Genomic DNA, 40,909 nt, shown 5'->3' with positions numbered 1-40,909 from the left:
CCTCTTCACCCCTTTGATTACTGCGTTTTTAAGCAATTCAGAAAAATTAAAAAGAATAGCAAAAGCTATTCTTTTTAATTAGCATTGATTTCGGGTAGGGGATCTAACTCTACACGAAGTTTTACAATACGTTTCCCATCATTTTCAAGACTCACTAATGTGAAATGATCATCTGCATTATCTATTCGAAGGCTGACTTGCTCACCTCGATCAGGAATTTGACCTGTGGTTGATATGAAATAGCCAGCAATTGTATCCACATTTTGACTTTCTAAATGTGTTTCAAATTCTTCGTTGAAGTCATTGATGGTCATTTTACCTTGAACAATGTACATTAAGTCACTTAGTTTATATACTTCTTTTTCTGCTACGTCTGATTCGTCTTCAATTTCTCCGACAATTTCTTCGAGCATGTCTTCAAGGGTTACAATCCCAACAACTCCACCATATTCATCAAGGAGGAGAGCCATTTGGTTATGGGTACGCCTTAGTTCGAGAATTAAATCATCAACATTAATTGTTTCTGGAACAAATAATGCTTCTTGAAGCATAACACGGATATCGACGTTTTCAAATCCGTTTTTAAAACCATATTTTAACAACTTCTTCGTGTGAAGCACACCCAGGATGTGATCTTTATCATCATCGTAGACAGGAACACGAGAATAGGCCTCGTTCAATATTTTTTCAATATTTTCTTGAGTGTCATCATTGATGTCAATCATAAATGCATCTGTTCGGGGAACCATGATTTCTCGAGCTAAAAGTTCGTCAAGACTAAAAATACCTGCTAACATTCCACGTTCATCTTCATCTAGCGCTGTTTCGTCATTGCTGACCAAATATTCAAAGTCATCGCGGGTCATGTTTTCTTCGCCTTCATTAAACTTAATAGGCAATATTTTAACAATTCCGTTAATTGATACCGTGAGTAACCAGATGAATGGACGTAAGACAATACCAACCATCTGTAATGGACGAACAAATTTTAGTGCCACCTGTTCTTTCAGTGCCTGCGCAATCCGTTTTGGTAAAAGTTCACCGAATACAATTGTGAAAAAAGTCAATAAAAGAAGAATAACAAAATTGGTTATCGTTTGAGCAGTTTGAGAATTTCCAAATAATGGTGCAATGGCACTTGTCAAACTTCCTGATAAACTGGCCCCAGCAAAGATGTTCAAGAATGTAATTCCGACCTGAATGGTAGAAAGAAAACGTGTGGGATCATCAATGACCTTAAGTAAATTTAAATATTGTTTGTCGCCTTCACTCGCTCTTTGTTCGATGCGAGAATGATTTAGTGACACTAAAGCCATTTCACTTGCAGAGAAAAAGGCATTTAATGCTGTTAGAAAGATAAGTAATAAAATCTGCGAGATTATACTATATATCTCGGGATCCGGGTTTGGCATTTTTGCTCCTATGGTTTAAATTTTTGATAAAATTCTGTTTTGTAACATTTTATTTATCAATGATGACTATTATAACACATTTCTATCTATAATTTGAATCTTTTTCTGCTTTTGATGATTTCGATAAAGGCTATTCACAAATTTGACGATTTCTTTTACAAGCGAATAAGTTGGCACAGCGATAATCATTCCGACTATCCCGTAGAGACTCCCCGAAATTAACATCAATACCATGACAGTCACGGGGTGAATTTTAATTGCATTACCAATAATTTTTGGATAAACGACATTTCCATCAATTTGTTGAAGAATTAAAACATACGCTGTTGCGAACACTGCAGTCCATGGCCGATCAATAACGACCGTGAAAATCATTGGAAGGACGCCGATATACGGGCCTGCATAGGGAATGATGTTAGTAATTCCAGCGAAGATTGCGAATAAGAAAGCATAAGGAATCCCCAGAATTGAATAACCAATGAAAACAACTACAAAAACTAATAGCGCATCAAGCGCAACGCCACTAATGTACCGAGAAATGGTATGATTCATATTTTCAAGAAGCTCAAAAATATTTAATTTATCTTCTATTAGAACATGTTCTCGTAAGAATGGAATTACCTTTTCTCCATCTTTTATCATGTAAAAGAGTAAAATAGGGACTAAAATCAATACCATGACGATACTTGAAACAACACCAACAACACTCCCAATACTAATGGTAATATTATTCAGTAAATTATGTAATATATCGACATAAGAAATGTTGACTTTATCAAGCAAACTATTGGCATCAACTTGTTTATAAAGGTCACTGAAACGTGGGTTTGTAGCGAGTGATTCAACCCAATCTTTAATTTGTGGGAAAAGTTTTCCTGTTGCAGTAATTAAACTGGTTAATTGATTGATGATGTTTGGAATAATTGATGCAATAACGAAAAATAATACAGCAAAGATTATTACAATCACCAGCAGAGCGCTCAATGAGCGATTCACTTTAAACTTTCGTTCCAATAATTGAACAAGTGGATTGAAAATATAATAAAGAAATCCCGCAATAATGAATGGAATAAATAACAAGGCTAAGAGCGTTCTAACTGGTTGGAAAATAAAACCGATTTTGGTCAAGAGAAAAATCAATAAGGCAACAGCCAAGATTTCTATTGTCCAAAAAAATAATTTACTTTGTTTAAACATAATCCCCTTTTCTTCTTGTCAGCAATAAAAAGATGCTGTCAGCACTGACAAAATTTTCTTTTTGATATAATTTTTATTATAATAAATAAAAGTCTATTTCGCAAACTGACCGATTGTCCAGTAGACTTCATATTAATGATATAGAAAGTCTATTTGTCATATGGAAATTAAAATTACACGCGACACCATGTCAGATATTTATTTTGATGCCCTCCGCATCAGAAACGAAGTCTTCGTTAAGGAGCAAGGCGTGCCTTACGAACTAGAGGTTGGAAATGCTCTTGAAGAGGCTACATCAGTACATTTTGTCAGTTATGATGAAAAAAAAGCTACTGGAACCGTACGTTTATTGCTTTATGAAGATAAAAAATCAGGACTTGTTCAACGAATGGCTGTTCTAAAGGAAGAACGGGAGAAACATTTGGCCAGTCAGCTTTTAAAAGAGTTGATTTGCTTTGCACAAAAAAATCAAGTGGAAACTCTAATTTTGCATGCCCAGTTGACGGCACGTGGTTTTTATCCCCGATTTGGTTTTGTGGAAGAGGGAGAGATATTTGAAGAGGCTGGCATCAAACATATAACGATGAAAAAAACACTGTAATAGTGTTTTTTTATCTTCTCAAATTAATCTTTAACTATTTCTGACACTCTTTTTTTTAAAGCTGGTAAAACATCAGTTTCAAACCATTTATTTTTGGCAATCCAAATATTATTTCGAGGAGATGGATGAACGAGAGGAAAATATTTGGGCTGGTAACTTTCAAATTGACGAACTACCGTTGTAATCTTCTCAGTAGATTTAAGGTGAAGATAATATTTCTGAGCATACTGACCAATTAAAATTATGAGCTCCAATTGAGGCATTTCGTCCAATAAAAGTGGGTGCCATTTTGCTGCAAAACCTTTTCGTGGCGGCAAGTCTCCCGACTTGCCTTTCCCCGGGAAGTAAAAATCCATTGGCATGATAGATAATTTGTTTGAGGTGTAAAATGTTTGTCGATCCATCCCCAACCAATCACGTAGTCGATCCCCTGATGGGTCATCCCAATATTCTTTTTTATCTTGTGCGATTCGTCCAGGAGCTTGCCCTATGAGACAAATTCTGGCATTTTCATTAGCCGAATAGAGCGGTTCAATTCCCTCTTTTGTAAATCCTTGATTTTCTTTATCGGCTTTAATTGCATCAAAAATTTCTTCGAATTTAGTCATTTAATTTCGCCTTCAAGTATTGCCCTGTATAGCTTTCTTTGACTTTTGCTACTTCTTCTGGTGTTCCTTGAGCAAGGATTGTCCCACCGCCGACTCCACCTTCTGGACCAAGGTCAATAATATAGTCAGCCGATTTAATGACGTCAAGATTATGTTCGATAACAACGATAGTATTTCCTTGTTCGACTAGGCGATCCAAAACTCTCAATAATGTGGCAATGTCTTCTGAATGTAATCCTGTCGTTGGTTCATCAAGAATATATAGTGATTTTCCTGTTGAACGTTTTTGTAATTCTGATGCTAATTTCATTCGTTGTGCTTCGCCACCAGAAAGTGTCGTGGCTGGCTGTCCTAAAGTAACGTAACCCAGACCAACATCAACAATGGTTTGCAATTTCCGTTCAATTTTAGGAATATGACGGAAAAATTCAAGGGCGTCAGACACGCGCATATCCAAAATTTCTGATATTGATTTTCCTTTATAATGTACTTCTAGCGTTTCTGAATTATAGCGTCTGCCATGGCAAACTTCGCAAGGTACGTAAACATCAGGCAGAAAATGCATTTCAATTTTGATTATTCCGTCACCAGAACAGGCTTCGCATCGACCACCTTTAACATTAAAGCTGAATCGACCTTTTTTGTAACCACGAATTTTCGCTTCATTGGTTTCGGCAAAAAGGCCTCTGATATCATCAAAAACCGAGGTGTAGGTAGCCGGATTAGAACGCGGTGTCCTCCCAATTGGACTTTGATCAATATCAATTAATCGTTCAATTTCTTTGAAACCACTGATTGATTTGTGTTTTCCTGGTTTTTCTGAATTATGGTTCAATTTCTGAGCCAAAGATTTTTTCAATATTGAGTTTACCAGTGTTGATTTTCCAGAACCAGAAACACCAGTTACTGCTGTCATGATTCCAAGTGGAAATGCAACATCCAAATTTTTCAGATTATTCTCACTCGCACCAGTAATTTTGACCATTCGCTTGGTGTCAATCGGACGTCGTTTTGTAGGAATAGGAATTTTTCTTGTGCCAGCCAAATATTGTCCGGTTAAAGATTTTTTATTTTTCATAACCTGAGCAGGTGTCCCAGATGCAATTATTTCGCCTCCGAGATCCCCTGCTCCTGGACCAACGTCGATCAACCAGTCTGCTGCTTTCATTGTGTCTTCGTCATGTTCAACGACAATAAGCGTATTTCCCAAGTCACGCATTTTTTGAAGAGATTCAATCAATCGATCATTGTCTCTCTGATGAAGCCCAATTGAAGGCTCGTCAAGAATATACAAGACACCTGACAGATTAGAACCAATTTGTGTAGCTAAACGAATTCGTTGTGATTCTCCACCAGACAGTGTCCCCGAAGAACGAGACAGTGTCAGATAATCTAAACCGACGTTTTTTAAAAATGTTAAACGATCGATAATTTCTTTAACAATAGGATGTGCAATCATTTCTGACTGTTTTGATAAAGTCAATGCAGACAAAAATTCTAAGCCATCCCCTATGGCAAAATTGGAGATCTCGCCGATGTGCTTGCCATTCACTTTGACCGAAAGTGCTTGATCATTCAAGCGGAAGCCATGGCAAGTGGTACATGGTAACTCTGTCATATAGGCACGTAGGGTTTCACGAGTATAGTCTGAACTTGTTTCGCGAAAGCGACGTTCAATATTGTTTACCACGCCTTGAAAGACCATGTTTTTGTCGGAAACATTGCCAAAATCGCCCACATAGTAAAAATGGAATTCACGTTCACCGGAACCAAATAGTACAATTTGTTTTTCTTCGTCCGACATTTTCTCCCAAGGGGTATTCATATCAATCCCAAAGCTGTCACACATACATTTAAGCATCGTGGGATAATAGTTACTTGAAATTGGATTCCAGGCTGAAATAGCCCCCTCAGCTAACGTTTTTGTTTCATCAGGAATGACTAAATCAACATCGACTTCTTGTTTAACACCTAAACCGTCACAATCGGGACATGAACCAAATGGAGCATTAAAAGAGAAAAGCCGTGGTTCGAGTTCAGGAACTGTAAAACCACAAACGGGGCAGGCATAGAACTCACTGAATAAAAGTTCCTCTCCATCCATCTTGTCAATAATGACATAGCCTTCTGATTGATGCAAAGCAGCCTCAACTGAATCAAATAACCGAGAACGGATGCCTTCTTTGACGACGATACGGTCAATTACGATTTCTATGTTGTGCTTTTTATTTTTATCGAGTTCCGGAACTTCTGTCACATCAACTACTTCTCCATCAACACGAACTCGGACATAACCTTCTTTTTGAACTCGTTCAAAAATTTTCTGATGCTGGCCTTTTTTTCCGCGGATAATCGGTGCCAAAATTTGTAATTTTGACCGTTCTGGCAACTCTAAAACTTGGTTTACAATTTCCTCAGGAGATTGTGCCGAAATCTTACCATGCCCATTAACACAAAATGGTTCCCCCACCCTTGCAAAAAGAAGACGGAGGTAGTCATTAATTTCAGTCACCGTCCCAACAGTCGAACGTGGATTTTTACTGGTTGTTTTTTGGTCAATGGAAATAGCGGGAGATAGGCCGTCAATACTATCTACATCTGGTTTATCCATATTTCCTAAAAATTGGCGAGCGTACGCAGACAAAGATTCTACGTATCTTCGTTGTCCTTCTGCATATAATGTTTCAAAGGCAAGTGATGATTTTCCAGAGCCTGAGACTCCAGTCACAACGACTAATTTGTCACGTGGAATTGTCACATCAATGTTTTTTAAATTGTGTTCACGAGCACCGTGAATAACGATTTTATCTTGAGGCATTCTTAATCCTTTATATTGTTTTTTTCTTTAATTTTCTACACTTTAATTTAAATTATTACATTAAGAAATAATTTGTTAATTGCTTTTTTACAATAAGCTAAAGAAAAGTAACACTTTCACCAACTACTTTGCCAAATAAATTTATATTCGAAATATAGCTTTTTTCAATTTTTTAGCCTTATTTTAGCTTTATTATACCACGAATAGGTCAACAAAACATCATAAAAAACTATAAACCTTTATTATCACTTTTTTGATATAATTTCATTGACCCGTTTTTATTGTCTCGCGATCGGAAGAGTAATTAAATGAAGAAAAAATCTTATTATACCTATGTTGTCCGCTGTTCTGACAATACCTTATATTGTGGTTACACAGACAACGTCGAAAAAAGAGTTGCAAAACATAACTCAGGCAATGGTGCGAAATATACGAAAACAAGGCGCCCTGTACAACTAGTGGCACAAGTTCAATTCGCTGATAAATCAAATGCAACCAAATGTGAATGGTGGTTTAAGCATAAACTCATTCGAAAAGAAAAACTCCAACTCATCGAGAGCAACGGGATAAAGTCAGCATACGAAGCGTATCAAATGGCTCGTCAAAAGTCCTAATATATCCATACTAAGCTCCCTCTTGATTTTCAAGATGATTTCCGATATAATAGTAAAGGTTGTGGCGGCGTAGTGAAGTGGTAACACATGGCTCTGCAAAAGCTTAATCGTCGGTTCAAATCCGACCGTCGCCTTTTATATCCATTTAAAATCGTATTTAAACGATTTTTTTTTCGATTTTTAAAGTAATTTATTACTTTTTGACTTTTTTTATATGATATAATCATGTTATTAAAAGACTATTTCTTATTTGTTTATATTATTTATTTTTCAATAATATTAATGCTATCTTATGACCGAGGAGAAATATTATGAAAAAATGGAGTCTAATTATATCGATCTCTTGTTGCCTTATTTTATCCGCTTGTTCATCTCCGAGTAGCAACCAAACAAGGCAAAGTTCCATCGAGTCAAGTTCTTCTACTCAAGTCCAAAAATCTTCATCCCAAGCGTCCAAACCTTCATCAAAAAGCAGCAGTTCCTCAACTAAAACGGAGACCCGTTCAAGTTCTTCTTCGAGCGAATATTATCCTGAGGGATTGTACGTATTTACCTCTGGTGAATTAAAAGCTTTTGCTGGAACTTATGTCAGCCCAGTCGGCACTTACATTGTCATCTCGGACAAAATATATTATTATAACGCTCAACAAAAATTAGTTGGTCAGGTTATTACAAACCATGAAACCTATCTCACTGAAACTTTAAGTCCAACCATTAGCCAAACCTACACTTTTAATAAAGGTCAAATCAAATTCCTCTTCGGTGACCATGCTTATTCAATGAGCAGTATTCAAATCATGAATGACCCAGATAATCAGGGGAAAACAACCGATTTTAAGCCAGGAAAAATTCCAGTGAAGCCCGTTTTCTCCTCAGATAACGCAATTGCGATTTTGAAGAAAGTCTCTAAAATAAGTGGAAATGATTATGCCTATGTTCCTACGAAATACGGTGAAGGTTATATCATTAAAGTTGTTTCCAAGTCTATTGCTGCAGGCGGAGGTACAGGGACTGTTGGACTCTATGAAGTGTTACCGGACGGATCTGCTTTTTTGGTAACCTACAATCCCGATAATGGAAAATATATCCGTGAAAAATAAAAAAACGTCCACTATTGGACGTTTTTCTTTTATAAGTTTTCACCATTAGACTTGATCACATCATGGTACCATGCAAAGGAGTCTTTTTCGCTCCGGTCAAGTGTTCCGTTGCCTTCATTGTCTTTATCGACATAAATCATGCCGTAGCGTTTCTTCATTTCTCCTGTCCCTGCTGAAACAAGGTCAATAAAGCCCCAAGGAGTATATCCCATTAAATCAACACCTTCGAATTCAACCGCATCTTTCATAGCTTTAATATGAGCTTCGAGATAATCTATGCGATATTGATCATGAATTGAACCATCAGGTTCCACTTCGTCGACAGCCCCAAACCCATTCTCTACGATGAATAATGGTTTTTCGTACCGTTCATAAAACCAAGACATTGACCAACGTAAGCCCATTGGGTCAATTTGCCAGCCCCATTCACTAGCTTTAACATAATCATTTTTAACAAGGTCACTATCTTCAAGGTAGTCAAACGCAGGCGCACCTAATTCTCTTTGATAGCCATGTTCGTCAATATCACCATGTAAATGTACTCGGTCGGTTTGGTCAGCTTGATCCTTAATTGCAAAGCTCATGTAGTATGAGAATCCAATGTAGTCAACACAACCTTTTTCCAGAGCTGACAGATCTTCATCAGTTATGTCAAGATTGAACTTTTTACGGTTAAAATATGCTTTCAAATAAGCTGGATAATGCCCACGCACATGAACGTCAGCAAACCAATATCGACGTTGCATTGCAACAGTAGCTGCCATCATATCTTCAGGCTTACAAGTGGCTGGATAAATTGGACACATCGCAATCATGCAACCAATCTCAAAATCAGGATTAATTTGATGCCCCAGTTCAACTACTTTTGCTGAAGCAACTAATTCATAGTGTGCTGCTTGATACATCACTTGCTCACGATTGTCTGAATCAGTAAATTTCAATCCAGAATTTGTGAATGGAGCAAAATCACGATTGAAATTGGCTTGATTGTTAATTTCGTTAAATGTCATCCAGTATTTAACTTTATTTTTGTATCGCTTCATAACTACTTCAGCAAAACGAACAAAGAAGTCAATCAATTTGCGGTTTCTGAAACCACCATATTCAGTAACTAAGTGGTAGGGCATTTCAAAATGGGACAATGTAATGACCGGCTCAATTCCATTCGCAAGACACTCGTCAAATAAATCGTCGTAGAATTGGAGTCCTTCTTCATTAGGTTCAAGTTCATCTCCCTTTGGAAAAATCCTTGTCCACGCTATTGATGTTCTGAAACAGTTAAGACCCAAATCAGCAAATAATTTCAAATCCTCTTTATAACGGTGATAAAAATCAATTGCCTCATGATTCGGATAATTTAAACCATCAATCACGCCGTCAGTAATTTGACGTTCGACGCCATTTGCTCCTGCGGTCATTACATCAGCTACAGAAGGACCTTTCCCTCCCGCATTCCAACCACCTTCTAGTTGGTGTGCTGCAACTGCTCCACCCCATAAGAAATCTTTTCTTAATGTCATTTTTTTCCTTCTTTCACATCTAATATCTTAAAAATTAATATTATTCCAACAAAACAAACCGTAACGGCATTCGCTAACGTCACAGGTATACTTTTCGAGAGCAAGCCATAAAATAGCCAAAGCAAATTACCGCACGCCATGATGACATACATCGGAAGAGAGAGTCCCTCAGTATCTCTTGTTTTAATTGTCATGATGGCCTGTGGCAAAAAAGCACTCGTTGTTAGAATAGCTGCTATTATACCGATAAAGTTTATCATATCAATCTCATTTTTCCCTTAAATAATTTATCTATTACACAAAACAAGCTCAAGAATTGTCTTGAGCTTGGGGGGTACAATTCAATTAAACTTCTGTTCCTTCTTCTTCAGCAAGTAGGATATTGTCATATTTCTTAGCAAATGGCCAGTAGATAACAACTGTAAGGACGAGCATTAATGCTTGCCACAACATTGCTTGCCAGCCACCAACAAGGAAACCAGAAATCAAAGCTGGGGTCGTCCATGGAATAACTGCACCATTAAATGGAGGAATGATTCCAAAATAAATTGCGTAGTATGTTGCAAAACCTGAAACAAGTGGTGCAAGGAAGAATGGAATACCCAAAATTGGGTTCAATACGATTGGCAATCCGAATAAGACAGGTTCATTGATATTGAAGATCGCGGGACCGATTTCCATACGTCCGATGGTTTTCATTTGGACAGATTTGGCACCGAAAAGCAAGAAGATAACTAAACCAATTGTCAATCCTGAACCTGTTACTGTAATGAATTGGTCCATGAATGATTGTGTAACAATGTGAGCGCCGTGTGACAAAGTCAATTCATGTGCTTTATTCAATGCTGCATTATCAGCGGCATTGGCTTGAAGCAATGGGCCCATGATCCCCCCAATAATTGTTGCACCGTGAGCACCAAAGAACCAGATAAATACTGGCAAGAAGGCGATTAAGAAAACTCCCCCAGGGCCATCAACCGCATGTTGTAATGGAGCTTGAATCACCTTATACACCCATTCGATGAATGTTTCGTGCAGTCCAATTGTGAAGAATCCGTGAACCACACCAGCAAGAGAGATGATTGCTGCCGCGGGAACAAGTGCTGTAAATGAAGCAGCTACGTTAGCTGGAACTTGTTCAGGCATTTTAATGGTGATGTTTTTACGCATGAATGCTGAATAAATCCATCCTACCAATAAACCTACGATGATAGAAAGGACCATTCCTTTACCACCGAGCCAAGTCCGATCAATAACACCAGAAACTTGATATGCTGTTGAAATTTTAGTTGGATCAGCAATAGAAGTAACTGTTTTAATGGTGTCGGGTTGAAGAAGGATGTGCACAATAATTGCTGTCAAACCAGCAGGTGCGCCTTCGAATCCAGCGTCAGAAACCCAAGAATAAGCAATCCCAAAAACAGCTAGTAAAGCCATAATGCCGAATGAGGCGTTGTTAATTTGCAAGAAAAGGGGGCCAAGGTGAATCTTGTTCATAAAATCTTGACCAGCTTGCCAAGGCAATTGTCCTAAAATAAGGAAGACAGAACCAATGATAATGAATGGAATTGGATAAAGCATTCCGTTCTTGATTGCAGACATTGCGCGTGTATTCAAGAATTTCATCATTGGAGGCATAATTTTATTTTGAATAAAATCGTTCATTTTAACTAATGCTCCTTTAATAATAAATAAATTTAAAAATGTCACTCAGATTTCACATTTCAAATGTTAACCAAATACATTTGGGTGCACCACTTGAGTTCTCTATTGATCAGATACAGAACATGAGCATCTTCGTGTAAGCTTTTACATTTTCATTTTATATCATTTGAAACCGAAATACAAGGTCGTTCATCTATTTTGAATGCGTTTTCTCAATTTTGGCACCGTTCCACAATTGGCACGAATTGTGCCAAGACACTCTTTTCCTTTTCTTGAACAAAATAAAAGAGACCGTCCTAATAGTCTATCTCTTTTGTCATTTGAAAGACCTTTTCTGTTAGACTTTCAATTAAAAATACTGCTGGAAGCTGACTCGATAGATCAAAATGCAAGCCCACCCTGCGTTCCTCAACGTTATATGGGAGGACAATATCGCTCAATTCAGCAATTGTCGAACTTGGGTTCGGTGTAATTGTTGCAATTGTAATATCCTTGTTGGCACGAAGACTATTCAGAACTTCAATAATTTCACCCGTTTCACCTGATATAGAAAGCGAAATCATAAAGGTATATGCCGTATTTCTCAATTTTGAAGCAATCGGATAGGTAACATCCGAAAAAGAAAAGCTATTAATCCCAATTCCTGCAAAACGACGTGATGCATAGTCACAGATAAGACCACTTGCACCAACACCAGTGAAGATTAAATTATCAGAAGCCACGATTTGAGAAGCCATTTCATCTAATATTTCATCTAAATTATCAGGAAAATCATGCTCTGAAAAGGATTTAAAGAGTGAATCTTGCTCATTTTTAACGGTTTGTTGCTTTTTTATGTATCCTTTAAAGTCAATATATGAATCAAATCCCATTTTATGAATGAGCCGCATGACACTTGAGGAACCTGCATGGGCCTCTGTTGCAATGTCACGGACATGCATGTAAGGAATTTTATCAAGATTATTCTTTAAATAGTTGTAAATTACTTTTTCAGTATAGGTGAGATTTTGAAAATCAATATTACCAAAAAAACTCATGAGTTCTCCTTAATTGTTTTGTTAATATTATCTTACCAAATTTTAATTTAAAAGAAAATAAGAATCACGTGAAGTAACTCTTATTGTTTTGTTAATTATTATTTATTTTCTAATGCTTGAATTCGTTTTTCTTGACCTACAAGTTCAACGGCCAAATCTTTGAATGTAATTGCATTCATCAAGTGATCTTGCGCATGAACCATGTAAAGGTTCCAGCCAATTTTTTCACCTTGAGCCAGACGAGTCAAGAGATCAGTTTGAACATCATGAGCATTGCGAAGTTCATTGCTAGCGTCAGTCAGTGATTGTTCTGCTTCTGCAAAATTCCCTTCTTTCGCTTGTTGAATTGCTTGGAAGGCCAATCCTTTTGCATTCCCACCACTCATAATGATTCCCATAACAACTTCCATATATTCATCGCTAGTTGGATTTTCGTATTTATCGCTCATTTTTTCCTCCTTGTATTTGTTACAAAAGTTGAAACAAATTTTTTATTTTTTTGCATAACAAAGGAGCTCTTACGCTCCTTTATCATTATTATCAATTTAATTATTCACCCATTAAAGCTTCAGCTGTAACAAGAACTTTATCTCCGCGCATCATACCATAATCTTGCATTTTGATAACGTCCATAGGCACTCCAGCTGCAGCAGCTTTTTTAGCTACTTCACCTTTCATGAATGCCACTTGTGGGCCTAAAAGCAATACATCTGGTTTAGCAGAGCCAACGCCAGCAAGCATATTATCGATGTCTGCAGTAGATTTAGCAAAGATTTCATAATCTTTTCCTTTTTCTGCAGCAGCTTTCTGCATTTTTGAAACTAACAATGATGTTGACATACCAGCAGCACAGGCAAGTGCAATTACTTTTTCAGCCATATAATAATTCCTCTTTCGTTTTTTTAGGAAACAAAACTGTTACCTTTTCTTCATGGTTCTATTATATCGCTTTCATTTTTTAAATGCAAGCGTAAACATAACTCGTTTGTTACAGATTTTGAAACATAATTCAAAAAGACGTACGATTGTAGAGAATATCTCTCCTTTATCAATCCTATAATTGATAAACTTGCCTTTGACTAATTCACTTTTTATCAAAATAATTATTACAAATCGTACTGTATAATATTATTTTATTTATTAAAATAAAAAAAGCCCTATGAATAAGGCCTTTAATATTTACAATTTCTTTTCTTGTGCTTGTTCTTGTTTTACATTTAATTCAATCGCTTTGTGGGACAAAATTTCTAAAATTGCCAGCACGGGCAATTGTGTTGTTAAATTTCCAAGTGGGTACATTTTAGACCATTCGTTTACTAAATTATATGAAAGTTGTAAATCAGCTAATTTTGCGACTGTACAGTCCTCATTATTTGTAATCGAAATTATTTTTGCACCATCCGATTTAAACTCAAGTTCTTTATTAACTACTTGTGTCGTTTCCCCCGAAACAGATAAAATAATTGCAACAATATTTCCCATTCCTTTCACTTGAACGGCTTGAAAAGGGTCAGAGATGACAAAGCTCCGTAGCCCTGTGTTAACAAAATATTTTGTAGCATAATCACTCAGAGAGCCTGATGTGCCGATGCCGAGAAATATAGTATAATCCGCATCCGCAATCAATTGTGCGGCCGCATTCAATCTTTTCTGGTAAGTGTCGGCATTCATTCGTCGCAAGAATAAATCAAATTCAAGCATATTGTCATAATGCTGCTCTTCTGGGGTTTTCTCACGGAATTGACTCTTCAGGTAATACTTGAGATCAGCCCACCCTTCAAAACCAAGTTTGGTTGATAGCCGAACAATCGTAGATGTCGAAACATGAACCCGACTGGCTAAATCTCGAATTGTCATCTGCTGAACCTTTTCAGGAGATTTGATAATAAAATCAAAAACAAGTGATTCTAAATCATTAAGTTTACTTAATTGCTCAGGTTGAAACATCGATTTCCTTTCAAAAAATAATTGGTATATATCAATTATAGCAAGTCATTTGCCCAAAATCAAGGCACGAGCAAGCCCCAAGACTTCATGTCCATAGTAGCCTGTATATAAGAAGGGCTGTTTGATAGTCGTTGGAGCGGCATAACCCGTCAATCCTCTCAAATGTTGCTTCTTTGCCAAAATCAAACTCCGTTCCAAATGAAAATCACTTGTCACGACGATGACTTTCCCGCGAAAATAGTGCTTTGAATTGGCCAGATTTTCATATGTGTTTCGTGCTTTTTCTTCTTTAATAATTCGTGTGGCTGAAATGCCATTATTTTCTAGATAACGGGCCATCCCATCGGCCTCACGAACAAATTCATTTGAACCTTGATAACCAGAGACGATAAGTTTCGATGAAGGATTTTTGTGCGCAATTTTAATTGCTGCATCCAGACGATTCTGTGTCACAGTCGCCGGATAAGATGTAGCCAACGTTTTTCCATTAATTTGACTTCTCAAGACTAAAATCGTGTCATAACCTACCAAATTTTGTGGTCGGTCGTTGATTTTGGTCAGCACCAACCCGAAACATATGCCTAGGTAAAAGAAGACAATCAGAAGGCAGGCGACTAAAAACTTGAAAAATAATTTTCCCCGTAAATTCTTAAACATTTAAGTCTCTTTTTGAATCAATTAAAAGGTTTGTTTGCGACTATCGCGTTTCTTGCGGTTGTCTTTATTACGCGCAGCGCGGCGTTTTTTCTTGTTTTCTTCTTCGACAGCCCACTTAATCGCGCGTTTATAGTTTGGTTTAACGTGTTTACGTTTCTTAGCTTTTGCAAGTGCTCCAAGAGTTGTCGTTGATAAGGTGTCTTGTTTTTTTGTCCGATTTTCACGGCGATCACGGTCATAAGAGTCAACGATTTCACCATTTTTAATTGCTTTTGGAATGAATTTAACGTTCATCTTTTCAATTTCACGAATTGCCGCATCATCTGATGGAGCATAAAGTGTAATCGCTGTACCAGTCAAGCCGTTTCGGCCAGAGCGTCCGACACGGTGAACAAAGAAAGTTAAATCCTGAGGAATTTCATCATTAATGATGTGACTTACGCCTTCAATATCAATTCCACGAGCAGCAATATCAGTCGCTACAACATATTGATAATCAAGGTTACGGATACTATTCATAATACGCTTACGTTCACGAGGCGGAACATCCCCATGAATTTTGGCAACTTTGAGACCATTGCTGACCAAGAAATGATGGATTTCATCGACGCGACCCTTGGTGTTTGCAAAAATCATACACATGTATGGATTAATAATCTTAGTGATTCTCAAAATAAGATCGTTGCGGCTAACCCCTTTAGTTGAAATTAACCAGTTTTCGATGGTGTCAGCAATGACAGCATGGTTAGCGATTTTTTCCATCATTGGATTGTGCAAATACTTTTTCAAGAAGGGTTGCAATTTTTGTGGAATCGTTGCAGAAAACACAAGCATTTGAACCTGTTTCCCAAAACTTGAGGCAATCCGGTCTACGTCGGTCAAAAAGCCCATATCTAGTGTCATGTCTGCTTCATCAACAACAAATGTTTTAGCGGTATAAACTAAAAGGGAATTTGAACCAATCAAGTCGTGAATACGACCAGGTGTTCCTATAACAATATGAGGTTGATTTTGTTCAAGTTTTTTGATTTGGCGTGCTTTGTCTGTACCACCAACAAAATTAGAAATGCGAATCTCGTCGTTGAATTTTGTAAATTCCTGAGCTGCATGGTAGATCTGAGTAGCGAGTTCTCTTGACGGCGCAGTAATAACTGCCTGAACTTCATTTTTACTCAAGTCAAGATTTTGAAAAATAGGTAAAAGAAAAGTATGTGTCTTACCAGACCCTGTTTTTGATTCACCGACTAAGTCGCGTCCCGAAAGCACAATTGGAATCAATTTTTCTTGGACTTCTGTTGGTTCAGTAAAACCAATCGCGTCCAATGTTTCGTTAATATAAGATTTAAAGTTGAATGCTGTAAATTTCATGTTGTTCTTTCTGATTTGATAACTTTACTGTTGAAATTTCGTAGTCGTTTTTCCCATGGAAGGGACTTCTCTTTATTATACCAAAAAAAGACCATTTAGGTTACTTGCTTTTTTTTTGCTAAAATGAATTCACCTATTGCAAAGATTAAAATTCCAGCACAAATAAATATCAGACTTTTCGCGTCAGCTTTAGACAAGCTTTCGCCTAAAACTGTAACCGAAAGGACAAGCGAAACAATTGGATTTAAATATTGAATAAAACCGATCAAACTTAAAGGAGCTCGTTTAATGCTTTCTGCGAATAATAAGAGTGGGACAGCCGTAACTGGGCCAGATAGTACTAGATAAAAAATGGTCAAAGGAGAATAATTCCATAAGGCATGCTTTGCGAAGAAAATTAAATAAATCAAAATAAACGGCATTAAAATAGAAGATTCAAAAACCATCGCAACATCACTTGATAAGCGATAAAATTTTTTTAATAATCCGTAAATTGGAAAACAAACCGACATTATAATGGTCAACAAAGGGAATTGTCCCGAGCTGCTAATCATTAAAATGACACCTGTTGCGGCAAGCAATAATGAAATTACCATAAATCTGTCAAATTGTTCATGCAAAAAAATAAGAGCCAGCACAACGGAGACCAAAGGCATTATAAAACCGGCGATACTGGCCTGCGTTGCTTCATTTATCGTCACGGCATAAATAAAAACTAGCCAATTGATTCCTAAAAAAAGACTCGCCAAGGCTGCTAAACTCAACGACCTTTTATTATTAATTAGTGCTTTCATTTCTGAATTCAATTTTTTTGTCTTCTTACTAACGATAAAATAAAGAAACATACTGACGATTGTAAATAATATCCGATAGGAAAATACTTCAATCGAATTGATTTTTGACAAAAGATGCCAATAATAAACTAAAGCTCCCCACATGAGATAACATCCGATGCCCAAAATAATTCCAATTTGCTTTTGATTTTTCATAAAATCCCTAATTCATAAAATTTTTCCTTGACCATTATAACGCAAATCAATAAACCTGGCGCCAGTAAAAAATAAAAAAATTCTGTCATAACTGACAGAATTTCTTACCTATATAAAATGTGTAAAATATTATTTAGTAGCGGCAGCGTAAAGTTCATTGACTTTATCCCAGTTAACGAGATTGAAGAATGCTTCAATGTAGTCAGGACGAACGTTACGATACTTGAGGTAGTAAGCATGTTCCCAAACATCAAGTCCAAGAACTGGTGTCAAACCATCAGTAATTGGGTTATCTTGATTTGCTGTAGAAACAACTTTCAATTTTCCTTCTTTGTCGACGACAAGCCACGCCCAACCAGATCCAAAACGACCTGTTGCAGCTGCTTTGAACTGGGCTTTAAATGATTCAAAATCACCAAATTCTTTAGCAATTGCATCACCAATTTCGGCATCAGCATGGTTAGCTGAACCATCTGTATTTGGACGGAGCCAATTCCAAAATTGACCGTGATTCAAATGTCCACCACCATTGTTACGAACAGCACCGCGAATGTCTTCTGGTAACTCATTTAGTCCAGCAACCAATTCTTCAACTGATTTTTCGAACAATTCTGGGTGTTTTTCAACAGCAGCGTTGAGATTGTTTACATAAGTAGCATGGTGTTTGTCATGGTGCAAACGCATTGTTTCTTCATCAAAGAAAGGTTCCAAAGCGTTATAAGCGTAAGGCAATTCTGGTAATGTGTAAGTCATAAGAAATCTCCTCCATTTTAATTAAATGTGAACATTAGCTTTTATTCACATATTTTTAATTATATTCTAATTATATAATTTTATTTAGATTTCACCAAGTAATCAATTTGTGATTTTTTTCTCACATCTGAAAAAAGCTGAGCATTTGGACTCATGAGCAATTCACGTGTTTGAAGTTGCGATAAATCGCGTGCCCCCTGTAATAAATAAAACCGTCTCAATTCTTCTTTCCACTGCTCAATATTCCGATTCAAGGCCTGTACCCCATCAGTTTCACTTCTCAATGTATGGAGCATGAAGCCAGCCGAACTAACTAATTTGGCCCCCAACATCTGTGACTTAATTATTTCTTGCGCGTCTTGAATTCCACCTGTGGCAATAAGGTCTTTTCTGTTTCCTGAAATTTCAGCCTCAAGTAGACTTTCCACGGTTGTTAGCCCATAATCATCAAGTTTGAATTCTCCCCCACGTTCGTGTTCAATCCAGGCAAAATTTGTTCCTCCCTTACCACCAATATTGATGGCTGCAATCTCAGTTTGAGCGAGCTGTCTGTACATCTCTTGTGAAAAACCGAAGCCTACTTCTTTCACAATTACGGGGACGTCGAGTTTATTTGCAATTTCATTAATATTTTCCAACCAATAAAATGAGCGATCACCTTCTGAATTCTTCATGGTTAGTTCTTGTGCCACATTAATATGCAATTCAAGTGCATTTGCCTCTAACATATCAACAGCTTTTTTTGCTGATTCCAAATTATGATGTGCACCTAAATTAGCAAACATGAAGCCATTGGGATTGATACGACGCAATTTACGATAATCAGCGGCCAGTTCTGGGAATTTAATCGCCACAGATTGTGACCCCACCGCTAGAGCAAGACTTTGTTGAGCAGCAACTTCTGCTAATTGTTCATTAATCGATGTCCCTAATGTGGATCCTCCAGTCATCGCCTCAATGTAGAAGGGAAATGCAAATTGATATCCAAAAAGCTGCACCGATAAATCAATTTCAGACAGCGCCAATTCAGGTAAACCTTGTGGAATCAAGCGAACATCTGAAAATTTTAAACCAGAAAATTCTGGCCATTGCTCCTTGAACCTCCAATTTTTTAGTCCCAAGGAAATATGTTCATCTTTTCGATGTTGATGAATTTCTTTTTCTCTTACCATTGTTCATCCGCAATTCTAATTTTTTCGATACTAATGCCTTTTCTAGCTAATTGACCAGTCACTTTCTTGATTCCTTTTTCATTTTTAGCGAAAACAATGATATTTTCACCAAAACCTGAACCAGAAATTTTACCGACAAGATTTTCTTGACGATTAATAATATTTAATGCAAAAGCTAATTTTTCGGTCACATAACCTTCGGGCAAGGTATCTGCCAATAAACTTTGATTGGCTAAAATCAATTTCTTGAACAATTGAAATTTTTTTTGTTCAAAATATTTTTTTTGATTCAAAGCCTTGATTTTATTTACAATTTCATCTGAAGTCTCATAAAATTTTTCGGTTAAGTTAATTTTGAGTTTGTCCCCAGTTTTCACACTCTTACCTGTCATAACGATATAAGCTTGCCATTGTGGATGATACAGTTCTGAATTTTCGATTTTCCAATTCTGCCAATTCACATCTGGAGACTGGTAATAAATGATGCCCCCCGATAAAATAGATGCAACGTCTCCCATTGATCCAGAGCCTTGAATTTCAAAGTGTGCTTTGGCAGCATACTCGAAGGCTTTACTTTTGTCAATCTTTAATTTCATGAACTGATTGACTGCCTTCACAATACCAACTACTACTGATGCTGAAGAGCCATAACCTTTTTTGTTTTCACCATAACCTAGCTCACTATTAATTTTGATGGTGAGTTGTGGATATTTTTTTAGTGTCAAGCCCGCTCTATTTTGACCTTGTAAAAGGTTTCGCAAAGCACACAAAGCAAAATTCCAACCATTATCTGGAATCTCAAAATTATTTATGTCAAAATCCAGAGTTGGTAGATTTACATTGGTCTCAAGTCGAGAATTCCCACTACTTTCACTCACGCTAATAACAAAATCAGTTTCAACTGCTGCGATGAGTGCCTCCCCTTGTGGGCGAGCCACGGCATATTCACCAGCAATGAATAGTTTCCCAGGTATTTTAATTGTAACCGACTCAGACATAACGTAATCCTTCTCCCGCATGTGCTACTTCAAAAGGAATCTCCGGAAAATTTACTTTGAATTTATTTAGCAATTCAGTTTCACTCGCTCGGTCAGTAATAATTTTGACATTTGGCCCCGCATCAATCGTTACAAATGCAAGCAGCCCTGATTCATAACACTGTTTTGCAAAGTCAATCACTCGACGGGTCTGCACTGTAAAATAATCAAAGGGTTCAATTGAGTTACGATTTTGTTCATGCATCCCCAAAGCATTATCTTGTGCAATCAAGCCGATTTTTTCAATATCTTTTGCACGAATTGCCGCTTTCATTTCTTCAAGTTGATGTGCCGCCTTTTCAACCCAAGCCCCATAGGTTGGTGCTGTCTGAGCGAGTTGCATTCCTTTTGTCGACGACATTTTTTTCATCGATGATGAAATTTCAGCCACAATCATAGTCAAATTAATGTCTTCATCGTAAAAACTTTCAGCATACGAAGATTGATCGTCCTCCCCTTTGTTCCAGACTGCAAAATTTCCAAAAATTGAACGAGATGCTGAGCCAGAACCTTTACGAGCCATCCTTGACATTTCTTGTACATCGTTTGGCAGTTCAAGTAGGTTAAACATCGCTCCTGTCAAGGCTGAAAAACTGGAAGCACTTGAGGCCAAGCCGGCCGCCGTGGGAACATGATTTTCAGATCTGACCAAAATCTTAGAAAAATTTCCTTCTTGTTGACGGAAGAGGTCTAAGAATTTACTAACCCTTGTGCTGTCAGTACTGATACCATTCAATATCAATTCATCTTTTGAACTGTCAGTAAATTCAACTGACGTTGTCGTATAAAATTGGTCAAGCGTCAGAGAAAGACTACTTGTTGTTGGAATATTGAGTGCAACATTTTCTTTCCCCCAATATTTAATCAAGGCAATATTTGTATGCGCCCTTGCAGTTGCTAGTTTTGTCATATTCTTATTATATCAAATTTTTCTTACAAACGAAAAACGTACCTTTGATTTGGTACGCCTTATTTTTATTTTATATTTCTATTTTAAAAAGAGTAAATCCATGTGTTTTTGGCACCATTTTTTAATAATTTTTGACTGATTCTGATGGCATCTTTTTCATTTGAAGCCAGAGCAACCATTACTCCACCGAGTCCAGAACCGGTCAATTTAGCACCTAAAGCGCCATTACTTTTGGCTGTTTTTACCATTGCATCCAATCGAGGGTGTGAAACTCCCAGTTCAGATAGAATGTGATGCGCATTATTCATCACTTTCCCCAAATCAGCAAGTCTGTTGGTTTTAAGATAATCTCTTGATTCAGCAGCTAATTCACCCAATTTGGCGATTTCATCCAACGTTTTTTCTTTTTCTTCGTTTAGTCTCTCACGTACAATACTGATTGCTTGACTGGTTAAACCATGAATACCTGTGTCACCAATGACAAGATAACCGGCCAGATTTAACTCAATTTGTTCCATCGGCTGATTTTTGATGAACCAGAGGGGTAATTCAGAGTTTACAGTAGCAACGTCAATCCCTGATGCGCGACCATGAGTAATATTTTCGGAAAAATTGGCAAAATAAAGGAGTTCTTGATTTGTCAATTCACTTTCAAAGAAATCAAAGAAAGCACGCGTTGTTGCTGTAGCTAAAGCCGCTGATGCACCAAGACCACGTCCTTGTGGAATATTTGAGTCAATTTCAAGTGAGAAGGTCAACCGTGGACTTTCAAATTTTTGCAATAATTTCAATATTAACTGACGAATTCCTTCGAACTCATCGTCCATTAAATCAAGTCGTCGACGGGATTCAGAATTCTCAATATACTGACCAGCACGAGTTGCTGAAATGGTAACAGTTGTTTTTAAAATATTAACAGGGAGCGCTATGGCTGGCTGTCCGTAAACGACTGAGTGTTCACCAATTAAGATTAATTTGGAATGAGCCATACCTATGCCCATTTTATTTATAGTCATTCAGAAAAATCTCCTGTAAAGTACGAAACGTACTGGAATATTTTATAAAATTTATGCCTTAAAATCAAGTAAAAGTTTCTAAAAGGCAAATTTTATAGTCCTCAGAAAAAAACTTCCCCTAAAATAGGCAAGTTGAAGTCTTACAATTCGTGATATTGAGCGTAGAGTTCTTGACGATTTAAGCCCCGTTCTTTTGCCACCTGTTTTATAGCTGCATTTGTTTTTACACCGGCTTCAATCAGTATTTTTACTGCCTCAAGTGGTGGAACCGTACTGTCCACCTGCTCAAGTTCTTCTTTATCTGCTCCTGAAACGATGATTAAACATTCGCCTTTGATTGGCTGCTCGGTCAATGAATCGAGCACCTCTGAAATTTTCCCACGACGATATTCTTCATAGATTTTAGTCAATTCTCTAACTAAAACGACATGCCGGTCGCCATATACATCAACCATATTTTTTAAAGTATCTGCTACACGAAATGGACTTTCATAAAAAATTTGCGTTTCTGGATATTGTCTTTTAGTTTCCAAAAACTTTTTCTGTTCGTTTGCTTTACGGGGCAAAAAGCCATAAAAGATATGTGGTTGTGGAGCAAGGCCTGAAGCAATGAGGGCTGTAATCCCTGCAGAACTACCTGGTAGTGCTACAACATCGATACCACGTTTAATCGCTTCGACAACTAAATCATGTCCAGGATCCGAAATTGAAGGCATTCCTGCATCTGAAACTTGTGCAATGGACTGGCCAGATTCCAAAATGGTAAGCAATTTCGGAATTTTTTCAAAAGAATTATATTCGTGAAATGATTCTTGAGGCACTTTAATTTCAAAATGATTCAACAATTTTTGAGTATTTCTTGTGTCTTCTGCTGCAATCAAATCAACTGTTTTAAGCGTTTCTAATGAACGCAATGTCATATCTTGCATATTACCAATGGGCGTTGGCACAAGATAAAGTTTTCCAGCCGTTTTTTCGCCCTTAAATGAACGTTGTATTGGGATCATCGATAGAGTAACTCCAAGCAATCTAAGCAAGATTCGCCTTCATCTAGACGTTCTGCGTAATGTAAATGGCAAACATGAAAGCCTTCATTGAAAATGTTAATTAATGTCGGATTTGGTTCGTCACTTGTTGAGGTCGTTTCCTGAACCTCATGTTTTTCTAATTCCGCTAAATGTTCGCGGACTTTTTCTAATTCCATTCTTAAAGTTGCATTTTCACGCTGAGAATCTTCCAATTTTTGACGTATTGAAGAAACCTGAGCTAAAGTTTGATTGAGTGCATCTTCGAGTATATTTAATTGTTCCAAAATTTCTTTTTTGTCAGCCATGAACACCTTCCAACTCTGTAACATCAAAATCTTTGATGCCATTTTCCAATTTTACTTTTACTTGATGCTTAAGAATATTTAACCCAATCACGCGCCCTTTTCCATCATGCGTCTTTACATCCTGACCAAAATCAGGAAATTGTTCTTGTGCTTCTTTATAAAAATCATTTTCATAAGTCAGACAGCACATTAAGCGACCACACAAACCATTCAATTTATTTTGTTTCAAAGACAACGCTTGATTTTTTGCCATTTTGATTGAAACATTGGGAAATTCATAGATAAATTCAGAGCAACAAAGTGGGCGGCCACAAGGACCAATTCCACCGTAAATCCTTGCCGCATCTCTTGGTCCAATCTGTCTCAGCTCAATTCGAGCATGGAAAGACGCCGCCAAAGCTTTGAGCAATTCACGGAAATCAACTCTTTTGTCTGCTGTAAATGAGATGAAAAGTTGATTTTTTTCGAGATTATAAGCGACATCAACGACTTTCATGTCTAAACCAATCATTATTACAGATTCTCGTACCTGTTTTTTAGCTTCCTGGGATTCTGCTTCAACAAGTTCAATTTTTGCGAGATCCTCTTCAGTTGCATGCCGTAATATTTGAACTTCGGGATTAAATTCAAATGCTCGGTTGGAATCAAAAATTCTGAGAACGCGGCCGTAATTTTCACCTTTCTCGGTATCAAAAATCACTATGTTTTTAGGTGCCACTTCAAATTCACATTCTCCAAATACATTGGGTTCACCATGTGAAAATTTAATTTCCGCAATCATTCACAGTCACTCACTTTCCATAACAATATAGTTCAAGCAGGATTCCAACCTTACATTTGCCTGCCACATTTTTACAGCTTTAAACGTTTTTTGTATTTTGTCAATCCATTTTTCTTGATAAAAAAGATGAATTAACAAATCAAAGAGAATTTTTTGGCGTTCTTTATCATCAAAAGTATCTGTCAGTGCTGACAAGTACAAAAATGCGTCAGCTGGAGATGATTTTAATAGTTTTATTTCCTGCAAACACTTATTATAGCCCTCATTAAACCAGCTCGATTGCCCTATTTTTAATGCTGCTTCAATTGAATCAGTCACTTGAGCAAGTAATTCTGCCTGTGTCCTCAGAATTCCATTTTTTTCCAAAGTGTTTCTAAAGTACTCTATATTTTTTGGAAATTTTATCACTTGCGTACGTGATAGAATGGTTGGTAGAACAAGGTTTTCATTCTGACTAATTAAGAAAATGTATGTGTCATTTTCTGGTTCTTCAATTGATTTAAGTAAAGCATTTGCGGCATTTTGATGCATCTTGTCTGCTTCTCGAATGATGATTACTTTGCTCTTTCCTTCAAAACCAGATTCGGAAAAAACTTCGCTTAGCGCTCTGACTTGGCCAGTTTTAATCATTTGACCATCTGGTTCAACAAGATGCAAATCTGCAAATTCTTCTTGTTCAATAAGACGACAGGTGCGACAATGGCCACAAGGGAGCGCATCCATTGGTTGCTCACAAAAAATGGCTTGGCTCAGCCAAAGTGCCATTTCGTAAGAGCCAAATCCGCCTGAGAAAAGATACGCATGACTTAAGTGATGATGGGCAAGGACCATCTTAAATTCATTCAACAATTGAGGTTGTATCTCATCAATTTTCATATTTTCCCTTTCTAAGCGGTGTGTGGGCTATAAGATCTTATTCAGAAGCGCTCAATTATTACTTTTAAACTGTCAGCAATAACTTTTTCTAAAGGTTGACTGGCATCAATTGTAACAAAGCGCTCTGGTTCTGATTTGACAATTTCTAAATAACCTGCACGTACTTTGCGGTGCATTTCTGCCCGTTCCATATCCAATCGATCAATATCTTCTGAACGATTTTTCTTAATCCGTTCTAAGGCAACTTCCGTATCTATGTCAAAGTACAAGGTTAAATCAGGTTTCAAACCGTCCGTCGCAAAATCATTCAACCACTCCACAACCTCTAGGCCTAAACCTCGTCCAAATCCTTGATAGGCAACCGATGAATCAATATATCGGTCAGCAATGACCATTTTTCCTTCTGCTAATGCAGGTTCTACTTTCGACTGTAAGTGTACCCGACGAGCAGCGGCAAATAAGAGCAGCTCTGATTTTGCGTCGATTTCCGTATTCTTTGGATTAAGAATTACGTGCCGGATTTCTTCTGCCACTCGAACCCCACCAGGTTCTCGTGTTGCGACAATTTCGCCGTACTTATTTTGTAGGTCTGGTAAAATAGCTTGCAAAACAGTTGATTTGCCCGCTCCATCTGGTCCCTCTAGGGAAATAAAAATTCCGTTCATGTCTACTATTATACCAAAAAAGCTGTTAATTAGCACATTCATACAAAGCATTTCTTGAGTTGCATTTTACCTACGATTTTTACCTAATTAACATAATTTATTGATTAATTCTGGCTTTGTTTCGAATGTATCGTAAATATTCTAAAATATTACAGTATGAATTGATAATTGCTGAACAAAAGAGTATAATTAATGATAATTCAAATTATACATTGAAAGGAATCAAAATGAAAAAGATTCTTGTTGTTGACGATGAAAAACCCATCTCAGATATTGTAAAATTCAACCTCACTAAAGAGGGATTCGAAGTAGTTACTGCCTTTGACGGAGAAGCTGCACTTGAGGCCTTTAAAGATGAAACACCAGACCTTATTTTACTTGATTTAATGTTGCCTAAAATTGACGGCCTTGATGTTGCGCGCGAAATCAGAAAAACATCTGATGTACCAATTATTATGGTTTCTGCAAAAGATAGCGAATTTGATAAAGTCATCGGTCTCGAACTTGGTGCTGACGATTATGTCACAAAGCCATTCTCAAATCGCGAACTCTTAGCTCGAATTAAAGCAAATCTTCGTCGCGTCAACACTTCATCAGTGGAATCAAACGATTCTGGCAAAAAAGAATTGACTATTGGAAATTTACGAATTAATCCAACGCATTATGCTGCCTACAAATATGATAAACAACTGGATTTGACACACCGTGAATTTGAACTCTTGTATTATCTTGCGCAACACATTGGTGAAGTAATTACACGTGAAAATCTCCTTGAAACAGTTTGGGGATATGATTATTTTGGTGATGTCCGCACTGTTGACGTTACTGTTCGCCGTTTACGCGAAAAAGTTGAAGACACTCCTAGTCGTCCACAATACGTTTCAACTCGACGCGGTGTTGGTTACTACATGAGTAGTCCTCATGAATAAGGTCGTTCATTCATTACTTTTCAAGGGAGTAGTTGCACATCTACTTCTTTTTGTCGCTTTATTTATAAAAGATTGGGATTTCTATACGGCCAATTTCTGGAACTTCTTCAGTTATTATGTGACAACGTTAATCGTTGTATTTATCGTCCTTCTGCGCCCTTCACAGATGATTGACAAGGTATCTGGTCAATTGGATTCTTTAATTGAAGGTGACTTCTCGAAGACGGAGCGTCCAAAGGGAAATAGTGAACTCATTAATCTCTATGACAAAGTTCAAATATTAGGCGATAATTTTTTCCATTCACAAAGTAATTTGGAAAATCAAAGAAATCAGCTTGATTCCGTTTTGACTTATATGGTTGACGGAATTATTGCGACTGACCGGCAAGGAAATATTATTTTAGCGAATCATGCAGCCCAGAATCAGCTTAATATGACTGCTGAAGAACTCCTCGGAAAAAGCTTAACAGATTCGCTCAATATCAAAGATAAATTCACTTTTTATGATTTGCTTGAAAAAGAACCCGAACTTGTGATAGACTCGGTCAACAGTATTGGAGAGGCTATTTCGTTACGAACTAAATTTGTCCTCTTTCGACGTGAATCTGGCTTTATTTCAGGTATAATCGCTGTTTTACATGATACTACCGCTCAAGAGAAAAATGAACGTGAACAAAAACAATTTGTATCCAATGTCTCACATGAATTACGAACACCTCTTACATCTGTGAAAGCATATTTAGAGGCTCTTGAAGATGGAGCGCTCGAAGATCCAGAAGTGGCAAGATCATTTATCGGGGTCAGTCTCAATGAAACAAATCGGATGATTAGAATGATTTCGGATTTATTAACCCTTTCACGCATTGATCAAGAACGTCTTGTTCTCAATAAAGAATTGATTAATTTTGTTGATTTTTTAACTTTCCAAACAAATCGTTTGGCTCGACTTGCAAAATCAAATCCCCTCAACTCGTTTTCTGGCAACTTTCAAATTACAACAGATTTTCCTGAAAAACCCATTTGGATAGAGATTGATACGGACAAAATTACTCAAGTTATTGATAATATTGTCGGTAATGCATTGAAATATTCACCTCAAGGTGGTGAAATTCATTTGACACTGAGCACGCAAAATCGTAAACTAATAGTAGAGATTTCTGACCAAGGTATTGGAATTCCAAAAAGTGACTTACCAAAAATTTTCAGTCGATTTTATCGAGTTGATCAGGCCAGAAATAGTCAAACAGGGGGGACTGGTTTAGGTCTCTCCATTGTAAAAAACATCATCGAGCTTCACGGTGGGACAATCGTTGCCGCTTCTGAAGGTATCGGTAAAGGGACAACATTCACACTCACATTGCCTTATTCAGAAGATTTATTGGATAGCAATCAAGACTGGGATGACACTGCAGAAATTGAATTTGAGTAAATAATTAATGAATGAAAATAGTGGTTTTAAGTATTCTATCTTAGCATCGGGCTCAACAGGTAATTCTTTTTATTTAGAAACGCCAAAGAAAAAGATTATCGTTGATGCTGGCTTATCAGGAAAAAAAATTGAAGGCTTGATGAGTGAAATTGGGCGTGACATCAATGATGTTGATGCCCTTTTGATTACGCACGAACATAGCGATCACATCAAAGGGATGGGGGTTTTAGCTCGGAAGTATGGTCTGGATGTCTATGCAAACGAGCAGACTTGGCAAGAAATTGACAGTAAAAATATGGTTGGAAAAATTTCTGAAGATCAGAAGCATATTTTTGAGATGGGGAAAACGATAACTTTCGGAGATATTGATATAGAAAGCTTTGGTGTCAGCCATGATGCGGTTGCCCCACAATTTTATCGTTTCATGAAGGACAATAAATCTTTTGTTTTGTTGACTGACACTGGTTATGTCAGTGACCGTATGCAAGGAATTATCGAAAACGCCGATGGATATTTAATGGAAAGTAATCATGAAGTTGAAATGCTTCGAAATGGCCCCTATCCTTGGGTTACAAAACAGCGTATTTTGAGTGACCGAGGGCATTTATCAAATGAGGATGGTGCTAAGGCCGCTTTCCACGTCTTAGGAAATAAAACGAAACGTATTTTCTTAGGACACTTGAGCCTCCACAATAATATCAAAGAATTAGCTCATATGACAATGGATGGCTATTTACAACAACATGATGTTGATACACACCGTGAAGTAAAGATTATGGATACTAGCCACGAACATGCGAGCAAACTATTCGACATATAAAAAACCTTATCAGCGGATAAGGTTTTTTGGTTTTTTGGTTTATTGACTTAATTACTTCTTCGAATTGCCCATTTAATTAAGAAGGGAGCAATTACCGTAGCCAGTATAATGACAATAACGAGTTCAGAATACACTTCATCAGAAATAACCGCACTTGCCAACCCAATTTGAGCCACAATCAAAGCCATTTCGCCTCGAGAAATCATCCCTGTACCAATTAATAGGCTTTCGTCTGTTGAAAGATTCGACATTTTGCCTGCAAAGTAGGCTGGAATAAGTTTTGTCAAAATCGCTAAAACAGTGAAGAATAACACAAGCCATGGGTGATGAATTAAACTATCAAAATTTACTTCAATCGCAATAGAAACGAAGAAAATTGGGATAAAGAACACATAACCAATCGCAGAGGTATACTCTTCAATTTTTTCTGAAACTTCTGTTTGGCTAATTGCAATCCCAGCAAAGAAGCTTCCGATTACAGCAGACATTCCAACAAAATCAGCTAGTAGACTCAGACCCAAGCAAATAATCAACGCAACCGTTGTATTCTTTGCATAAATGGGGAATTTTTCCACAATTTTCCATATCTTGGGAATCATTTTGTGAACCAACACCAAGAAGGCGAAGAAAATAATTTGTAAGCCAATTTGGAGGGGAAGGTTTGAAGAGCTATTTTTAAAGCTTGTGAAAACAGAGAGAATGAGGACAGCAAGTATATCATCAACAACAGCCGCACCAAGAATAATATTTCCAGCACGTGTCGATAATTTGCCATATTCTTGTAATACTTCAACAGTTATTGACACTGATGTCGCCGCAAAAACAGTGCCATAAAAGAATGACGTACTTAAATCTTTACCAAGCCAGAAGGCCGCTACACCAAAGCATATTAAAGGGACGATGACGCCAAGAATTGCGACGAGCATTGAGGGTTTAAAGTTTTTCTTTAATACGCTTAAATCACTTTCCAACCCTGCAAGGAACATAAGCAGAATAACCCCTATCTCAGACATTACTTCAATCGTATGTCCTCCTTGGACCCAACCCAACAGTGAAGGCGCAAGTAAGATTCCAACGAGCATTTGCCCAATTACAGCAGGGATTTTTAACCGGCGTGAGAGAAGCGTTGCAATTAAAGATGCTACCAATATTATTGTTATTTGAAAAATATCTATCATTCCTTTATTATATCAAATTTGACATTAAAGGTTAAGAGACTTTTAAATATTTCAAACGCTTTCACTTTTTTTATAACAAAATAACGATTAAACTCATTAGGATCAGTGAAATAATCATTGAAAGGCTTGAGACAAAGCCAGCTTGCCCTTCATCAACACCAAATTGTGTCGCTTGAATCGTGGTAAGGAAAGAGATTGGCGTGAATAGGATGAGGATGAGGACCATTTTCACGAGATGTGAAAACGGAAAGAGAAAATAGACGGTCAGTGCAAGTAAAAATGCAAATGTGTATCGGAAGAAAAGGACACGGCCAATCGTGGCAAGACCGCTTTTTTTGAACGACACTTGCATGAATAGACCAATCATGAAAAGAGATAGAAATGAATTTCCTTTAGCAATGAACGACAATGGTTCAATAATAAAGTCAGGAACTTTCACATGAATCAAAGCCAATATAACCATGCAAACATATACAACAAAAGGAGGGCTTTTAAGTAAAATCCGCAGAGGATCACGTAAATCAAAGCCATTTTTTTGCTGCTTTGAACTCGTTTCAACGATTGCTTGGGTTGTGCCAGCAACCATAAACGAATTTCCCATGTCAAACATAGCAATAAATGGAATGGCCTGTGCAAAAAAACTCGCTACAAATGGAATGGCAAAGTTTCCTAAGTTATATCCTCCGATATTAAACATATACAAGCCTCGTTCAATTGCATTTCTTTTTCTTCCTAGCAAGTACCCCATAAAAATTAGAAATACATTAAATAATAATCCCAAGGACATGAGAATCCAGACCATCGATGTTATTTTGAAGCCATTTAAAGCAATAATTATTGTTGCGGGGAGAGTTGAGAAAATCACAATTTTGGAAACGCGTTCTCCATCCGTTTGCTTTAAAACTCCGACCTTTTTAAGAAAGAAAGCAAGAAGAATAGTGAGTAGAAAACTGACAGCATTTACGATAATTTTAGTCATTTATTACCAATTTCTAAGAGTTGGGAGGATTGCTAATAAAAACCTGTCAATTCTGACAGATTTTTATTAGATATTTTTATTAATAAAATTAATTTATTTCAATTTCATATTCACAAGAAAATTCACCTTCAGGTGCAAGCTCATTAATTCCAAATTTTGTTGTAATATCTCCGTCAGTATTGACATCGTCTGCAATACCACACCAAGGTTCAATACAAACAAAAGGAGCATCTGCTGGATATGGACTCCACAGACCAAAATAAGGCATATTTTTCCAAGAAACTGACACTGAATGTGAATCCAATTGATTTGTCAAACTTACTTTCGTTTCTTTTGATGAAGTAAAGACAAGTGCGTCTTGGTCAAATAATTCACGTGTTAGTGGCAACTCATCAACGACTTTGTCCATTTTTTTGTCAATTTTTATCGTTCCTGATGGTGGATCAAGTGGGATGAAGGTTCGTTTTTCAGCAGGTGAAATTGTTAGCTTGTAGTCTTCAAATGAACCATTATGAATTGGAACATTAAAAGCGGGGTGCGCACCTACACCAAAACTCATAAATTTTTCATCCTCATTTTTGACCTCATAACGAACTTTAATCTTATTATCATTTAGTTGGTAAATTACTCGGAATTCAAAATGAAATGGATATTGTGAAAGGGTGTCCTCATTTTCACGCAATTCAAATACTAATTTTTTATTATCAGCGCTGATAAGTTTAAACTCATTGTCTCGTGCAAAACCATGCCCCCCCATTTTATAAGTCGTGTCATTGTAATGATACTCCCCATTTTTCAGTTTTCCAACAATAGGAAACAGAACGGGCGCATGGCGGCCCCAATATTTCTTGTCGGCTTGCCATAAATATTCCGCCCCATCCTTCAAAATTGAATGCATTTCTGCACCAAAGCTGTCAACTGTAACTGATAATTCTGAATTCTCCAATATAGCTTTCACGTGCTTCTCCTTTGTTACTTTATTCACTCATATTATAACATTTTTCAAGAGATATTCCTCTGAGCTAAATTAAAAAACTTATCCAATGTCGAATAAGTTTTTTAATATTAAAGCCGTGGTTTATAAAAATTACGATTACCAAGTGGCCAGATGCGAGGACTGAATTCTCCTGGTTCAAGCGTGGCTATCGCAGAGGACATCATCATCATTGTTGCATCCATCATGTCTATCTGATGAATCATTTCTGCTTCCATAATTTGTGGACGGACCGGACTGCCATATTCGAGTTCCCCATGATGGCTGAGGAGGCAATGACGTAGTAGCAATAGGTCTTCATTATCATCATCAAATCCAAGCTCAGTGGAAACTTTAACAACTTCTTCATCAATTAAAACAATATGGCCCACGAGATTACCACGCAAGGTATAATTTGTATTTTCATAGCCCGTGAATTCCAAACATTTCGCCATATCATGGAGTAAACATCCTGCAAACATTAAACTTGGATTAAGTTGAGGGTAAACCTCACAAATTTGTTCAGCAAGTTTGAGCATGGTCGTAGTGTGGTAAGCTAATCCACCTTCAAAAGCGTGATGATTTGTTTTAGCAGCTGGAAAGACATAAAATTCTTGGTCAAATTTTTTCAATATTGCTCGAACCACACGATTCCATGTCGGATTTTCGATACGAAAGACGATAGACTGAACGTATTCACGCAATTCTTTTTCCTCAACAGGTGCCTTTTCCTTAAAATCTTTTGGATTATGAGGCTCGTTGTCGTTGGCAATCCGCATTTGAATTTTATTGACCTGAGGCATCCCATTGTAGAGCTCCTTGAGTGCCTTCATATAAACCACACGTCCAGCACGAAATTGTTCGACTGCTTTTGGATTGGCGTCCCAAACATTTCCATTGATTGTTCCTGAACGATCTTGAAAACTTAAAGCTAAATATTCTTTACCTGCACGAGTCTGTCGAAGTTCAACGGACTTAATCAGATAATACCCCTCAAAAGTTTGATTGAGTTGTAGATTTTGAATCAGCGTCATTCTATACCTCCAGGGCATTTTGCCCGATTAATCATTCTCGTCTTCTTCACTAAACCCCAGAAGGCTCTTGCTTGCTTGTTCATCAATTGAGTCAATTGTTCTTAATTGGCGACTCATCACACTTGTTCGTGTAGTAATCAACGTATTAATTTCTTTTTCAGATTGTTGCAGTCGTTCATGAACTTTTTTAAGTGATTTTTCAAATTTACCAAACTCAGTTTTAACAGCTCCGAGTAATTCATAAACTTCTGAAGATTTCTGTTCAATTTGCAATGTCTTGAAGCCCATTTGCAAGCTATTAAGAACAGCTGTCATGGTTGTTGGCCCTGTAACATTGACTTTGTATTCACGAGAAATTTGTTCATAAAGCTCAGGATTGTTGACAACTTCCATGAAAAGTCCTTCCGTTGGTAAAAACATTACAGCAAAATCGGTTGTTTTTGGCGGAAGAATATATTTCTCAGAAATAGATTTAGCTTGTGCTTTGATGGCACTAAACAAGGCTTTTCTCCGCACTTCAATTTCTTTAATGTCAGTTCCTTCGAGGGCAGTTTGTAAGCGTTGGTAATCCTCCATTGGAAACTTGGAGTCAATGGGGAGTAAGACCTCTCCATCGCTTGTCTTGCCAGGCATAACAACGGCATAATCAACAGCGTTATTGCCTTGAATGTTCACCTGTTCCCGATATTGACTTGAAGTGAAGATTTGATCTAAAATTCGTCCTAATTGAATTTCGCCCACAATCCCCCGTGTTTTAACCCCCGTCATGACTTTTTGAAGGCTGTCAACATCAGATGCCAAGTTCCGCATTTCGCCAAGTCCTTCTTCGACATTTTTAAGATGCAAAGTCACTTGTTCAAAGCTTTGTGAAATTCGTCGATTTAGTGTTTCTTGGAGTTTTTCATCAACCGTTTCTTGGATTTGCGTGAGCTTTTTATCATTTGATTCTTGTAAATCTTTAAATTTATTATCGAATTTTAATGTAATTGACTCAGTCAGGGCTGACAAATTATCTGTTAAATGCCTTGTTGTCTCTGTCAGACCAGTTGAAATTTGTGCCAATTTTTTCTCATTTGACTCTTGTAAATCTTTGAATTGATGATCAAATTTCTCATTAATATTTTCAGTCAGAAAAGATAGATTTTGATTGACATCATTACTGACAGAACGTAAATTATCAGACATCTCTTGGCGATTTAACCCGAGTTGCTGATTCATATCTTGCCTGAGCTCGGACAAATTTTGTTGTAAATGATTAATTTGATTTGCTGTCCCCTGAGCCCCAGTTTTTTTGAAAAAATTTGCTAATCCTAATAAAAGAATTAAAATTAGCAACACAATAATTATTATTTCCACATTTTACCTCTAAATGAAAACTGAAAAATTGAGGCTTATTTCAGTTTTTCTTTTAATTTATAGATATTTTCTGTAACATCACCATTAAAGACAAAACTACCAGCTACAAACACATTTGCACCCGCTTTTTTAGCAGTTTCAATTGTAAGATCTGAAATGCCACCATCTACTTCGATATCAAAATTTAATTGTCGTTCTGAACGGATTTCACTTAATTCAGCAACTTTTTCCATTGTTTCTGGAATAAATTTTTGTCCCCCAAAGCCAGGGTTTACACTCATTACAAGAACCATATCAACCATTGATAATACCGGTTTAATAAATTCGACGGGTGTTCCTGGATTGATAACAACACTGGCTTTCATCCCAGCATTTTTAATTTGTTGCAAAGTCCCGTGTAAATGTGGGGTTGCTTCCGCGTGAATAGACATGCTGTCAGCACCAGCCTTTGCTAAGGGCTCGATATACTTTTCAGGATGCTCCACCATCAAATGGCAATCAAAAAATAAATTTGAATGAGGACGCAAGGCCGCAACAACTCCAGCGCCAAAAGTCAAATTATCAACAAAATGACCATCCATAATATCAATGTGTGCCCATTCTGCTCCAGCCGCTTCTAAAGTTTGAATATCACGCGCAAAGTGACCAAAATCGGCGGACAAGATTGAGGGTGCAATTTTATATTCCATTTTTTCTCCATACTAATTTAATACATTTTAAGAATTCAGAATTCCTTTAGAATTCATGTCAATTATTTCTTTTTTTCAACACCAAAAAAAGCTCGGTTAGCTATGATAATGCCATAAATTGTAAAAACAACTAGAACAATAAAACAGATGACCTGCCAGGTGAAGGACAATTGTTCTTTGAAGAAAATGAGTAATCCCCAAAGTGCAACCAGTCCAACTAAACTCAATTCCTTTAGAACCAAATTGTCCTTAAACTTGCTTTTTTCTTCTTTTTGCATAAGTTTCCCTCGTATTATTTATTTCAGATAAAAGCTGCAAATAGTTGTCATAACGACTTTGCAAAATTTCTTTTTTTTCTAATGCTCGTTTTACTGCACACTCTGGCTCATGCGTATGAGTACACTCTCTAAATTTGCAATCATGACTAATCAGCGCAATTTCTGGAAAAGCATTATTTAAATCAGGTGCATTATCAACTTCATAATCGAGACTTGAAAATCCTGGCGTATCAGCAATCAAGCCTTGAGCAACATTAAAAAATTCAACATGACGAGTGGTATGACGCCCGCGTCCTAGTTTTTCCGACGTTTCACCAGTTTCCAAATTCATTTCTGGGGCAATTTTATTAAGCAGAGTCGTTTTTCCTACACCCGTTTGTCCCATAAAAACAGTCACTTTATGGTTCAGTGCATTTAATAATTCGTCACTATTAAAATAAATTGAATAACCTATTTTTTCATAATTTAGCTTAAATTGATTCATTTCATCTAAATTATCAATAAGGTCAAGTTTCGAGATGTAAATCAGTGGTGTCATTTTTTTATTTTCTAAAAAGACTAAGAATCGATCTAGTAAATTTAAACTAAAATTTGGGCTTACCGTACTCATCACAATAACTGCTTGGTCAATATTAGCAATGGCAGGTCGAACCAGTTGATTTTTTCGCTCCTTGATGTCAAGCACATAGCCCTCAGAATTTTCTTCAGTCGAAAATTGTACGAAATCTCCAACAAGAGGTTTCATCCCTTTTTTTCTAAAGTTGCCTCGTGCACGCGTCTGATAGACTGTTCCTTCTGATTCCACATCGTAAAAACCAGCCAGTGATTTTACTATACGTCCATTTTTTATCATGTCTCAATTATATCAAAAAAAGGCTTAACTGTAAGCCTTAATCTCATTTTTATTAGATTTTCTATTATTTCAAAATTGTGATTTGCACTGTTTTTGCTCCCCAAGCCACCGCTTGAGCTACTGTTGGAAAATGAACATCGATATGATTTCCTTTGATTGCACCACCTGTATCCCCAGCTATTGCAATCCCGTAGCCTGGAACTTCAATCAATGAACCCAGTGGAATAACACTTGGATCGACCGCAATACACATCGGATTAGTTCTTAAATCTATTCCCATTGCAGTAATGTAACCAACATTTTGCCATGAATATGCGGTAGCTAAGGCTGTCATCGTTTTGCCCCCATTATTATGACCATTGTTGTTATTTGAACTTCCTGAATTCCCACTATTTCCTGTGCTGTTCGACTGGTTCGAATTTGACGACTGGTTTGACGAACTTGAGCTACTTGAGCTACTTGAACTCTGGGCTGCCTTTTCCTTTGCTGCTTTTGCGGATGCGGCTGCATCCGCAGCGATTTTAGCATCACGTGCTTTTTGTTCTGCAGCAGCTTGAGCTTTCATATCCGATAATAGTTTCTGATTTGAACTGATTTTAGATTGCAAATTAGAAATATTTCCTTGAAGATTACTCACCTCGGACTTGTAAGATTGTTCATTTTGAACTAATTTTTTCTTTGTTTCTTCTAATTGAATCTTCATTTTTTTCAAAGAATTTTGAGTATTTTTCAAATCTTGAACTTGGGCTGATTCTGCTGACATAACAATGTTAAGATTCGCCAATCGTTGAATCATTGCAGTCAAATTATTCGATGACGTTATAATGTCAATTACAGAAATCATCACACCACCATTCGATTGGAGCGAGCGCATTTGATTGGCAATTGAGTTTGTAAGGTTTATTTCGTCTTTTTCTGCTTGTGCAATTTGTGATTCTAAAGTATCAATTTTAGACTGCGCCTCTTGAACTTGAGTCTGAGAATCATTGACCTTTTGGTATAGTTTATTCACCTGGGTCAGTTCTGAATTCAATTGAGATTGGAAGGTGTTTATCTGTTCATTGACGTTACTTTGTGTTGTTGTGTCGGCACTCACAAGTCTTGACGAAACAACAAAAACAGCTAGAAACATACTGAATAAAAGAACCATTTTCCTAATTTTTTTTGAATGTATAATCTTCATATTACACTATTCTATCACAGAACTTTTCCCATGAAGTTTCATTAATGTTAATATTATATCAAAAATATTTATTTTGTGACTTTTTGTGATAATTGTTCATATGTATGTAATATTATTGCAATTTTTTGCTGTAAAAAAAACTACATTTTGAGTAGTCTTTTTTATTTTTATTACGATTAACGGATTTCTGCATTAAGTTTTTCAACTAAATTCTTCGTTACTTTGTTCATTGCTGTATTTATTTCATCATCGGTCATCGTATTTTCAAGGGTTTGGAATGTCAATGTGTACGCCATAGACTTTTTACCAAATGGAAGATTTACCCCTTGATAGATGTCAAAAAGTTCTACCTTGCTTAGGGTCTTGACTCTGCTCTGTTCAATTACTTCAACAATTTCAGCATTTGTAACATTTGAGTCGAGTAACATCGCAACGTCACGAGTCACAGCTTGAACCTTCGGAATGTCAGTGAATATGGTTTGTTCTGGTTGCAATTCAAGAAGGGCTTGTAAATCAATTCCTGCAGCATAAGTTTCAGAAATATCATATTTCTTAGCTGTGGCTGGATGAATTTGACCAACAAAGCCAATGTGGCGTTCTCCCGCTTGAATGACCGCTGTCCGACCTGGATGCATGGCTGGAATCTGATCAGTCGCAACAAAGGTAACATTTTTGATTCCAGCGAGTAATTGCTCCACAATTCCTTTAGCATGGAAGAAATCAACTGGAACAGCATTCCCTTGATATGATTTGTCAACAACATTTCCTGATATGGCAAATGCTAAATTTGGAACCTCTGTTGGACGACCATCCTCCGTATTACTTGGTAAGAAAACATTTCCGACTTCATAAATGGCAACATCTGCATTTTTACGATTTTGATTGTAATTAATGATGTCAAGCAATCCTGGAATCATATTTACACGAAGCGTTGATCGATCCTCTGTCATTGGCATCATTAATGAAGTGGTTGGAAAGTTTTTATCTGCGATAAATTCAAGTGCTTTTTCGGGTGTTACAAGCGAATATCCGATGACTTCTGAAAGCCCACTTGCTTCAACATTTGTCCGAACTTGGCGACGTAATTTTTGCATCGCTGTTAGTTCGCCAGCTTCATTTCCTGCAGGAAGTGTAGTTGGCAAATTGTCATAACCATAAATACGAGCGACCTCTTCGACAAGATCAGCCTCGATTGAAATGTCCCAACGTCGAGATGGGATTTCACAAATAAAGTTTTCCCCATCGATTTTGACACCAAAACCAAGCTGTTTAAAGATTTTTTCAACTGTATTCAGAGATAAATCCGTACCCAAAGCGGCATTAATTCGAGATAGGGTAATGCTTACTACAACTTGTTGAGGTTGGTAATCATTTGATTCGACTACTCCTTTAAGCACGCTACCACCAGCAAGTTCAGCAATCATAGCCGCAGCAAAATCGAGTGCCTCTGTGACTGTCCCCTCGTTAATGCCTTTTTCGAATCGTGCCGATGCCTCAGAACGTAAAGCGAATTTTTGTGACGTTTTACGAATTAATGTTCCGTTGAAAAGTGCTGATTCTAAAGCAACAGTTGTTGTTCCGTCCGTTATTTCGGAATCAAGTCCTCCCATTACACCAGCAAGAGCAACCGGTTTACCGTTTGACGTGATTGCAATATCTTCTTTTGAAAGTTCACGTTCAACACCATCTAGAGTTGTTAATTTTTCACCATCTTCTGCTTGTCGAACAAGAATTTCATTTGAACCAAATTTATCAAAATCAAAGCTGTGCAAAGGTTGACCATAATACATCAAGATATAATTAGTGACGTCAACGACATTGTTAATTGGCCGAACTCCAGCATTCATTAAACGGGTTTGTAACCAAAGTGGACTTGGTGCAATTTTAACCCCTTCAATCACACGAATTTTATAAGTTGGTACCTTGTCAGTACTCACAACAACTTTAATTTTGTCAGCCGTCGCTTTGTCGCTTTCAATCAAATCTTTAGTTGGAAATTGTACAGGCAGACCATAGATACTTCCTACTTCATAAGCAGTACCACGCATAGACAGTGCATCTGCACGATTTGGCGTAATCGACAACTCAATAATTTCATCATCTAAATCAAGATAAGGGAAAATTGAAGTTCCAACCTCAGCATCTGATGGCATTTCGAAAATACCATCTTCATGTTTCATTGGATTAATTTTTTCGTCTATACCAATTTCATCAAGGGCACAAAGCATCCCCATTGATTCAACACCGCGGATTTTTCCTTTTTTAATTTTAATATTATCTACAATGCGTGCCCCAACAAGAGCCGTTATTGTTTTCATCCCCACACGTACGTTATTTGCACCACAGACGATTTGAATTGGTTCTTCTTCACCGATATTAACTTTAGTAATATGGAGGTGTGTTTCTGGGATGTCTTCAGATGATAAAACTTCTCCAACTACCAATTTTGACAAGCCCTCTGCAGGTGACGTAACACCTTCCACTTCAATACCTGTTGTTGACATTTTATATTCCAAGTCACTCGCTGTAGCAGTGAGATCTGGAACAAGTTCTTTTAACCATTTATAACTTACTAACATTTTTTATTTTCCTTTAATTTCTTTCGCGAGCCAGTATTAATCAGCAAATTGTTCCAAAAAACGTACATCGCCTTGATAGAATCCGCGAATGTCATTGATGCCATAACGAAGCATTGCAATACGTTCTTGTCCTAAACCAAAGGCAAATCCGCTATAAATAGTTGAGTCAAGTCCTGACATTTCAAGAACGTTAGGATGTACCATTCCAGCACCTAGAATTTCAATCCACCCTGTGTGTTTGCATACATTACAGCCTTTTCCCCCACATTTAAAGCATGAAATATCAACTTCGACAGAAGGTTCTGTGAATGGGAAATAGCTGGGACGCCAACGCAATTCACGGTCTTGTCCAAACATTTTTTTCATTACAAGGTCAAGCGTACCTTTGAGGTCAGCCATTGTAATATTTTTATCGACAACTAAACCTTCGATTTGGTGGAACTGATGACTGTGCGTGGCATCATCAGTGTCACGACGATAAACACGCCCTGGTGCGATCATACGTAGTCCGCCTTTGCTGAAGTCATGCGCATCCATTGTCCGAGCTTGCATT

General features: G+C 37.2%; 41 protein-coding genes and 1 tRNA gene (1 of these 42 only partly in view). 7 read left to right on the top strand and 35 right to left on the bottom strand.

Annotated features, from left to right (window positions below; all coding sequences use genetic code 11):
• Nucleotides 1–74: 74 nt before the first annotated feature.
• Both RT41_RS03970 and RT41_RS03965 read right to left on the bottom strand, forming a co-directional pair.
• Complete coding sequence (locus RT41_RS03970; RefSeq protein WP_096817621.1) at nucleotides 75–1,412, bottom strand: hemolysin family protein; 1,338 nt, start codon at nucleotides 1,410–1,412, stop codon at nucleotides 75–77.
• 69 nt (nucleotides 1,413–1,481) lie between these two features.
• On the bottom strand, nucleotides 1,482–2,609 hold the full coding sequence (locus RT41_RS03965) for an AI-2E family transporter (RefSeq protein ID WP_054639085.1): 1,128 nt from the start codon (nucleotides 2,607–2,609) through the stop codon (nucleotides 1,482–1,484).
• A 160-nt stretch (nucleotides 2,610–2,769) separates the two neighbouring features.
• On the opposite strand from RT41_RS03965, the gene RT41_RS03960 reads away from it, so the two are divergent.
• Nucleotides 2,770–3,210, top strand: coding sequence for a GNAT family N-acetyltransferase (locus tag RT41_RS03960; protein WP_096817619.1), 441 nt, complete (start codon nucleotides 2,770–2,772; stop codon nucleotides 3,208–3,210).
• Between the two features lie 23 nt (nucleotides 3,211–3,233).
• On the opposite strand, the gene RT41_RS03955 is transcribed toward RT41_RS03960, so the two are convergent.
• Nucleotides 3,234–3,818: a uracil-DNA glycosylase family protein gene (locus RT41_RS03955; RefSeq protein ID WP_054639087.1), complete on the bottom strand. Its 585-nt coding sequence runs from the start codon at nucleotides 3,816–3,818 to the stop codon at nucleotides 3,234–3,236.
• A complete protein-coding gene (gene uvrA, locus RT41_RS03950) occupies nucleotides 3,811–6,636 on the bottom strand; it encodes an excinuclease ABC subunit UvrA (RefSeq protein WP_096817617.1) in 2,826 nt (941 codons plus the stop codon). Before uvrA ends, RT41_RS03955 begins: the two co-directional genes overlap by 8 nt.
• A gap of 308 nt (nucleotides 6,637–6,944) precedes the next feature.
• On the opposite strand from uvrA, the gene RT41_RS03945 reads away from it, so the two are divergent.
• The 3 genes from RT41_RS03945 (at nucleotide 6,945) to RT41_RS03935 (ending at nucleotide 8,350) form a co-directional block, all read left to right on the top strand.
• Nucleotides 6,945–7,250, top strand: a complete 306-nt coding sequence (locus tag RT41_RS03945; RefSeq protein ID WP_096817615.1) for a GIY-YIG nuclease family protein — start codon at nucleotides 6,945–6,947, stop codon at nucleotides 7,248–7,250.
• Between the two features lie 63 nt (nucleotides 7,251–7,313).
• A tRNA-Cys gene (locus RT41_RS03940) sits at nucleotides 7,314–7,384 on the top strand.
• A gap of 177 nt (nucleotides 7,385–7,561) precedes the next feature.
• Nucleotides 7,562–8,350, top strand: a complete 789-nt coding sequence (locus RT41_RS03935; protein ID WP_143467342.1) for a hypothetical protein — start codon at nucleotides 7,562–7,564, stop codon at nucleotides 8,348–8,350.
• Between the two features lie 29 nt (nucleotides 8,351–8,379).
• Here RT41_RS03935 and RT41_RS03930 read toward each other — a convergent pair whose 3' ends face one another.
• From RT41_RS03930 to tmk, 20 genes are all read right to left on the bottom strand, one after another.
• Nucleotides 8,380–9,870, bottom strand: coding sequence for a 6-phospho-beta-glucosidase (locus RT41_RS03930; RefSeq protein WP_054639089.1), 1,491 nt, complete (start codon nucleotides 9,868–9,870; stop codon nucleotides 8,380–8,382).
• Nucleotides 9,867–10,130, bottom strand: a complete 264-nt coding sequence (locus RT41_RS03925; RefSeq protein WP_096817613.1) for a SemiSWEET transporter — start codon at nucleotides 10,128–10,130, stop codon at nucleotides 9,867–9,869. The genes RT41_RS03930 and RT41_RS03925 overlap by 4 nt, the downstream gene beginning before the upstream one ends.
• A gap of 85 nt (nucleotides 10,131–10,215) precedes the next feature.
• Nucleotides 10,216–11,535: a PTS sugar transporter subunit IIC gene (locus RT41_RS03920; RefSeq protein WP_054639090.1), complete on the bottom strand. Its 1,320-nt coding sequence runs from the start codon at nucleotides 11,533–11,535 to the stop codon at nucleotides 10,216–10,218.
• Nucleotides 11,536–11,831: 296 nt separating this feature from the next.
• Nucleotides 11,832–12,572, bottom strand: a complete 741-nt coding sequence (locus RT41_RS03915; RefSeq protein ID WP_096817611.1) for a MurR/RpiR family transcriptional regulator — start codon at nucleotides 12,570–12,572, stop codon at nucleotides 11,832–11,834.
• A 98-nt stretch (nucleotides 12,573–12,670) separates the two neighbouring features.
• Nucleotides 12,671–13,021 carry a PTS lactose/cellobiose transporter subunit IIA gene (locus RT41_RS03910; RefSeq protein ID WP_054639091.1) on the bottom strand — a complete coding sequence of 117 codons (351 nt, stop codon included), beginning with the start codon at nucleotides 13,019–13,021 and terminating at the stop codon, nucleotides 12,671–12,673.
• A gap of 100 nt (nucleotides 13,022–13,121) precedes the next feature.
• Nucleotides 13,122–13,451 (bottom strand): PTS sugar transporter subunit IIB, encoded by a 330-nt coding sequence (locus RT41_RS03905; RefSeq protein WP_096817609.1) that lies wholly within the window; start codon nucleotides 13,449–13,451, stop codon nucleotides 13,122–13,124.
• Between the two features lie 300 nt (nucleotides 13,452–13,751).
• Nucleotides 13,752–14,519, bottom strand: a complete 768-nt coding sequence (locus RT41_RS03900; protein WP_054639092.1) for a MurR/RpiR family transcriptional regulator — start codon at nucleotides 14,517–14,519, stop codon at nucleotides 13,752–13,754.
• A gap of 45 nt (nucleotides 14,520–14,564) precedes the next feature.
• Nucleotides 14,565–15,176 carry a YdcF family protein gene (locus RT41_RS03895; protein WP_096817606.1) on the bottom strand — a complete coding sequence of 204 codons (612 nt, stop codon included), beginning with the start codon at nucleotides 15,174–15,176 and terminating at the stop codon, nucleotides 14,565–14,567.
• Between the two features lie 21 nt (nucleotides 15,177–15,197).
• Nucleotides 15,198–16,544, bottom strand: coding sequence for a DEAD/DEAH box helicase (locus tag RT41_RS03890; RefSeq protein ID WP_096817604.1), 1,347 nt, complete (start codon nucleotides 16,542–16,544; stop codon nucleotides 15,198–15,200).
• Nucleotides 16,545–16,639: 95 nt separating this feature from the next.
• Nucleotides 16,640–17,533, bottom strand: a complete 894-nt coding sequence (gene rarD, locus RT41_RS03885; protein WP_096817601.1) for an EamA family transporter RarD — start codon at nucleotides 17,531–17,533, stop codon at nucleotides 16,640–16,642.
• 129 nt (nucleotides 17,534–17,662) lie between these two features.
• Nucleotides 17,663–18,286: a superoxide dismutase gene (locus RT41_RS03880; protein WP_054639094.1), complete on the bottom strand. Its 624-nt coding sequence runs from the start codon at nucleotides 18,284–18,286 to the stop codon at nucleotides 17,663–17,665.
• An 80-nt stretch (nucleotides 18,287–18,366) separates the two neighbouring features.
• Nucleotides 18,367–19,458: a type 2 isopentenyl-diphosphate Delta-isomerase gene (gene fni / locus RT41_RS03875; RefSeq protein WP_096817599.1), complete on the bottom strand. Its 1,092-nt coding sequence runs from the start codon at nucleotides 19,456–19,458 to the stop codon at nucleotides 18,367–18,369.
• Nucleotides 19,452–20,456 (bottom strand): mevalonate kinase family protein, encoded by a 1,005-nt coding sequence (locus RT41_RS03870; protein WP_096817598.1) that lies wholly within the window; start codon nucleotides 20,454–20,456, stop codon nucleotides 19,452–19,454. The genes fni and RT41_RS03870 overlap by 7 nt, the downstream gene beginning before the upstream one ends.
• Nucleotides 20,449–21,405, bottom strand: coding sequence for a diphosphomevalonate decarboxylase (gene mvaD / locus RT41_RS03865; protein WP_096817596.1), 957 nt, complete (start codon nucleotides 21,403–21,405; stop codon nucleotides 20,449–20,451). The genes RT41_RS03870 and mvaD overlap by 8 nt, the downstream gene beginning before the upstream one ends.
• 83 nt (nucleotides 21,406–21,488) lie before the next feature.
• Nucleotides 21,489–22,421, bottom strand: coding sequence for a mevalonate kinase (gene mvk / locus RT41_RS03860; RefSeq protein ID WP_096817594.1), 933 nt, complete (start codon nucleotides 22,419–22,421; stop codon nucleotides 21,489–21,491).
• A gap of 140 nt (nucleotides 22,422–22,561) precedes the next feature.
• The gene (rsmI, locus tag RT41_RS03855; RefSeq protein ID WP_096817592.1) at nucleotides 22,562–23,428 is read right to left on the bottom strand and encodes a 16S rRNA (cytidine(1402)-2'-O)-methyltransferase; all 867 of its coding nucleotides are present in this window, start codon (nucleotides 23,426–23,428) and stop codon (nucleotides 22,562–22,564) included.
• Complete coding sequence (locus tag RT41_RS03850) at nucleotides 23,425–23,754, bottom strand: DNA replication initiation control protein YabA (protein ID WP_096817590.1); 330 nt, start codon at nucleotides 23,752–23,754, stop codon at nucleotides 23,425–23,427. Before RT41_RS03850 ends, rsmI begins: the two co-directional genes overlap by 4 nt.
• Nucleotides 23,747–24,535 carry a regulatory iron-sulfur-containing complex subunit RicT gene (ricT, locus tag RT41_RS03845; protein WP_096817588.1) on the bottom strand — a complete coding sequence of 263 codons (789 nt, stop codon included), beginning with the start codon at nucleotides 24,533–24,535 and terminating at the stop codon, nucleotides 23,747–23,749. Before ricT ends, RT41_RS03850 begins: the two co-directional genes overlap by 8 nt.
• Nucleotides 24,536–24,541: 6 nt before the next feature.
• Entirely contained in the window at nucleotides 24,542–25,411 is an 870-nt protein-coding gene (locus RT41_RS03840; protein ID WP_096817586.1) for a DNA polymerase III subunit delta', read from the bottom strand.
• A gap of 41 nt (nucleotides 25,412–25,452) precedes the next feature.
• Nucleotides 25,453–26,076 (bottom strand): dTMP kinase, encoded by a 624-nt coding sequence (gene tmk / locus RT41_RS03835; protein ID WP_054639098.1) that lies wholly within the window; start codon nucleotides 26,074–26,076, stop codon nucleotides 25,453–25,455.
• Between the two features lie 227 nt (nucleotides 26,077–26,303).
• Here tmk and yycF point away from each other — a divergent pair, with 227 nt between their 5' ends.
• Genes yycF through RT41_RS03820 form a run of 3 tightly spaced genes read left to right on the top strand, consistent with a single transcriptional unit; the run spans nucleotide 26,304 to nucleotide 29,254 of the window.
• Nucleotides 26,304–27,005, top strand: coding sequence for a response regulator YycF (yycF, locus tag RT41_RS03830; protein ID WP_054639099.1), 702 nt, complete (start codon nucleotides 26,304–26,306; stop codon nucleotides 27,003–27,005).
• Nucleotides 26,998–28,434: an ATP-binding protein gene (locus RT41_RS03825; RefSeq protein WP_096817584.1), complete on the top strand. Its 1,437-nt coding sequence runs from the start codon at nucleotides 26,998–27,000 to the stop codon at nucleotides 28,432–28,434. The genes yycF and RT41_RS03825 overlap by 8 nt, the downstream gene beginning before the upstream one ends.
• 7 nt (nucleotides 28,435–28,441) lie before the next feature.
• Nucleotides 28,442–29,254 (top strand): MBL fold metallo-hydrolase, encoded by an 813-nt coding sequence (locus RT41_RS03820; RefSeq protein ID WP_096817582.1) that lies wholly within the window; start codon nucleotides 28,442–28,444, stop codon nucleotides 29,252–29,254.
• A gap of 47 nt (nucleotides 29,255–29,301) precedes the next feature.
• Here the strand turns inward: RT41_RS03820 and RT41_RS03815 are convergent, their stop codons facing one another.
• The 11 genes from RT41_RS03815 to pheS all read right to left on the bottom strand — a co-directional run.
• A complete protein-coding gene (locus RT41_RS03815; RefSeq protein ID WP_096817580.1) occupies nucleotides 29,302–30,432 on the bottom strand; it encodes a cation:proton antiporter in 1,131 nt (376 codons plus the stop codon).
• Nucleotides 30,433–30,502: 70 nt separating this feature from the next.
• Complete coding sequence (locus RT41_RS03810; RefSeq protein ID WP_054639100.1) at nucleotides 30,503–31,411, bottom strand: AEC family transporter; 909 nt, start codon at nucleotides 31,409–31,411, stop codon at nucleotides 30,503–30,505.
• 88 nt (nucleotides 31,412–31,499) lie between these two features.
• A complete protein-coding gene (locus RT41_RS03805) occupies nucleotides 31,500–32,369 on the bottom strand; it encodes an aldose 1-epimerase family protein (protein ID WP_054639101.1) in 870 nt (289 codons plus the stop codon).
• A 107-nt stretch (nucleotides 32,370–32,476) separates the two neighbouring features.
• On the bottom strand, nucleotides 32,477–33,418 hold the full coding sequence (locus RT41_RS03800; RefSeq protein ID WP_096817579.1) for a 3'-5' exoribonuclease YhaM family protein: 942 nt from the start codon (nucleotides 33,416–33,418) through the stop codon (nucleotides 32,477–32,479).
• Nucleotides 33,419–33,445: 27 nt separating this feature from the next.
• Nucleotides 33,446–34,774 (bottom strand): DNA recombination protein RmuC, encoded by a 1,329-nt coding sequence (locus tag RT41_RS03795; RefSeq protein WP_096817577.1) that lies wholly within the window; start codon nucleotides 34,772–34,774, stop codon nucleotides 33,446–33,448.
• 35 nt (nucleotides 34,775–34,809) lie between these two features.
• On the bottom strand, nucleotides 34,810–35,463 hold the full coding sequence (gene rpe, locus RT41_RS03790) for a ribulose-phosphate 3-epimerase (RefSeq protein ID WP_096817574.1): 654 nt from the start codon (nucleotides 35,461–35,463) through the stop codon (nucleotides 34,810–34,812).
• A gap of 62 nt (nucleotides 35,464–35,525) precedes the next feature.
• A complete protein-coding gene (locus tag RT41_RS03785; protein WP_054639102.1) occupies nucleotides 35,526–35,741 on the bottom strand; it encodes a hypothetical protein in 216 nt (71 codons plus the stop codon).
• Entirely contained in the window at nucleotides 35,713–36,594 is an 882-nt protein-coding gene (rsgA, locus tag RT41_RS03780; RefSeq protein ID WP_096817572.1) for a ribosome small subunit-dependent GTPase A, read from the bottom strand. Before rsgA ends, RT41_RS03785 begins: the two co-directional genes overlap by 29 nt.
• Before the next feature lie 64 nt (nucleotides 36,595–36,658).
• Nucleotides 36,659–37,777 carry a 3D domain-containing protein gene (locus tag RT41_RS03775; RefSeq protein WP_096817570.1) on the bottom strand — a complete coding sequence of 373 codons (1,119 nt, stop codon included), beginning with the start codon at nucleotides 37,775–37,777 and terminating at the stop codon, nucleotides 36,659–36,661.
• A 176-nt stretch (nucleotides 37,778–37,953) separates the two neighbouring features.
• Nucleotides 37,954–40,356, bottom strand: a complete 2,403-nt coding sequence (gene pheT / locus RT41_RS03770; protein ID WP_096817568.1) for a phenylalanine--tRNA ligase subunit beta — start codon at nucleotides 40,354–40,356, stop codon at nucleotides 37,954–37,956.
• Nucleotides 40,357–40,392: 36 nt separating this feature from the next.
• Nucleotides 40,393–40,909 carry the 3' end of a phenylalanine--tRNA ligase subunit alpha gene (gene pheS / locus RT41_RS03765; protein WP_054639103.1) on the bottom strand. 524 nt of this gene lie beyond the right edge of the window, so 517 of the gene's 1,041 nt are visible here — the last part of the coding sequence; its start codon lies off the right edge, out of view; it ends in the stop codon at nucleotides 40,393–40,395.

Origin of the sequence: Lactococcus fujiensis JCM 16395 (assembly GCF_002441655.1) — a bacterium.
In the GTDB taxonomy this organism is placed as follows: Bacteria; Bacillota; Bacilli; order Lactobacillales; family Streptococcaceae; genus Lactococcus; species Lactococcus fujiensis.
The sequence above is the reverse complement of the archived record's forward strand: the minus strand, read 5'-3'. Positions and strand labels throughout refer to the sequence as shown.

Bases quoted from the DNA above. Each gene is read 5' to 3' on its own strand.
- RT41_RS03970 (WP_096817621.1), bottom strand. From the start codon at position 1,412: ATGCCAAACCCGGATCCCGAGATATATAGTATAATCTCGCAGATTTTA.
- RT41_RS03965 (WP_054639085.1), bottom strand. From the start codon at position 2,609: ATGTTTAAACAAAGTAAATTATTTTTTTGGACAATAGAAATCTTGGCT.
- RT41_RS03960 (WP_096817619.1), top strand. From the start codon at position 2,770: ATGGAAATTAAAATTACACGCGACACCATGTCAGATATTTATTTTGAT.
- RT41_RS03955 (WP_054639087.1), bottom strand. From the start codon at position 3,818: ATGACTAAATTCGAAGAAATTTTTGATGCAATTAAAGCCGATAAAGAA.
- uvrA (WP_096817617.1), bottom strand. From the start codon at position 6,636: ATGCCTCAAGATAAAATCGTTATTCACGGTGCTCGTGAACACAATTTA.
- RT41_RS03945 (WP_096817615.1), top strand. From the start codon at position 6,945: ATGAAGAAAAAATCTTATTATACCTATGTTGTCCGCTGTTCTGACAAT.
- RT41_RS03935 (WP_143467342.1), top strand. From the start codon at position 7,562: ATGAAAAAATGGAGTCTAATTATATCGATCTCTTGTTGCCTTATTTTA.
- RT41_RS03930 (WP_054639089.1), bottom strand. From the start codon at position 9,870: ATGACATTAAGAAAAGATTTCTTATGGGGTGGAGCAGTTGCAGCACAC.
- RT41_RS03925 (WP_096817613.1), bottom strand. From the start codon at position 10,130: ATGATAAACTTTATCGGTATAATAGCAGCTATTCTAACAACGAGTGCT.
- RT41_RS03920 (WP_054639090.1), bottom strand. From the start codon at position 11,535: ATGAACGATTTTATTCAAAATAAAATTATGCCTCCAATGATGAAATTC.
- RT41_RS03915 (WP_096817611.1), bottom strand. From the start codon at position 12,572: ATGAGTTTTTTTGGTAATATTGATTTTCAAAATCTCACCTATACTGAA.
- RT41_RS03910 (WP_054639091.1), bottom strand. From the start codon at position 13,021: ATGAGCGATAAATACGAAAATCCAACTAGCGATGAATATATGGAAGTT.
- RT41_RS03905 (WP_096817609.1), bottom strand. From the start codon at position 13,451: ATGGCTGAAAAAGTAATTGCACTTGCCTGTGCTGCTGGTATGTCAACA.
- RT41_RS03900 (WP_054639092.1), bottom strand. From the start codon at position 14,519: ATGTTTCAACCTGAGCAATTAAGTAAACTTAATGATTTAGAATCACTT.
- RT41_RS03895 (WP_096817606.1), bottom strand. From the start codon at position 15,176: ATGTTTAAGAATTTACGGGGAAAATTATTTTTCAAGTTTTTAGTCGCC.
- RT41_RS03890 (WP_096817604.1), bottom strand. From the start codon at position 16,544: ATGAAATTTACAGCATTCAACTTTAAATCTTATATTAACGAAACATTG.
- rarD (WP_096817601.1), bottom strand. From the start codon at position 17,533: ATGAAAAATCAAAAGCAAATTGGAATTATTTTGGGCATCGGATGTTAT.
- RT41_RS03880 (WP_054639094.1), bottom strand. From the start codon at position 18,286: ATGACTTACACATTACCAGAATTGCCTTACGCTTATAACGCTTTGGAA.
- fni (WP_096817599.1), bottom strand. From the start codon at position 19,458: ATGGTAAGAGAAAAAGAAATTCATCAACATCGAAAAGATGAACATATT.
- RT41_RS03870 (WP_096817598.1), bottom strand. From the start codon at position 20,456: ATGTCTGAGTCGGTTACAATTAAAATACCTGGGAAACTATTCATTGCT.
- mvaD (WP_096817596.1), bottom strand. From the start codon at position 21,405: ATGACAAAACTAGCAACTGCAAGGGCGCATACAAATATTGCCTTGATT.
- mvk (WP_096817594.1), bottom strand. From the start codon at position 22,421: ATGACTATAAATAAAATGGGCATAGGTATGGCTCATTCCAAATTAATC.
- rsmI (WP_096817592.1), bottom strand. From the start codon at position 23,428: ATGATCCCAATACAACGTTCATTTAAGGGCGAAAAAACGGCTGGAAAA.
- RT41_RS03850 (WP_096817590.1), bottom strand. From the start codon at position 23,754: ATGGCTGACAAAAAAGAAATTTTGGAACAATTAAATATACTCGAAGAT.
- ricT (WP_096817588.1), bottom strand. From the start codon at position 24,535: ATGATTGCGGAAATTAAATTTTCACATGGTGAACCCAATGTATTTGGA.
- RT41_RS03840 (WP_096817586.1), bottom strand. From the start codon at position 25,411: ATGAAAATTGATGAGATACAACCTCAATTGTTGAATGAATTTAAGATG.
- tmk (WP_054639098.1), bottom strand. From the start codon at position 26,076: ATGAACGGAATTTTTATTTCCCTAGAGGGACCAGATGGAGCGGGCAAA.
- yycF (WP_054639099.1), top strand. From the start codon at position 26,304: ATGAAAAAGATTCTTGTTGTTGACGATGAAAAACCCATCTCAGATATT.
- RT41_RS03825 (WP_096817584.1), top strand. From the start codon at position 26,998: ATGAATAAGGTCGTTCATTCATTACTTTTCAAGGGAGTAGTTGCACAT.
- RT41_RS03820 (WP_096817582.1), top strand. From the start codon at position 28,442: ATGAATGAAAATAGTGGTTTTAAGTATTCTATCTTAGCATCGGGCTCA.
- RT41_RS03815 (WP_096817580.1), bottom strand. From the start codon at position 30,432: ATGATAGATATTTTTCAAATAACAATAATATTGGTAGCATCTTTAATT.
- RT41_RS03810 (WP_054639100.1), bottom strand. From the start codon at position 31,411: ATGACTAAAATTATCGTAAATGCTGTCAGTTTTCTACTCACTATTCTT.
- RT41_RS03800 (WP_096817579.1), bottom strand. From the start codon at position 33,418: ATGACGCTGATTCAAAATCTACAACTCAATCAAACTTTTGAGGGGTAT.
- rpe (WP_096817574.1), bottom strand. From the start codon at position 35,463: ATGGAATATAAAATTGCACCCTCAATCTTGTCCGCCGATTTTGGTCAC.
- RT41_RS03785 (WP_054639102.1), bottom strand. From the start codon at position 35,741: ATGCAAAAAGAAGAAAAAAGCAAGTTTAAGGACAATTTGGTTCTAAAG.
- rsgA (WP_096817572.1), bottom strand. From the start codon at position 36,594: ATGATAAAAAATGGACGTATAGTAAAATCACTGGCTGGTTTTTACGAT.
- RT41_RS03775 (WP_096817570.1), bottom strand. From the start codon at position 37,777: ATGAAGATTATACATTCAAAAAAAATTAGGAAAATGGTTCTTTTATTC.
- pheT (WP_096817568.1), bottom strand. From the start codon at position 40,356: ATGTTAGTAAGTTATAAATGGTTAAAAGAACTTGTTCCAGATCTCACT.